Below are 55,782 nucleotides of genomic sequence, written 5' to 3'. Positions count from 1 at the left end.
ACCGGGCCGGTGAGGCGCCGGTTGTCGTCCGGTTGCCGGACGGGTTCAGCCGCGTCATGACGCCGATCGGACACGGCGTGCCCGTTCTGAGGGAAAGCGCGTAAGGATCATGGAGCTGTGCTGCCCGGATGACGGAGAGCGGTACGCTCTGCCCGGCGTTCAATGGGATTTCGGGGGATTCGCATGGATACGGTGGAGATCGTACTGTTGCTGGTGGCAGCCGCCGGGGCAGGATGGATCGACGCCGTGGTCGGCGGGGGAGGACTCCTGCAGCTCCCCGCGCTGTTCCTGGCGGGGGTCTCACCGGTCCAGGCGCTGGCCACCAACAAGCTCGCCTCGGTTTTCGGCACGGCTTCGGCCGCCGTCACCTACGCCGCCACCACGAAGATCGACGCACGGGTCGCGGTCCCCGGGGGTCTGGCCGCGCTGCTCTTCTCCGGTCTCGGGGCCTCGGCCGCGGCGGCGATCTCCAAGGGGGCGCTGATCCCGCTGGTCATGGCCGTTCTGGTGGTGGTGGCGCTGGTGGTCACCTTCCGTCCGGCCCTCGGCGTCCATCCTCACCCGCACCTGCGCACCCGCGCCCGGCTCCTGGGCGCCGTGGCGGTGACCGGAGCCGCGATCGCCTTCTACGACGGCATCATCGGCCCCGGCACCGGTACCTTCCTCATCCTCGCGTTCACCGCGATCCTCGGAATGGACTTCGTGGGCGCCTCGGCCCACTCCAAGATCATCAATTCGTGCACGAATCTCGGCGCGCTGATCGTCTTCGCCTACCAGGGGCATGTGCTCTGGCTTCTCGGCCTGGGAATGGCGGCCTGCAACATCGCCGGAGCCCAGGTCGGTGCCCGGATGGCCCTTCGGAGGGGTGCCGGGTTCGTACGGATCGTCCTGCTGTGCGTGGTGACAGCGATGGTGATCAAACTGGGCTTCGACCGGTTCGGGCCCGACGCGTCTTATTAATCTACTTTGTAAAGGCAGCGGTTCGTAACGCCGAAGCCGCCACCGCCACGAAAAAAGCCAGCGACGCCGGGATCGCCAGCGCCCCGGGGAGCCCGAGCAGCTCTGCGGCCCCGCCGATCACCACGGGGCCGGTGAGGAAGCCGGCGTAGCCGAGGCTCGCCACCCGGGCCAGGGCGCGGCCCGCACGTGCGGGGTCGCGGCGGCCCGCCGCGGAGAAGACCTGGGGGACGATGCAGGACAGGCCCGCGCCGAAGCAGGCGAATCCCGCCACTCCGGCGATCGGATGGCCGATCAGGAGGGCGGTTCCGAGGCCGGCGGCGGCCAGGAGTCCGCAGCCGCGGACCAGGGTGACCGGGCCGAGCCGGGCGGCGAGCCGATCCCCCGCGAGGCGGCCGGCGGTCATCATGGTCGAGAAGGCGGCGTAGGCCGCCGCGGCGAGCCATTCGGAGCTGTTCAGGGCGTCGTGGAGGTAGACCGAGCTCCAGTCCGCCGCCGCGCCCTCACCGATCATGCAGCAGAACGCAAGAACACCCAGCAGGAGTACGCCGCCGCCCGTTCTCGTTCCGGCGGCCGCCGCGGGGGCGGGGCCGCTCTCCTGTGAGCCGGCCTCTTCCGGGCCGGTCTCCTTCGAGCCGGGCACGGTCTGCGGGGCGAGCGCCCAGCCGGAGGCCCGCAGGGCCATGGCCGTGATGGCGGCGGCGACGATGAGGAAGGTGGCGGCGGGGCTGAGCCCCATGGTGGCGAACAGGCCGCCGGCCGCCGCGCCGAGGAATCCGCCGATGCTGAACACCGCGTGGAAGGACGACATGAGCGGTCGCCGCGCGGCGCGCTCGACCTCGACGGCGTTGGCGTTCATCGCCACGTCGAGGGTGCCGTGAACCGCGCCGAAGGCGAACAGGGCCAGGGCGAGGGTGGACAGGTCGGAGGCGAGGGCCGGCAGGAACAGCACCGCTCCCTGCGCGAAGGCCATCGGGAGCATGACGCGGACGCTGCCGAACCGGTCGACCAGGCGGCCCACCAGCTGCATGCCGGTGATCGCCCCGGCTGCGATGCCGAGCAGCCCGAGGCTGAGCTGGCCGTCGCCGAGGCCGAGGCCGTGCTTGATCGTGGGGATGCGGGCCGTCCAGGTGCCGATCGCCGTACCGGAGAGCAGGAACAGCAGGGAGACCGCGATCCGGCCATGCCGCAGCGCTGTCCGGTCGTGGTGGGTGAGGGTCGTCAACGGGACTCCGGGGACGTCGAGGGTGCGGGAGCACGGGAGCACGGGAGCACGGACAGGGCGGGGCGGGGCGGAGCGGACGGGCGTGTCGGGTGACGACGCGGGCCGGGGGGGCGGGCTAGACGGCGCGGACGGCGACGCCCGCGGCGACGAGGGCGTCGTGCTCCGACGGGGGGACCGCGGAGTCGGTGACGACCAGGTCGAGACGGTCGAGGGGGCAGACGGCGCCGAAGGCGGTGCGGGTGAACTTGCCGGAGTCGGCGGCCGCGACGACGCGGCGGGCGGAGGCGATCGCAGCCTGCTTCACGGCGACCTCGGCCAGATCGTGGGTGGTCAGGCCGTGCTCGGCGGACAGGCCGCAGCAGCCGATGACGGCGGTGTCGAAGCGCAGGGACCGGATGGCGCTCTCGGTCAGCGGGCCGGTGAAGTTGAGCTCGCCGGGACGGACCTCGCCGCCCGGCAGGACCAGGCGCACGCGGGGGGCCGTGGCGAGTTCGCCGGCCGCCTGCAGGGAGAGGGGCAGGACCGTCAGGCGGCGGTCGCGGATCACGCGGGCGATCTCCAGGGCGGTGGTGCCGGAGTCGAGGAGGACGGCCTCGCCGTCGGCGATGAGCGAGGCGACCTCGGCGGCGATCCGCCGTTTGGCCTCCACCGCCTCGTGCTCGCGCACCCCGAAGGGAGGCTCCTCCCCGCGCAGGAGGAGGCTCACGGCGCCGCCGCGCACCCGCCTGACCACGCCCTGCTGGGCGAGCTCGTCCAGGTCGCGGCGGATGGTCATCTCCGAGACCGCGTGCTGGAGGGCGAGCTCGGCGACCGAGACGGAGTCGGTGGCACGCAGTGCGGACATGATGGCGCGGATGCGATCGGAACTTTCCACGTGTTTATTTGAACACAAGCAATGTGAGATTCGCAATCGTAGGGAAGACTGGAGGGCATGCGCGCCAGCCGCCTGTTGTCACTCCTGCTCCTTCTGCAGACGCGAGGGCGGATGACCGCCACGGAGATCGCCGAGGAGCTCGAGGTCTCCGTCCGGACGGTCTACCGGGATGTGGAGGCGCTGTCGTCCGCCGGGGTCCCGGTCTACGCCGACCGCGGGCCCGCGGGTGGCTACCGGCTCCTGGACGGCTACCGCACCCGGCTCACCGGACTGACCGCCGAGGAGGCGTCCTCGCTGTTCCTTGCGGGGCTGCCCGGCCCGGCGGCCGAGCTGGGGCTGGGGGAGGTCGCCGCCACCGCGGAGCTGAAGCTGCTGGCCGCGCTGCCGCCGGAGCCGCGGTCGCACGCCGCCCGGATGCGCGAGCGTTTCCACCTCGACGTCCCGGGCTGGTACCGCAGGGCCGACGAGGTGCCGTTCCTGGCCGAGGTCGCCGAGGCGGCGTGGGAGGAGCGGCCGCTGCGCATGACCTACCGCCGCTGGGGGCCGAAGGACGTGGAGCGCGTGGTCCATCCGTACGGCCTGGTCCTCAAGGGGGGGTCGTGGTACATGGTGGCCGTACCCGAAGGGAGAGCCGGCGAGGGCGGGGAAGCCGGCGGGGGAGCGCCCCGCACCTACCGCGTCTCGCGGATCGTGACCGCCGAGGTCGCCGAGGGCCGCTTCGAGCGGCCGGACGACTTCGACCTGGCGGACTTCTGGGAGAGGTACACCGTGGAGTTCCGTGAGCGCATGTACACCTCGGAGGCGGTGATACGGATGGCGCCCGGGGCCGAGGGGCTGCTGCGCGTGACGGTCGGCGACGACCCCGTCGAGGCGGCGCTGGCCGGTGCGGGCCCGCCCGACGAGCAGGGCTGGACCGTCCTGCGCCTGCCGATCGAGTCGGTCCGGCACGCCCACTGGCTGCTGCTGCGCCTGGGCGCCGACGTCGAGGTGCTGGAGCCGCCCGAGCTGCGGGACCACATGGCCGACACGATCGCCAAGCTCGGCGAGGTGTACGGCCGGGCTCCGGGCACCCGCTGAGGAAGGGCGGTGAGGCCCTGCGGTGAGGAGTGGTGAGGCCCTGCGGTGGGGGGCGGCAAAAACGATTGCGGCGCCGGACGGTGGTGACCATGATGTCGGAATGCTCCTCATCGCCTTCATCGGCTCGTGCTTCCTGCTCGCGATGATCCCCGGTGTCAGCACGGCGGTGATCCTCCGGCAGACCCTGCGGGCCGGGAGGGGACCGGGCATGGCCGCCACGCTCGGCAACGAGACGGGCATCCTGCTGTGGGCGCTGGCCGCGGCCTTCGGCCTGTCGGCGCTCGTCCTGGCCTCGGAGGTCGCCTACGACGTCATGCGGATCGTCGGAGCCGTCTTCCTGATCGTGATGGGTGCCCAGTCGATCTGGCAGGCCCGCGGGGGAAGCAGGGCGGCGGAGCCGCGGGAGGAGCCGGTCGGCGAGGTCGCCCGGGGATGGCGCAGGTCCTACCTGCTGGGCTTCAGCACCTGCCTGGCCAACCCCAAGGCGGCGGTGTTCGCGATGTCGTTCCTGCCGCAGTTCGTGCCCGAGGGGGCGAACGTGCCGCTCACCCTGATCGCGCTGGCGGTGATCTGGGTGCTGGTCGACACGGTCTGGTACGGGCTGTTCATCTGGATGGTGGGGCGCGCCAGACTGGTCTTCGGCAGGCCGGCGGTCCGCCGCCGCCTGGAGCGGATCTCCGGCGCCGTCCTCATCGGCCTCGGCGTACGGCTGGCGGTGGAGTCGCGATGACGGTCGCGCGGCGGATCTCGTCTGTGGCGGCCGTGATGGCTGTGGTGGCCGCTCTCGCGGCCACGGGCGGATGCGCCCGGCAGCCGGAGTGGGGTTCGGTCATGGAAGCGGCCGGTCAACGCCAGCGGGTGGAGTGCGCGGGCACCGTCGGTCCCGCCGTCGTGCTGGTGCACGGCATCGGCGACACCGCGAGCTCCGCGTCGTTCGACGCCGTGCGCGCCGAGCTCCCGGACGACCGGCGAACCTGCCGGTACGACCGGCCGGGCACGGGGGACAGCCCGGCACCCACGCGTCCGGGACGCGACGCCGACGCACTCGACCGCGAGCTGGACGCGGTGGTCCGGCAGGCCGGCGGTCCGGTGGTGCTGGTGGGCCACTCCTTCGGCAGCTACCCCGTGCTGTACTACGCCCTCCGCCACCGCGAACGGGTGGCCGGCGTCGTGCTGCTCGACGGGGTCGACCCGCGGCTCGGTCTGCGGGCCGCGCTCGGGGTGACATCGCTGGCCGAGGCCGGGATGGGCGATGAGGCGCTGGACCTGGCAGCCGTCGAGGAGCAGGTCAGGGCGGCGGTCGGCGCCGGGCCGGCGCCGCTGGCGGACACGCCGCTGGTGGTGGTGAGGCGGGACAGGTCGCTGACCCCGCAGTGGACGGCGGCCCAGGAGCGGCTCGCCGCCCTGTCGACCGGTGGCAGCGTCGTGCCCGCGTCCGGAAGCGGGCACGAGGTGCCGCACGACGCCCCGTCGGCGGTCGTCGACGCCATCGCCCGCGTGGCCGGGTGAACAGGGCTCAGGCGATGGGGTTCAGGGAACGGGGCCGGCCAGGATGTCCGGTGGACGCCGGTGCCGCGCCCTCCGCGGCGTGTGGTCGTCGTGGCCGTGGTCGTGGCTGTGCCCGGCGGAGCGGTCACGGGTGGCGGTCAGGGCGGCCAGGGCGGTGGTGATCGGCACGGCCGCGATCAGGCCGAGGGTGCCGGCGACGCTGCGGACGATCTCCTGGGTGAGGACCGGGTTGGTCACGACCTGCCCGATCGGCTGCTCGCCGACGCTGATGAGCAGCAGCAGGGGCAGGGACGCGCCGGCGTAGGCGAGGATGATCGTGTTGATCACCGAGGCGATGTGGGAGCGGCCGACCCGCGCCGCGGCCCGGTACAGCTGGACGAAGCCGTACCCCGGGTTGGCGTGGGCGAGCTCGGCGACGGTGGCGGCCTGGGTCACGGTGACGTCGTCGAGCACGCCCAGGGAGCCGATGATGATGCTGGCCAGCAGCAGCCCCTGGGTGTTGATGCGGTAGCTGGTGTCGAGGTAGAAGGAACTCTCGTCGATGATCCCGTTGAGCTGGACGATGCCGATGGCTGCGTACGACAGCACGCCGGTCAGGCTGAGGCTGACCACGGTGCCCACGATCGCCGTCGAGGTGGTGACGGTGAATCCGTGGGTGAGGTACAGCACGGTGAGCATGATCGCCGCCGAGCCGACGATCCCCACCAGCAGCGGTGACTGACCGGCCAGGATCGCCGGGATGACGAACATCAGCAGCAGCACGAAGGTGATGGCCAGCCCGATGAGCGCCGTCACCCCGCGCCAGCGGCCGAAGGCGACCACCGCCAGCGCGAAGGCGGCGCCCACCAGCAGCAACGACGATCCGCGGTCGTGATCGGAGATCTGGTACGGCGGCACGTCCAGCGTGCTGTCGGGGGGGCGGACCAGCACCACGTCGTCACCCGCGGCGAAACGCTGCGCGCCCGGACCGCTGGGCAGCGGGGTGGTGACGCGCTCACCGGACTGCGCGCCGCTGGTGAGCTCCACCTGCGCGTCACCGCAGGTGGCCGGGTCGGGGGGTGACGCGTTCTGGGGCGCCCCCTCGATGGGGGGCTCCTCCGGGCAGGGGGTGAGGGTGATACCGGTGATCGTCCCGGTGACGCGCTCCAGCTCCGGCTGCCCGGCCGTGGAGACGGGCTCGGACGGCCACATCCAGACCAGGGCGGCGAGCGTGGCGATCGCGAGGGGAACGATGACGGCCAGGGTCGCCCACACCGTCGCCCGGGAGCGGGGAACGGCCGGACCGTGGGAGTGGTTGGCGCCCATGGGGCAGGCTCTCCTCGAAGGCGGCTGACGTCGGGGCGGGGCATACCGTTCCATCCCGCCGAACGGGTGAGCGGAACGGAATCCACTGTCCTTGCCAGTAGATTCTGGCGGAAAGACTCGGGTGGTCGGGCCCGTTCAGGTGGCAGGCGGCCGTGACGTCCGTACCCGGGCTCAATCCCGAGCGCCGTGCGGGAGCGCCGGCGGGCGTGTGCCGCTGCCCGCTGGAAGACGCCGTCCCCGACGACCCGCACTCCGCGCATGCGCGATGTCCGGTCATTGCCCTGCTTCTGACCTGGTCGCTCCCCTGGCGGGCGGCCAGAGTGGGACCAGGGTGGAGATCGTGGGCGGCCACGGCAGAGCCCTCGGCGGGGTGAACGGGAATCATGTCGGAGACGGCTGCGTCACTGGAGTTCGGAGTGCTGGGGGCGCTCGTCATGCGGGCGGGCGGCGGCGTGCTCGCGGCCGGGCCGCCCAAGCAGCGCGCCCTCACCTCGCTTCTGCTCATGAGGCCGAGCGGGGTCGTCCCGTTCCACGAGATGATCGAGGAGTTGTGGGGTCCGGCCCCGCCCCGTTCGGCGGCGGCCAACCTGCGGACGTACGCCGGGCGCCTGCGCGCGGCCCTGCCGCCGCGGGAGCGGGACCGGCTGGTCGCCCGCCCGCTCGGTTACCGGCTGCGGGTCGAAGACGGTGAACTCGACCTCGACGTCTTCGAGGCCGAGGCCGCGGCCGGCCGGGCGTCGCTGGAGGACGGGCGGGCGGAGGAGGCCCTTCGGCGGCTCGAAACCGGGCTCGCCCTCTGGCGCGGAGAGATGCTTGAGGACGTACCGCACGGACCCGTCATCGCGGCGCGCAAGGTCGCGGTCGACGCGCTGCGCCTGTCGGCGGAGGAGGACCGCTGCGAGGCGTTGCTGGCGCTCGACCAGCCGGCGCGCGCCCTCGACCCGCTCCGCGCACTGGTCACGGCGCACCCGCTGCGGGAACGCGCGTGGGGGCTGCTGATGCGCACCCTCTACGCCCTGCACGACGTCTGCGGTGCGCTCGACGCCTACGCGGAGGCCCGCGGCGCGCTGGCCGAGGATCTGGGCATCGAGCCGCACGAGGAACTGCGACGGTTGCACCAGGCGATCCTCCGCCGAGAGCTGGCCCCGCTCCGAACGGTCGTATCGGCTCCGGGGCCCGCCTGCCCGCCGCGCCAGCTGCCCCCGTCCACCGCGGTCGTCGGCCGCGAGGAGGAACTGTCGGATCTCACCCGCCGACTCGGCGCGCCCGGTGATGTCGTCATCGTGCACGGTCCCGCGGGCAGCGGCAAGTCGTGCGTGGCGGTGAGCGCTGCCCACGCCGTCGCCGACCGCTATCCCGACGGCCAGCTGTACGTCGACCTGCGCGCGGCCGGCCCCGGCGCGGATGCCCTGTGCCAGGCGCTGCGCGGGCTCGGCGCCGAGGTGACCGGCCCGGACGTCGCTCACCTGACCTACCGGTCGGTGCTGGCCGATCGCCGCATGCTGGTGATGCTGGACAACGCCGCCGACACCGCCCAGGTCCGCCCCTTTCTGGTGGCGTCACCCGGCAGCACCGTTCTGGTGACGAGCTGTCCGATGCTCAGTGTCCTCGACGGCGCGGCACACCTGCGCGTGGGCCCGCTCGGTCACGCCGCGTCCCTGCGGCTGTTGTCGCTGCACGTGGGTCCCGCGCGCCTGCGGCGGGAGCCGGACGCGGCCGACGACCTGGTCCGGCTGTGCGGCCGGCTGCCGCTCGCGCTGCGGATCGCGGCCGCGCGCCTGAGGGCGCACGCCGACCGGCCCGTACGCGAGCTGGCCGACCGGCTCGGTGACGAGCGGCAGCGGCTCGACGAGCTCGAGGCCGACGACCTGGCGTTGCGTGCCAGCCTCAGATCGCCGTACGACTGCCTGGCGGGCAGCGGGCGTTGCGTGGACCGGCTGGCGGCGGAGGTGTTCCGGCGGCTCGGGCCGGCACCGGCCGGCATGATCAGCGTCCAGGACGCCGTGCGGGCGGTGCGCGGACGCGCCGGAGAGGTCGTCCGCGCCCTGGACCGGCTGGTCGAGATGGAGCTGGCGGGCTTCCGGCCACCGGACCGCTACGTGTTCGCCGACCTCGCCCGGCTGCTCGCGCGCGACGTCGCGGCCCACCTGGCCGAGCGGGGGCTCAACGGCGGGAGCCGGGCACGCCCAGTCGCCTGACCATGATCCCGAGCAGGTCGGGGGCGTGGAAGAGGCCGCAGATCCGGGAGTCGACGCTGCGTTCGACGTTGTCGCCGATCAGGACGAACGCGCCTGCGGGCACCGCCGAGCCCACCGGACGGCCGGCGGCCTCTGCCACCTCGGCCGGCACCGGGTCGCCGGCGACGGCCGTCACACGCTTGATCAGCACCAGCTCGCCCGTCGTGCCCTGGAGCGATGGCGCCGGCGGCGTCCACCGGACCACGACGACGTCGCCGCGACGCAGCCGGTGGACGCCGGTGCGCCGGACGAGGACACGTTCGCCTCCGGTGAAGGTCGGCGCCATGCTGGTGCCGACGACGGTCACGGCGATGAGGCGGCACCGGGTGTACGCCGCACCGAGGACGATCATGCCGGCCATCAGCGGCGGAACCCAGCCGGTCACGGTGTCACGCTCGCGCCGGCGTGATAGCCCTCGGCCTGCCGGGCGAAGAGACGGGCGTACGTGCCGCCGAGCGCGACGAGCTCGGCGTGCGAGCCGCGCTCTGTCACACGTCCGCCGTCGATCACGGCGATGGTGTCCGCATCCCGCAGCGCAGCGAGCCGGTGGGACACCAGCACGCTCGTACGGCCGGAGCGGTGCCGGCGCAGCCGCCGGTGGAGCTCGTGCTCGGCGTCGGCGTCGAGCCCCGAACTGGGCTCGTCCAGGATCATCAGCTCGCAGTGGCTCCGGAACAGGGCCCGGGCGATCGAGACGCGCTGTCCCTGGCCGCCCGACAGGTGGACTCCGGTGGAGGCGTCGTCCTTGTCCGCCTCGCTGTAGAACTCCCTGGACAACAAGGTGTCGTAGCCCTCCGGCAACGCGGACAGCACGGTATGGGCTCCCGCCTCGCGTGCCGCGGCCTCGATGCGCGGCCGGTCACGCAGCCCGCGCAGGTCGCCCAGCCCGATGTTCTCGGCCGCGCTCAGGTCGTAGGTCATGAAGTCCTGGAAGACCGCACTGATCCGGGTGCGCAGCACCGCGGGGTCCACGTCGCGGATGTCCACCCCGTCCCAGAGGATCGCACCGCGATCGGGATCGTAGAACCGGCACAGCAGCTTGGCGAGGGTACTCTTGCCCGCCCCGTTCACGCCGACCAGTCCGAACGCGGCGCCCTCGGGGATGAACAGGTCGACGCCCCGCAACACCCAGGGATGGCCGGCCGAGTAGCGGAACCACACGTCGCGCAGCTCGATCCCCGAGCGCAGCCGCGGCAGGGGGCACGGCCGCGACCGTACGGGAAGGTCGGGTCCGGCGTGGACGACGGCGCGGAAGTGCGCGAACATCAGCAGCTGGTAGTGCGCCCCCGCCGCCTCGGTGACCAGGCTCCCCAGCGCGAGCCCGACGCCCGGAACCGCGGCGACGAACATCGTGACGTCGCCCGCCGAGACCCGTCCCGCGCCGGCCTCCAGGACGACCCAGACCAGGCCGGCTCCCGAGACGACCGCGCTCAGCAGGCCGAGGCCGCCCTGGACGAGGGTCTCGCGGCGGGCGGTACGGCGTTCGGCGGCGTTGGCCGCCAGCGTGTCGGCCCGCATCCGCTCCCGCAGGTGCGTCCCGGTACCGAACAGCCGGAGCTCCTTGGCGGCGTCGACACCGGTCAGCAGCGAGCCGAAGAAGACCTCGCGCCGCTGCAACGGCCCGATCCTCCAGAACATCGTGGCTCGCCGCCGCGCCAGCAGGAACTCGGCGGCGGCGACCGGTACGGCCCCGGCCAGCACCACCACGGCCATGACCGGGCTGATGACGACGAGCGACCCCAGAAAGCCGGCGACGCCGATCCCGGCCCGGATGAGTGCGAGCAGAGCGGCGACCACCCTGCCGGGCGTCGTTCCGCCGGACTGCTTGGCCAGGCGCAGGCGGTCCAGGAACGCCGGATCCTCGAAACGGCCGAGTCCGACGAAGGAGTTGACGGCCGCGTACAGCCGGTCGTCGGCCACGAGCGAGGCGGAGCGACGCAGTTCGTCGGTGACGTAGGTGACGGCGCGCGGCAGCACGGCGACGGCGGCTCCGGCGAGCGCCAGGCCGGCGCCCAGCGCGGCGAGCGGCGCCGGGTCCGGGTGGCCGGCGCCGAGGTGGTCCAGGAGCAGTTTGGTCAGCCAGGAGACCGCGACCGGCACGGCGCCGCCCACCACCGTGAGGGCGACGTACGCCGACAGCGTCCCCGGCCCGGCGTGCCAGGCCAGGGCGACGGCGTCGGCGATGCCCGCGTGAGGTCGTGACCTCATGCCTGCGCCGCGTCCTGGAGCAGCAGCGTGGACGGCTCCAGCGTGGAGCGGAGCACCCGTCCCGAACGGTCCACGACCCCGAACAGCGGGAACGCCGCCACCCCGAACGCCGCCGCGACGGGCCCGCCCGGCGGCTCCACCACGACTCTCGCCACCGGGGACAGCAGCTCGGCGTACTCGGTGGACGCATCCGGTCCGGCGATGACGACGACCATGGTGGCCTGGCGCCCTCCCGGCCACAGCCGGGCCGTCTCGACCAGGCTGGGCACGCGTTCCCGGCAGGGGCCGCAGTCGGGGCTGACGAAGGCGACGAGAGTGTCCCCCGGCCACGAATCGTGCGTGAGCGGCTCCCCGCCGGTCGTGGCGCCACGGAAGGCGGACACCCGCCGGCCCACCGGAAGTGACGGCGGCTCGGGGGACGAGGCGGGCACCCGGTCGGCGAGGAGCTCCGTGTGCTCGCGCAGCCGCCTGACCACGCCGAAGGTGAGCAGCAGATTGAGCAGGGCCAACGCGCCGACGAGCACGACGATCGCGACGAGACCGGACACGGCGTCTCTCCTTTCGTTCTGGCAGGAGACGGACGCTAACCGCCGGGGTGATAACTCCCGCACACGTGCTCGTGTATCGGTCCTATCGGCCCGGTCTCTACCGTCACCGGCGGAATCAGTCGGCACTCGACTCTGGAGATCCCATGAACCAACTGTTCGGCCGGGCCGGTGATCTGATGCTCGGCCTGCTGGCGCCCAAGCTCAGGGCGGAGGCGGCCATCTTCATCGGCTGTTGTGACTGGTGCGTCTGTTACTTCCAGTCGGAGATCAACCCCAACAACAAGTGGTGCGCCCAGTGCTCGTGCTCGCGGTGCTGACGGCCGGGCACCCGTACGCGGCATGAGCCGTCACGGGCGGGCGGAGGCCTCACGCCGCCGTCCGCCCGCCGGCGGGGAAGGGTCTGACGATGTACGTATCGCTGGGATGCGCCGTGGCGCTGAGCGTGGTCTTCGGGGCGTCGCTGGCGAGCAGGGCCGGCCGGGACGCGTTCCGGGCTTTCGCCGCCTCCGCGGGTCCACTGAGCCTGTTCCCGGCACGGCTGCGCGGCCCGCTGGCCGCGACGGTGGTGGCGGCCGAGGCCGTGGTGGCGGCCGGGCTGGCCGTCGGCCTGCTCCGCCCCTGGTGGCCGGCGCTCGGGGCCGTCGCGCTCTGCGCCTTCGCGGGGGCGGCGGGGCTGCTGGGCGCGTTCACGATCGCCGTCGTGGCGTCGTTGCGCCGCCGGGACCGGACGCCCTGCCGCTGTTTCGGCGCCTCGCCGGTACCGCTGGGCTCGCGCCATGTGGTGCGGAACGCGCTGCTGCTCGGCGTGGCCGTGGCCGGCGGCGTGGCCGAGGTGCTGGAGCCGGTCCGCGGCAACCTCGCCGGTGCTTCGGTCGCGGCCGTCTCGGGCCTGATCGCGGGACTGCTGGCGGTCCGCTTCGACGACGTGGCCGCCCTGCTGGCCGGCCCGCCCGGCCCGGCCACGTGACGGGAACGACCCGGGCGGGGAGATCCCCGCCCGGGTCGCGCCGCTTCCTGCCGTTGCCGCTGCCGCTGCCGCTGCCTCGGCCTCTGCCTCGGCCTCCGCGTCACGTGTGCGGCCGACGGCCGGCCCTGCGGGTCAGCACCTCGTGCAGGAGCACCCGGCGCACCAGGTCTGGCCGGTGGTCTCGGACTTGACCCGGCACAGGCAGAAGTCACAACAGCCGATGATGACCGCTGCCTCCGCCCTGAGCCTGGGCGCCAGCAGGCCCAGCGTCAGGTCCGCGGCGCGGCCGATGAGTGCGTTCATGCGCGTCTCCATCTTCGATCGCGTACTGGTTCACTTCGACGGTAGGGAAGCGGTCGATAGGGCGGATATATGTTGATGTGTGCACGAACTATCGCCATCCTCTCTGAGGATCTCGATCGGATGGGATCGCGTCGTTTCCCGGTCGCCGTAACCGGCTGCGGGCTCGTGCGAACACGCAGCGACGATCAGCCCCGGGCCGCGGTGATCCGCGCGCCGACGGAGTCGAGGACGAGGCCGAGCCCGAAGGCGAAGCGGTCCAACGCCCGCTGCAGCGTATAGGGGAGCGCGGAGTCCGACACGGCGAGCGCCCCGGCCTCCTCCAGCGCGGTGAGTCGCGGGAAGCGGCCGGCCATGCGCTCACCCAGGAGCGGGGCACGCTGCTCCCACCACTCGTCGTCGCCGCCGGTGAGCGCGGGCACCTGCTCGGCCTCGACGACTGCCGAGGCCGCGCCCCGCGTGTACGCCTCGACCGCCGCCACGCATCCCACGATGTCGGCTGCCGCCAGGCCGTACCCGTCGAGCAGGGCCAGCGCGGCGTCATGGCGGGCCAGGACGTTCGGGCCGAAGACGGTGCGCGAGGTCACCACCTGCAGCAGCCAGGGATGGGCGCGGAAGGCGGTGAGGCCGGAGGCGGCCAGGTCGTGCAGCCCGGCCCGCCAGCCGGCGTCCGCGGAGGGCAGGGGCCGGCCGACCGCGAGGCGCTGGCCGCCGACCTCGCGACCGCCGCCGAACTGAAGGCGGGCCTGGACGCCTCCCGTCCGGACGCCGGAGCGGCGAAACGATCCCCTGCGTGATCGCACGACCTGAACGGGCGGGGACTTTCCTTCCATCACCTGTGGCACCGTCATCTCGATCCGGCGGGTTCAGGCGGAGCCGTCAGGGTGTGCCGCCGGCGGACCGCCGGAACCCGGTCCGGGGACGGGGCCGTCAGGCTCCTCACCGCAGTGGGATCCGCTGCAGGATCTCCCCCCTCGCGCCGGTGACGACGAGCCTGCGCACGTCGGCTCCCGGGGGACACTCCACAGCCCACAGCCCGAGTCCCGCTCCGACACCCCGGGTGAGGTCGCCCGGGAGCTGCTTCCCGTCCTTGGTGACGGCCGTCACTCCGTGGACGTCGCCCTTGGCCACACCGAGCCAGACGTCTGCACTGCGCAGCTTGCCCTGCGGACGGGCGAACTCGCCGGCGGCGAGGGGAGGGAACCCGGAGCAGGAGCCGCCGTGCGGTCCGCTCTCGCAAAGAACGAGCCCGTTCTTGCGGGGTGCGTCGCTCAGCCACATGACGAGCGGCGGCACGGAGGCGATCCTCCCTCTGGGAGGGAACTTCTTCCTCAGTTCCGCGAGTCCCTTGTCGGTGGGCCGTGGCGTGGCTGTGAGGGACGGCGCGGCTGTGAGGGACGGCGCGGCGGGTACGGCGACGGCGAGGCCGCCGGGCTGCCCCGGCCACGGGCGGACGGCCCAGGCCGTGAGGACGGCCGCGGCCGCCACCGCCACGGTGATCCCGGTGACGGCGCCACGACGACGTCTGCGCATGTCGCGTCCCGCCGCGACGGCCAGATCCACATCCACCGTGGTGGGCGGCTGCTCCTGGCTCGCCAGCGAGTCGAACACCTGCTTGACATCCATCAGCATTCCTCCGCACGCGCTAGACGGGATTCCGGCTCGCCGAGCATCGAGCGCAGCGTGGCGAGGCCGCGGGCGGTCTGGCTCTTGACGGTTCCGGTGGAGCAGCCCAGCGTGTGGGCGGTCTGCTCCACGCTCAGATCGCAGTGGAAGCGCAGCACGAGGGTGGCGCGCTGGCGTGGAGGGACGGCGGCCAGGGCCCGGCGGATGTCCATGGCCGTGTCCCGGTCACCGCTGTCGAGTGGCTCGTGGGGCATCGCGGACCTCAGCTGCACCCGGGAGAACCAGCCTCTTCGCTGTTCGGCGAGGAAGACCCGGATCAGCATCACCCGCACGTAGGCGTCGAGGTCGTCGGCCGTCCGCGCCTGGCGCCATTTGACGTAGAGCCGCGTTATCGCTGTCTGTACCAGGTCGTCCGCCCTGTGCCAGTCCTGGCACAGGGGGTAAGCGATCTTCCGTAGCCAGGACAGCCGACTCCTCACATACGTGGTGTACTCCTCGTCACGTTCAGGGCTCATGGGTCTCCCGGATAGATGGCTTCACATCACAGGAGATGCCGTCGGCCCCGACGCGGGTTGCATGGACGGGTCGGCGGCGGAGCACCGTCAAGCCGGCTCCGGCCTCTCCGGGGCGAGCCGTGCGGCGATGCCGTCCAGAACGAGATCGAGCTTGCGGGCGAACCACACCGAGGCGGGCTCGGCCAGGGCCGTCCGCAGGAGCGGCGCCACCGTCTCACCGACCGCCGTCGCCCAGGCGTCCGCCGTGCTCGTGCGGACGTCGGAGTCACCCACGGGGAGGTCCAGCTGCTTGCCGCGGCTGAAGACGTCGACGGTGAGGTCGAAGACGGTGTCCGACGCCAGGAACGCGTCCTCGGGAGTGAACCCGTAGGAGATGAGCTGCCGGACGGACGCGCCGAAACGCAGTATCAGCTCCTCGGGGAAGCGCGTCAGCTTGAGGAACTCCTTGATGAGGCCGGGATGGGCCTCCAGCAGCCGCCAGACGGCCTCGGCCTGCTCGGTGAGGTCCGTCCGCCACCGTCCGGTCGGCTCCGGCCAGGGGGTGAGCTGCAGCACCCGGTCCATGGCCAGGATGACCAGGTCCTCACGGTCGGCGACGTGGCGGTAGAGCGCGGAGTGCGCGACCTGCAGCCGCTCGGCGACCGTGGCGAGCGTGAGGTTGTCGAACCCCACGGCGAGGGCGGCGTCGGCGATCGCGAGCCGGGTGATGCGCGCGGGCCGTCCCCGGGGACGGCCCAGCACCCGCCACTGACGCGCCTGTTCGCTCATATCCCCCTGCTCGTGTCTCGCCGCTCGGTCCCGCTGGTCGTCCGCCGTCCGGGCCGTGCCGCCCCCGCACGAATCCACCGGCCCACGGCCTGTTCCCTCTCCTCCCAGAAGGGAGCGTACCGGCCGGAGCCGGCCCGGCCGAACGCCTCGGCCACGGCGGGGCCCCGGGCGGGGCCGGTCGCCTCCGTATTTTGTTACAGACAGTCTTGAATAAATAAGGCTTGCCTAACTAAGGTGGGCGGCGTAAAGGAGGTTCACAGTGATCGGAAGCCGGTCCACGTGGGCCCTCACGCTGGTGACCGCCGCCTGCGTGCTGCTCACGCTCGACATCACGATCGTCAATGTGGCGCTGCCCGCCATCCGCAACGACCTGGGCTCGGGGCTGGCCGGTCTGCAGTGGGTGATCAACGCCTACACGCTGGTCTTCGCCTCGGTGCTGCTGACGGCGGGCTCGCTGGCCGACTCGGCCGGCAGGCGGCGCGTGTTCACCGGCGGGCTGGCGGTGTTCACCCTGGCCTCGCTCGCCTGCGGGCTCGCGCCGTCAACGGTGGCGCTGAACGTCTTCCGCGCCGTCCAGGGGCTCGGCGGGGCGTTCGCGTTCGCCCCCGCGATGGCCATCATCGCCGGCTCGTACGGCGGGGCCGCGCGCACGAGGGCCATCGCGATCTTCGGCGCCGCGACCATGGGAGCGGGGGCGCTGGGGCCGCTGGCCGGGGGAGTGCTGGTGGAGACGCTGGGCTGGCGGAGCATGTTCCTGATCAACGTCCCCCTCGGCGCGGCCCTCCTCTGGCTGGCCCTGCGCAGGCTCGAGGCCGATCCCCCCGCCGGACGGGTGCGCGTCGACGTCATCGGCGTCCTCACGCTGACGACCGGAGTCGCCGCCGTCACCCTCGCCCTGCTCCAGGGCGCGTCCCAGGGCTGGTCGAGCACGGCCACGCTGGCGCAGGCGGGCGCGGGCGTGCTCGCCCTGGCCGTGTTCGTGGTGAGTCAGGCCAGGGGCGCGCACCCGCTGCTGGACCTGTCGCTGTTCCGCATCCGCTCCTTCACCGGCGCGGCGGTCTCCGCGCTGCTGGTCCGCCTAGTCGGTTTCGGCCTGATGGCCTACCTGGTGCTGTTCCTGTCGGCCGGCTACTCCTACGACGCCTTCGACGTGGGGCTGCGGCTGCTGGGCATGAGCGCGCCGCTCATGGCGGGCGGGCTGGCCGCCGTGCGGCTGGGCGCGCGCGTGCCGCCCGGAGGGCTGATCGCCGCGGGCTTCGTCGTCTCCGCCGCCGGGCTCGCCGCGCTGACGGCGGCCGACGCGGGAGGATCGTGGGCCCGCCTGCTGCCGGGCCTGGTGCTGCTCGGCTTCGGCCTCGGCCTGGTGTCGACGCCGGGCATGACGGTGGTCATGAGCGTGGTGCCGCCCTCGCGCACCGGCACGGCCTCGGGAGTGATCCAGTCCTTCCTGCCCCTGGGCACCACGCTGGGCACCGCCGTCTTCGGTCTGATGTTCTCCGCGCACCTGCACGCGGCGACCGGCGCCGCGCCCGCGCTCGCCGGGCTGGACGCCGGGACGCGGGAACGGATCGCCGGCGCGCTGGAGGCCGGGCGGATCGACGCGGTGGCGGCGGCCGTGCCCGCGCCCCTGGGAGAGACGGCGGCCGCGTTCGGCCGCGACGCCATCGCCGGGGCCCTGAGCCTGCTCGGCGTCGTCGCCGCCGCTCTGGCCGTGGCCGGGGCGCTGCTCGGCGCACTGCTCATCCGGCGCGGGGACCTGCTGCACACCGGGGAGGAGAAGACGCCGGCCTCCCGGCAGGCCACGCCGGACACGGCCTGACCGGCCGCGGTGCCGGTGGTCCGGCCGGGCACGGCGACCGGCGCGGGACCGCCGCGCCGTCCGTACCGTGGTGATCGCGGTGCCGGATCCGGGGGTCAGCGGGCGGGCGGGACGGTGGCGAGGCTGGTGTAGACCTCCTTGCCCTCGTCCCGGGCCTGGGCGACCATGCGGTCGGCGCCTTCGGAGGGGCCGCCGATGCGCAGGACCGCGTCGCAGCGCGACAGCAGGCGTTCGGCGATGGGATGGAAGATCTCATCGAAGACGGCGTCACCGTGGCGGGCGCTGCCCGCCGTCTCCAGGAGCGGGAGGGCGAGGGCCTCGCCGGTGACGGGCAGGTGGCCCGCGCGGAAGAGGGTGAGCGCGGCGTCGTTCATGGCCTGGACGTTGGCCTGGAGCTTGCGCGGGTCGTCGCCGGTGCCGGAGCGGTACGGGCCGGCGACGAGGATCATCAGGGGGCGGGGCATGGTCATCCTTCCGGGGTCGTTCGGGCTGCGGGGTCGTTCGGGCTGCGGGGTCGTTCGGGCTGCGGGGTCGTCCCGGGTTACGGGGGTGTCCCGGGTTGCGGATCAGGCCAGGAGGGTCTCGACGCCGGCCTCGCGCAGGGCCGCCAGCGTCGGAGGGCCGCTGGGATGGGTCGCGGGATCCCGCGCGGCGGTGTCGGTGACGAAGGTGCGCACCGCGTCCAGGGGGCCGACCCGGCTGAAGGCGCGCACGCCGAGCTTGGTCGCGTCGGCCACGGCGACGGTGCGGGCGGACTGGGCGAGGCCGGCCTGTTTGACGGCCGCGTCGTCGAGGGAGAACTCGGTCCAGCCCTGTTCGGCGTGGACGCCTCCGATGGACATCACGAAGCAGTCGAAGGTCAGGGACTCCAGGGTGCGCAGGGCCAGCGGGCCGACCAGGGAGTGCTCGCCGGGCCGGGAGCGGCCGCCGATCACCAGCAGGTCGATGCCGGGGCGGTCGGCCAGGCGCTGCGCGGCCTGCAGGCTGAGCACGGCGACCGTGAGCGGTGCCCGGGTGGCCAGGTGGCCGGCGACGTGCACGGTCGTGGTGCCGGCGTCCAGCAGCACGCGCGAACCGGGTTCGACCAGGGCGGCGAGGGCCGCGCCGAGGCGGTCCTTGGTGGCGGCCTGCCAGTGCTCACGCGTGGCGAAGCCGCCTGCCTCCTCCCGCGGCCGGACGGCGACCGCGCCCCCGTGCACCCGGCGGACCAGGCCCTGGTGTTCCAGCGTGTCGAGATCCCGGCGCACGGTCATCTCGGAGACGCCGAGCCGCTGGGCGAGCTCCGACACGGCCATCCGGCCGGAGCCCTGAACCAGGCGCAACGTCAGATCCAGGCGATTGGCGACTCCCATGGCCCATTTCTACCATGGCTATGTTCATACGAACAAATTCGTGTGAGAACGTGGAACCGGTGGGACCATAGCCCTCAAGGTGACCGATCTACGAGGGGAACGTTGTGTCGGATGACTCCGCGCCGGACGGCGAGGGCCGCGCCCTGCCGTCGGGTATGGACGTGGTGCACGTCACCGCCGACGGCGACATCGACGAGATCGTGGTCTTCGCCGGGTCCCTGGACTGACGGCTCCCGGAGACCGGGCCTTCCGCGGCCCCGTGATTCAGGAACGTGAGCCGCCGTGGTCACCGGGGGGTACGGCGTCGCGCAGCGCGAGGGCCTCGCCCAGCAGGTGCCGCAGCTCCGGGCCCTCGACGAGGGCCGAGACCGGCGCGGTGCCGTACCGGAGGCGGGTGAGCACCCAGATCTCCCTGCGCTCCAGCTCCTCGGCGGCCATCTCCCCGAACTCCTCGGGGACGCCGTCCGGTTCCCCGGCCCGGTAGGCGGCGAAGGTGTCGGGCAGTCTCATCCCCCTCCCCGCGGGAGAGAAGATCTCGGCGAACTCCTCGGCGGGAGGACGCCCGGACAGGTTCCCCAGCGAGAGGGCGAAGCCCAGGAAGTCGCCGATGACCTCCTGCGGGTCCTGGCTGACCCTGATGAACGGGCCGTCGAGACGGAGAGTGCGCATATCCGACGTGGATACCACGCCTGACCCGGATCGGGGACACCGCCCGCCACGGTCGCCCAGGGCCGCCTCCATCTCCAGCTCGACGGCCTGAGCCCCGCCGGCCGGCGCTTGGCGCGTCGTCCTCAGGCGGCCTCGCGGGCGGGCAGGACCTCGTTGAGGACGTCCGGCCGGTTGGTGATGATCCCGTCCACGCCGAGACCGGCGGCGCGGCGCATGGCGGGCGCGTCGTCCATCGTCCAGGTGAAGACCTCCATGCCGAGGGCGTGCACCCGCCGGACGTACCCGGCCGTCAGGTCGGTGTGGGTGGGATTGATCTGGTCGGCGAACTCCGCCAGCCCCGGCAGGTGGGCGGCGGGGGGAGTGCCGAGCAGCCCGATCGGGACGTCCGGCAGCAGGCGGTGGAATCGCCGCATCGACGAGAAGTCGAAGGACTGCACGATCAGCCGGCGCCCGTCCGGGCCGGCCCGGAGCCACGACGGGTGGAGCCGCAGCTCGGCCGCGACGCGCCGCTCGATGCCCGGGTACAGGGAGGGCGCCTTGATCTCCAGCAGCAGGCCCAGCCCGCTGTCCCGCATCGCCCGAAGCGACTCGCCCAGTGTCGGCACCGGCTCGCCGGCGAACTCGGGGGCGAACCACGATCCGGCGTCCAGCCTCCGGATCTCCGCGAGGGTGAAGTCGGCCACCCGCCACGGCGCACGGCCGGGGAAGACCGTCTCCGCGTTCGTCGTCCGCGCCAGCGTGGTGTCGTGCATCAGCACGAGCCGGTGGTCCCTGGTCTCCTGCACGTCCAGTTCGAACAGATCCGCCCGCTGCTCCCGGGCCAGCCGGAACGCCGCGATCGTGTTCTCGGGGGCGTAGGCGCTCGCCCCCCGGTGGGCGACGTTGGCGATCCGTCCGGGCGCCGCCGCGGCGGTCGCCGCCGGCGCGGGCAGGGACGCGGCGGCCGCCATCACGGCCAGTGCGACACCGAGTCGTCGGAACATGCTCACCTCTCGGGGTAGGAGACGTCGCCTCCAACCCTTGAGGCGCTCGGTGACGCGAGACCGACGATACGGTAGCCCGCCGTGTACTCCAGGGAACCATCAGCGGCGTGCCTGCGGCCGGTCGGCACGCCGTACCCGGTGCTGGGCCCGTGAGCCGTCCGGGAGGCCGTACCGTCGGCGTCCGAAAGTTTCGGCTGGATATTGACACTTTTCGGCAGCCTCTCCAGACTGCTTCTCGGCGGTCTTCCCGCCCATCATCCGAAGGACATCTCGATGCCGTCGTCTCCTGACCGCCCCGCGTTCGACGCCGACCCCCTCATCCGCGAGCACCGCACCGCGGCCGTCACCCTCACCGTCACCGTGGACGGAGCCCCACCGGCCGGCCGGGATGTGGTCGTCAGGCAGCGGGACTACAAGTTCCTCTTCGGCTGCATCGGCTTCGACTTCATCCCCCTCGCCAACGGCGAGCCCCCGCCCGGTCCCTCCACCGGTCCCTCCACCGGCCCGGGCGGCGGATCGGAGCCGCCGGACGAGGCCACCGCGGTACACGACGAAGCCCTGGCGGAGCGCTGGTTCGAGCTGTTCAACTTCGTCACGCTCCCCTTCTACTGGGGGAGGTTCGAGCCCGTCCGGGGGCGGCCGGACACGGAGCGGCTGCTCGCGACCGCCCGGTGGTTCGCCGACCGGGGATGCGTGGTCAAGGGCCACCCGCTGGCCTGGCACACCGTCACCGCCGACTGGCTGCTGGACCTGCCGAACGAGGAGATCGTCCGCGAGCAGGTGCACCGGATCCACCGGGAGGTGACCGGCTTCGGCGGGCTGATCGACATGTGGGACGTCGTCAACGAGGCCGTGATCATGCCGGTCTTCGACAAGTACGACAACGGCATCACCCGGATCTGCCGGGACATGGGCCGTATCCCGCTGATCAGGACGGTCTTCGACGCGGCGCGCGAGGCCAATCCGGGGGCCACGCTCCTGCTCAACGACTTCGACATGTCCACCGCCTACGAGTGCCTGATCGAGGGCGTGCTCGAAGCGGGCATCAAGATCGACGCCCTCGGATTGCAGAGCCACATGCACCAGGGGTACTGGGGGGAGGAGAAGACCCTCGCCGTCATCGACCGCTTCGCACGCTACGGGCTGCCCATCCACTTCACCGAGACCACCATCGTCTCCGGCCGCATCATGCCGCCGGAGATCGAGGACCTGAACGACTACCGGGTCCCGGAGTGGCCGACGACCCCGGAGGGCGAGGAACGCCAGGCCGAGGAGGTCGTCCGCCACTACAAGACCCTGCTGTCCCATCCGGCGGTGGAGGCGATGACGTACTGGGGCTTCTCGGACGGCGGATGGCTCGGCGCGCCGGGAGGATTCGTCCGTCTCGACGGGACGCCGAAGCCCTCGTACGAGGCCCTGCGTTCGCTGGTCAAGGGGGAGTGGTGGCTGGGCCCGACGACGATGGCCGCCGATGACGAGGGCCTGGTCCGCTTCGACGGGTTCCTCGGTGAGTACGAGGTCTCCGCCGAGGGGAGGACGGCGGCCTTCAGGCTCGACGAGCCGGGGGAGACGGCGATCAGCGTGGCCCTGTGATCCCGTCGTGATCCCCGCCGTGCTGGACGGCTCAGCAGGCGGCGGTCAGGGCGGTGGCGCGGTCGGCGCGCAGGAACTCCACGCGCAGCGCCGGGCTGCGCGGCAGGAGGACCGCCACGCCGTCGGTGACGTTCCACTTCGCCGGGAGGAAGACGTACTGGTCGGCGGAGTGCACGATGAGCTTGAGGCCGTCGTAGCGGTACCGGTAGGCGGCCTTGTCGTCGCCGCCGCACCGGGTCTCGCGGACGCCGGGGACGGTCAGGTTGAGGCTGTTCTGGCTGTACAGGACGGCGCTGGGCTGGTACTGGAGCCGGGCCGCCAGTCCGCGGGCCCTGGTGGTGCCGGCGGCGGCGGCGTAGTCGGCCGCGGCCCAGAACAGGCTGATGGCGACGAGGGTGAAGACGACCGCCCACTCGGTGATCGCGCTCAGCGCGGGTCTGCCGCCGGCGGGTTCGGAGCGCAGCCGCCGGGTGTAGGCCAGCAGGAGGACCCCCGCGGCCAGGCACAGGGGCGCAGCGGCCAGATACCGGTTCAGCGCGGTGCGGGTGAAGACGCTCGCGACCCCGGCCAGCATCAGGATGACGCCGGTCAGCATCATCGCCGGAACGGCATGGCGCAGCAGGCGGGACTGGGCTCCGGCGGCGATGCGGGCGCGCAGCGCGGCGTGGGCCCACAACGCGACGAGCGTGATCAGCGCGGCCGCGGTGAGGGGGACGAACAGCACCTGCTGGCTGTTGATCAGGTAGTCGACGGTGGAGAAGCCGAGCACCGTGGCGTTGACCCCGAACTCGTGGAACAGCCAGTAGGTGTAGTTCCAGCCGAAGAAGTACAGCAGGGCGGTCAGCAGGCTCGTCGGCGCGACGACGGTGCCCAGGAGCTGGGCGAGCGTCCCCAGTCCCGCCGCCTGCGGGGCCTGTGGTCGCTCGTGCTCGGATTCCGGTTCCGGTTCGGTCATGAGGGGGCGTCCGCCGGTTGTGACTCCTCGACCTCCGGCTCCCCGTTCCCCGGTTCCCCGTCTTCTGATCCGTCGTATCCCGGTTCCCCTTCCGCCGGTTCCCCGCCGTCGGGCTCGCCGTTCTGCCCGTCGCCGTTCTGCTCGGTGGGCTCGCCCTCGCCGCCGGTGTCGCCGCTGTCACCGGTGTCGCCGCCGTCGGTCTCGCCCTCGCCGCCCTCGCCGCCCTCGCCGCCGGTCTCGCCCTCGCCGCCCTCATCGGACAGGCATCCGGCCGAGACCAGGATGGTCAGGGTCGTGCCCCGGTCCACCCGCCGGCCCGACGGCGGATCGAAGCCCTGGAAGATGCACTGCGGATCTTCGTTGCCGGCCTGGACCGCGACGTCCAGGGTCAGGCAGACGGTGCCGTCGTCACAGTTGTCCTCGACCGCCCCGGCGACGTCCTGGCGTAGTTGCTCGGCGCTGTCGAAATCCGTGCCCGGATTCGGGATGTCAGGCACGTTGACCGGTGAGACCGGTACCACCTGGCCGCCGCCAGTATCGCCGCCGTCAGTCTTGCCGTCACCGGTATCGCCGCCTTGCGCGTTCGGGCTGCTCTGAATGTCTTGATCGTCCTGCCCGCCTTCGCCTTCCTGTCCTCCTTCGTTGCCCTGTCCGTTCTGATCACCCTGCGGATCCTGTCCGTTCTGGCCGTCCTGATTGTCTTGATTGCTCTGATTGTTCTGATCGGTCTGTCTGTCTGGCATGCCGGGAGAAGCGTTCTCCGGTCCGGCGCTTCCGCATGCGGCGGCCGACAGGCCCACCAGGAGGGCGGTGGCCGGTGCCGCCAGGCGTTGCGTGAATGACATCTCTGATCTCCGCCAATATGGCAGTTTATTTACCTTTCGTAACTAATCCCTCACTACCAGTTATAAACCGTGTTGTCTATGAAACACACCCACAGTGGGTCAGGTGGTGGTCTCAATAGTTGATCTACGTTGTAAAGGGAAGGTTTGTTAACAGAAGAAACAAAAACACGCAACGACGAGGAAGGGGCTGCGCAACCTCACCAGGCCCCCGGGAGCGGCGAGGACTACCGGGGACGGAGCGCCCCGGCCGAGGCCGCCATGAAGGCCGCGAGCACGGCGGGGATGGCCAGGGCGGCGGGCAGGCCGGCGAGTTCGGAGACGCCGCCGATGATGGCGGGCCCGGCGACGAGCCCGGCGTATCCGACGGTGGCGACCTGGGCGATGGCCTGTCCGGCGCGGGCGGGGTCGTGGTTTCCGGCGGCGGAGAACACCTGCGGGACGATGGTGGCCAGGCCGAGGCCGAAGAGACCGAACCCGACGACGGCGACGGGGACGTTGCCGACGAGAAGGGCGCCGCCCAGGCCGAGGGCGGCGATGACGCCGGAGACGCGGACGAGCCGGACGGGGCCGTGGCGCAGCGCGAGGCGGTCTCCGGCGAAGCGGCCGACGGTCATGGCGGTGGAGAAGACGGCGAAGCCGAGGGCCGCGACGCTCTCGGAGGCGCGGAGGTCCTCGAAGAGATAGACGGAGGTCCAGTCGACGGCCGCGCCCTCGCCGACGAGTCCGGCGAAGGCGACGACGCCCATGAGGACGATCCAGCCGTTCCAGGGGGCGCGACCGGCGGTGCCGGGCGTGCGGTCGCCGGTGGGGGCGGAGGCGGGGAGCAGGTGGCGCCCGGCGTAGAGGGAGATCGCGACCAGGGGGACGGCGGTGGCGGCGAGGGTGGTGCCGGCGCCGAGGCCGAGGAGGGCGAACAGGCCGCCGATGCCGGCGCCGAGGAGGCCGCCGATGCTGAACATGCCGTGGAAGGAGGACATGATGGGGCGGCCGTAGGCCCGTTCGACCTCGACGCCGTGGGCGTTCATGGACACGTCGAGGGAGGCGTTGACGACGCCGTACAGGAACAGGACGGCGATGAGGGCGGGGAGGGTGGGCATGTAGCCGGCGGGGACGATGGCGAGAGCGGTGCCGATGCCGGCGGGGACGATGACGCGGGCGCTGCCGAGGCGGTCGGTGAGGCGCCCGGCGAAGCGCATGCCGACGATGAGGCCGACGGCGATGGCGAGCAGTCCGTAGCTGAGCTGGCCGTCGGTGAGGCCCAGCGTGTTCTTGACGGCGGGGATGCGCGCGGCCCAGACGCCGGAGACGGTGCCGAGGAGAGCGAAGAAGAAGGACACGGCGCGGCGGGCGTTGACGGCCTGCTGGGTCGTGGTGGTGCTCATGGGCGCCCCTGGGGGTGATGATCGATCTGGCGCGGCCATTCAACCATCGGGTGCGCAGGTTCGATCACGGGGTGCGCGGGCCGTCTGGCGGGCGAGCCACTGCTCCCGTGTGATCGCGTACTCGACCTCGCCGAGATCGCTGCCGGGGAGTGGTTCCTCCCAGTCCAGGTGGAACGTGCGGACGTACTGCATGCCGATCGCGGCCATCGTCGCGCGGGAGGCGGTGTTGACCGCCATCGTCTCGGCGAAGACGCGGGTCAGCCCGAGGTCTTCGAAGCCGTGCCGGATGAGCTCACGTGCTCCCTCGCTGGCCAGGCCCCGGCGCCAGTGGCGGCGCAGGAGCCGGTAGCCGAGTTCGGCCTGTCCTTCGACGGGGCCCTGGTCGGCGCGTTCCGGTGGCTCCAGGATCCACCAGCCGACGAACTGCCCGCCGGTGAAGCCGGCCCAGAAACCGAGTCCCGGAACGCGGTCCGCGACCGCGAGCCGCCGCCGATGGAGGATCTCGACCTCCTCGCGGGTACGGGGCCGGCCCTCGATGTACCGCATGACCTCGGGGTCGGCGTCGAGTTCGATCTCGTGCTCGAGGTGTTCGCCGGACAGCGGGACGAGCTGGATGCGACTGGTTCGCAGAGTTGCCTGGGACACGGGACGCATTCTCGCGTGCGGTCCACCTGCCGATCATCTGAATTTCCCGGGGCCGCGCCGGTCCCGCTCAGTCCCGCATGAGCCCCGAACGCCGGGCCAGCTCGTCCTCCAGGGGGGTGCCCTTTCTCGTGCCGGGTCTGCCGCGGGTGACGTAACGGAACGGCATGCCTCCCGGCACCGCGAGGACGCCGCCGAAGCGGGTGTCCCCGGCGAACCACATCTCGTCGGCGGCCACCGGGCCCCGGTGGCCGGGGCCGTCCCACCCGTCCCAGGGCGGCGGGAACGAGCAGTGGCTCTGGCCGTCCGGCTGGAGCAGTACCACCCTGTTCTCGGTGGTCCACCGGCGGCCCCGCGCGCGTTCGCCGCCGCCCGAGACCACTTTCACCGGCTGGTCGCGGCACGGCCACACCTGCCAGCCGTAGGTCTCCAGGATCCGCCGCTCCCTGCGCCGCGCGCGGTGCCACAACACCGCCAGGCCCGTCGTCGCCGAGAACGTGATCGTGAGCATCCAGCCGATCGCCCCCGCGGGACCGCCCACCGGGAGGAGGACCGCCATGAGCACGCCCTGGGGGGCCAGCCCGGCCAGGGTCCAGGCGGCGCCCGCGCGCTCGCGGCGGCGCAGGACGGCCTCCACTCCGGGGGTGGCGATGGCCTGTCCCGGCAGCACGGCGTAGCCGTACAGGTCTGCGATCAACGGGAACCTCCGTGTTGTGCGCGGAAAAACTGGGCTCTGGCCCACTTTCGATGACGTGGTGACAGAGGGTGAGGCAGGGGGCGGCTGGAGGACAAGAGGCAAACTGATAGAGCGTCAGAGGCGGTCTGCTGGTGTTCCACAGGTCGGCTGTATCACTCAGGGTCACCACGTCATCGAAAGGATACTGTTGGTGATCTCGGTGTTCAGGCGGGTGGGTGCGGAGGCAGGCGCTTGCATAACCGCTGGAAGGCGGTGAGAGGCCGCCTTGCTCTCGATGGGCCGGCCAGATCATATTGAGTAAGCGGGATGATGTTGGTTCCGGCGGCGGTCAAGACGTGCTGAACATGGGTCTTGGCCAGGCCGAGGTAGCGGCAGTGGCGCAGCCCGTGAGCGCGGACGGTCTTGAGAGACGGTGGCTTCGCATCCGGCGCGGATCCCGCCGCAGGATCTGGACCTTCGGCAGGTGGCGTAATCGCGGTGGAGCGTCGGCGGCGTACACCGCATTCAAGATCGCTATTCCGCCCTGGCCGATCTGCAGGGTGTAGGCGGCCAGTTCCTCCAGGGCGGCCCGCAGCGTCTCGCCCACCAGCTCCACCCGGTTCAGCCGGCGCCCATCGGCGGGGTACCAGTCGGCGAAGTCGTCATCGGCGAACAGTCCTTCCAGCCGGTCCCGGATCCACATCGCCGGCGTGCCTTGGGGGTTGCTCGCCCATGCCACGCGCACCGTCTGCGCCGGGATCATCCGTCTCGGGTCTCGTCCCATCGACATCGCCGTCTCACTTCTCGCCCGCCCGCTCGTCCTCTTCAGCGAAACACGACATCAAGGTCATGTCGCCAGCGAAGTAAAGATCACCAACAGCATCTCGAAAGTGGGCCAGAGCCGGTTGATGTCAGCGCCTCGCGCGGACTCGATGTCAGTGATGCCGGGTGTCACCAGCGGCTGATGGCTCCGCCGTACGGCGGAGCCTGTAGCGGATCTCGGCTCGGCGGCCGGGATGGGTGTCCGGCCCTCGTTGACCCCTTGAGAACGCCTTCGTTAGATGAACACCTGGGTGGCGGCTGCGGCACCCCACCGCGGCGTCGGCGCAGGTCGGCCGGCCGTGTCAGCGTACGGATCCACCTGCGGGACCAGATACAGGTGAATGCACAGGGCGGTCGGCGTGGGAGCGGGTTCACCGGCTGCCCGCGGAGTCGCACAGGGAAATGAGTGGCGACCGCCCGACGTCTATGGGCAGGGTGGGTTTTATGCCGGAGAACACCTTCGATGAACGGATAGCCGAAACATACGAGGTGAAGTGGCCGGAGCTGTTCGATCCTGCGGTCGTCGATCCGGCCGTAAGCTTCCTCGCCGCGCTCGCCGGATCAGGCACTGCTCTGGAGTTTGGCATCGGGACGGGTCGTATCGCGTTGCCGCTCAGCCGGCGGGGCGTTCGGGTCCAGGGAATTGACCTGTCGTCGGCCATGCTCGCGCGGCTACGGACACAGCCGGGTGCCGCCGACATCGGCACGATTGCCGGGGATTTCGCGACCACCAAGGTGAGCGCGACTTTTACCGTGGTCTATCTGGTGCGCAACACGATCACGAACCTGACCACGCAAGACGAACAGGTCGAGTGCTTCCGCAACGCGGCAGCGCATCTGGAACCCGGCGGCTATTTCGTCATTGAGAACTACGTGCCGGAGCTTCGGCGTCTTCCACCGGGTCAGACCATCCACCCCTTCACGGTGAATCCGGAGCACATCGGTTTCGAGGAGTACGACGTCGCGTCGCAGATTGCGATCTCCCATCATTACTGGGTGGTGGCCGATCAGCTTGAGATCTTCTCCTCGCCGCACCGCTACGCATGGCCGTCCGAGCTGGACCTCATGGCACGCATCGCCGGTATGACCTTGTGTGAGCGGTGGGCCGACTGGAAGCGCACGCCCTTCACCAGTGACAGCAGGAACCATGTATCGGTCTGGCAGAAGGCGGGGGCGGTCGACCAGGAGGGCTGACAAGGCAGCCGGACACCCCGCCGGCAGGGCCGTGCCCACTTATCGCCTCTATCGCCTCAGCCCGGGGATCACTGCGTACGGTTCGATCCAAGCCAAGCCGATCAATCAGCCGCTCTGCGTGTCTACCTGTACTCATCTCTACGCACCGAGGAGTACGCCAACAGGCTGGGGCGTGATGGTCTGCTGGCGCACCACCACCGCGCTGGTCGTGTCGGAAATTGTTGCGCGCCCGGTTGTTGGGCCAGAGCCCATCAAGTCCGCGCGCAACACTCCGGGAACGGTCGTCGGCTCGTGGCACCGGGCGGCCCCGTCGCCCGGTGCCGCCCGGTGCCGCCCGGATGTCAGCTCGGGCAGGACCGGGCGACCTGGGCCGGGTGGGTGATCTGGGGATAGTGGCCGGCTCCGGGGATCTCGGTCACCCGGTGGCCGGTGGCCGCCGTCAGGGGGTCGGCCGAACCCACGAGGATCTCGACCGGGACGCTCACCCGCTCCAGCAGGGCCCGTGAGGCCTCGCGCTCGGCGGAGGCCGCGCGCATCGCCGCGATCACGCGGCGCGCCACGCCCGGGCGGCGCAGGTCCGCCGCGGCGCTGGCGACCTCCGGCCCTTCGGGGAGCCCGAGCGCGGCGGCCAGGTGGGCGGCGGACATGCGGCGCAGCATGGGGGCGGCCAGGATCGAGCGGGTCAGCCGCGGGCCGGGTGCCTGCAGGAACGCGGGGGCGATGAGAACGAGCCCGCCGACGCGTTCGGGGTGCGCGAGGGCGAAGCGGAGCGCGGGGCCGCAGGCCAGTGAGTGCGCGATCAGCGTGGGGCGGGTCCGCACCGGGTCCATCAGGCCGGCGAGCCAGGCGTCTGTCGGCTGGGCGGTGGGGGCCGAGCGGCCCAGGCCGGGCAGGTCGGGGGCGAGGATCGGGCCGGGCAGGTGGGCGGCCAGGGGCGCCCAGAGGTCGGCGTTCATCGGCAGCCCGTGCAGCAGGACGTGGGCGGGCCGGTGGGCGTCTCCCATCACCCAGGTGCCGCCGCGGAAGCCGTACGGGCTCAGCCACGGCGAGGCGGCGTCGAAGCGGGTGGCCACCAGGTCGTCGGCCCACGCGCGCAGGGCGTCGGCGGCAGGGGGCATCGCCAGGCCCGCCGTCGCGGCGAAGGCGCGGGCGGAGGCCGTCGGGTAGCGGTCGGCCGACAGGAACGACAACGTTTCGGGGTCGGCGCCGGTGATCTTCCGGGGCAGGCGGCGCACCAGGCCGGTGGGGACGGTGCGGCGGGGCGCCCGTACGCCCATGTGACCGGCGATCGTGCCGACCAGTTCGGGCAGATGCGGCGTCGTGTCGTCGAGCACCCAGTAGTCCTCTCCCTCGGGTGAGGTGGGGATCTCCGCCAGGAACCGTGAGAGGTAGCCGAGCGTGACGATGGGCACGAAGGTGTCGGCATCGCCGGGGAGCGCGGGCAGCCGCCCGTTCCACAGGTCTTCGACGAGCGAGGCCAGGCCGATGTACTGGCCGGGGCCGATGACCGTGCTGGGGTTGGCGACGGTCAGCGGGATTCCCAGTTCGCGGGCCCTGGCGCGTACGGCGAGGTCGGCCTCGGCCTTCGACGCCTCGTACGCGCCCAGTCCGGCGTAGTCGGGGCGGGCGTTGGCCACCCGGTATCCGCTGATGTGCACGAGCCGTCGCAGCCCGGGCAGCGTGGCGGCCCATTCGAGCACGTTGAGCGCCCCGGTCACGTTGGCCGCCCGCGCCTCCCGTACGCCGAGGCCGAAGGCGAAGCGCGCCGCGGTGTTGTAGACGTCGCGCGCCTGCGGCAGTCCGGTGAGCGGCCGGGTGATGTCGGCGGTGACGATGGTGAGCCCGGCGGTGGCGATGTCCTGGGAGCTCAGCCAGGGGGTCAGGGTGTCGTTCCGTACGGCCGCCGCGACGCGCTGTCCCCTGGCGAGTAGTTCGGCGACGAGGGCGCGGCCGATGAAACCGGTCGCGCCGAAGACGATCGCGTCCATGAAGCTCCTAAATAGATCGGTCTACATATTTTTAGGTCAGAAAAAGAGCCCGCCGTGGACGGCGGGCCCGGGTCAGCGCAGGAGGGCGGCCAGCTGGCCGGTGACGCGGTCCAGGGGTTCCCTGCTGCGGTGCGCCTTGGCCAGCAGGAGCGCCCCCTCGATCAGGGCCAGGACCGTGACCGCGAGATCGTCGGCGTCCCGCCGCCCCGCGAGCCGCTCGCGCAGGGCGGCCTCCCAGGAGGCGTAGACCTCCGAGCAGGCCTGCTGCAGCGGGTCGCTGACGGCGGCCATCTCGAGCGCCACGGTGGCCACCGGGCATCCCTTGCTCCAGCCCGACGCCTCCAGCCGGTCGCCCAGATGCCGCAGCACCCCTTCGGCGAACTCCGCCGCGGACGCGCCGGACGCGGCCAGATCCTCGAAGGCGGCGCCGATCGCCTGGCCCGCACGCCGTATCGACTCGCCGACGAGCTGATCCTTGCCCTCGGGGAAGTGGAAGTAGAGGGAGCCGCGGGGCGCGCCGCTGGCCGCGATCACCTGGTTGAGCCCGGCGCCGGAGTATCCCCCGGCCTCGACCAGTTCCTGTGTCGCGTCCAGTATCCGGGCCCGCGTCTCCGCCCCCTTCTGTCCCATGGCTCAGAAAGTAGACTGATCTATATATTTTTTCAACTCGGGCGGGCAGCCGATGGGGGCATCCTCCGGCTCTGCGCGCCCCGCTCATGTCTGCGGTGTGCACGCGAATAGGATGCACTCCTCCCCGGTCCGCGATCATCTGGTCGCGGTCCTCCGCCGGGGCGCGGCGGGGCGGACCGGACGCCGGACGCGGGCGGGGAGGTGAGCCGCCCAGTCGTGCGGAAGGTCGCGTTCCCGGAGGTCGTCATGGTGGGTGAGGCAGAGCTGCGGTACCTGCGCCGCTGCGTGGAGCTGGCGGCCGAGGCGCTGCAGGAGGGCGACGAGCCCTTCGGCTCCGTGCTCGTCGCCGCGGACGGGACGATCCTGGCCGAGGACCACAACCGGGTGGCCTCCGGCGACCGGACCCGCCATCCGGAGTTCGAGCTGGCGCGCTGGGCCGCGGCGAACATGACCCCGGGGGAGCGCGCGGTGGCGACCGTCTTCACCTCGGGCGAGCACTGCCCGATGTGCGCCGCGGCGCACGGCTGGGTGGGGCTGGGCCGCATCGTGTACGCGAGCTCTTCGGAGCAGCTGGCGGGCTGGCTCGCCGAGCTGGGGGTGCCCGCCCCGCCGGTGCGGACCCTGCCGATCCGCGAGGTCGTCCCCGGGGCCGTGGTGGAGGGCCCGGTACCCGGCCTCGCGGAGGAGGTGCGGGAGCTGCACCGCCGTTTCCACCGCGGGTCCTGAAGGGGGAGACGCGGGACCGGCGGGCGCGGCCGGTGGACGAGAGCGGTGGACGGGACCGGTGGGCAGAACCGGTGTGCAGAACCGGGGGACGGGGCCGCCGACCGGGGAAGCCCTCGTCGTCAGTGGACGGAGAAGCCCCCGTCCACGCAGATGGTCTGACCGGTGATGTAGGCGGAGGCGGGCCCGGCCAGCAGGACGGCCAGGCCGGTGAAGTCGGCGGGCAGGCCGTTGCGCCCGGTCATGGAGCGGGCGGCGAGGGCCTCGACGCGGCCGGGGACGGCCTGGGCGGGCTCGGTGAGCGGGGTGAGGACGAAGCCGGGGATGATCGTGTTGCTGGTGACGCCGTGGGCGGACCAGGCCTCGGCCTGCGAGCGGGTCAGGCCGGTGATGGCGGCCTTGGAGACGCCGTAGGCGCCGCTGTCGCCGAAGGCGCTGATGGACTGCTGGGACCCGATGTTGATGATGCGGCCCCATCCGCGGGCGGCCATGCGGGGGCCGTAGTGCTGGCCGAGGAGGTAGGGGGCGGTGATGTTGACGGCCATGGTCTCGTCGTAGTCGTCGACGGTGAGGTCGGCCATGGGACGGCGGATGTTGTTGGCCGCGTCGTTGACGAGGATGTCGATGTCGCCGTAGTGGGCGGCGGCCTGCTCGCACAGGCGGGCGACGTCGGCGCGGTCGCCGAGGTCGGCGCTGACGGCGGCGGCCTGGACGCCGTGCCGGCGGAGGTCCTCGACGGCGGTGGCCAGGGGGCCGGGGCGGCGGGCGGCGATGACGACGCGCGCGCCGGCGCGGCCGAGGGCCTCGGCGATGGCGTAACCGATGCCGGAGCTGCCGCCGGTGACGAGGGCGGTACGGCCGGCCAGGGAGAACAGGTCGTCAAGGTATCCAGGCATAGCTAAGGAACCTATCATCCCACCTTTTTCTGGCGGGAGTCCTCTTCGAGATCTTCCTCAAGATCGAAGGCGGCGGCCTGGATCTCGTCGAGGACGGCGTGGAGGTCGCGCAGGAGCCTGGTGTCGAGGCGTTCGAGCAGCCGGCGGAAGTCGTTGATACCGGCCTCGGAGATGCGCTCGAGGAAGGTGTGCCCGTCGGGGGTCAGCTCGACCCGTCGGACGCGGCGGTCGTGGGGGTCCTCGCGGCGGGTGACCAGGCCGTGGCCGATGAGGCGGTCGACGATGCCGGTGACGGTGCCCAGGCCCACGTCGAGGTGGTGGGCGATGTCCTGGCCCGAGGCCGAGCCCCGCACGGCCAGGAACATGATGACCTTCAGCTGGCGCATGGTGAGGTTGGAGTCGAGCAGGGGGGAGGAGTGCTGACGGCTCCCGGCGAGGAAACGGCCCAGGTCACGCTGTATCTGTCCGATCCGGTCGATCAGCCGGTCGCGTTCGTCGTCCACGCTCACCCTCTCGTTCCTGAGAAGGTTATCAGGATTGTAAGGCCTCATTAAATATTCGTGCGGCGCAAAGTGTTAGTCTAGGGCGAAATTTACCGTGACGTCCCCGGCCCTAGGAGTCCGTCCTCATGACCGCCCTGGCCAGGTTGAGCCTCGCCAACCGCAGCCTCGTCATAATGATCGCGGTCGTGCTGAGCGCGTTCGGCGCCTTCGCGATCCCGTCGTTGAAACAACAGTTGCTGCCCTCGTTGTCGTTCCCGGGGGCGTTCGTGGTCGCGCCCTACGCGGGCGCCGCTCCCGAGATCGTCGAGGAGCAGGTCACCAAGCCGATCGAGGACAGCTTCCAGGGCATCGCGGGGGTCACCGAGGTGACCTCCACCTCCCGGGAGGGCATGTCGCAGGTTCAGGTGGCGTTCGAGTACGGCACCGACATCGACGCCGCGGTGGGCAAGATGCAGCAGGCGGTCTCGCGGATCGAGGCGCAGCTGCCGGACGGGGTCGAGCCGCAGGTGCTGGCCGGGAGCACCGACGACATCCCGGTGCTGGTCCTGGCCGTGGAGAGCAGCGGCGGCGACGAGCGGGAGATGGCCGACAAGCTTGAGCGGATCATGGTGCCGGAGCTGCGCGGCGTCGAGGGCGTCCGCGACGTGACGGTGACCGGCACCCGCGACGAGAACGTGGTGATCACCCCGGATATGCGCAAGCTCGCGCTGCTCGGCCTGCAGCCGACCGCGATCGTCGACGCGCTGCGGGCCAACGGCCAGTCGATCCCGGCCGGCGGTCTCACCGAGGACAACAAGTCGCTGACGGTGCAGGTGGGCGAGAGGATCGACTCGGTCAAGGAGCTTGAGGACCTCTACCTGACCCCGGCGGCGCCGACCCCGGCGCAGCAGCCGCAGGCCGCGCAGCAGGGCCGTACGGGCCAGTCCCCGGGCCAGTCTCAGGGCCAGGTGCAGGGCCGTACGGCCGCCGGACAGCAGCAGACGCAGCAGCCGCGGCCCGCGGCGGCGCCCAAGCCCGTCCGGCTCGGCGACGTTGCCGAGGTCAAGCGCGAGTTCGCCGCGGCGACCACGCTGACCCGCACCAACGGCGAGACGAGCCTGGGCGTGTCGATCACCATGACGCCCGACGGCAACGCGGTGGCGATCTCGCACGCGGTGGAGGAGAAGATCCCGGAGGTCGTCCGCGCGCTGGGTGACGCCTCGGAGGTGACGGTCATCTTCGACCAGGCGCCCTACGTCGAGCGCTCGATCAAGGACCTGACCACCGAGGGCCTGCTCGGCCTGGTCTTCGCGGTCCTGGTCATCCTGGTGTTCCTGCTGTCGGTGCGCTCGACGCTGGTGACGGCGGTCTCGATCCCGCTCTCGGTGGTCATCGCGCTGATCGCGCTGTGGATCGGCGACTACTCGCTGAACATGCTGACGCTGGGCGCGCTGACGATCGCGGTCGGCCGCGTGGTGGACGACTCGATCGTGGTGCTGGAGAACATCAAGCGGCACCTGGGGTACGGCGAGGCCAAACGCGACGCCGTACTGGCCGGCGTGCGCGAGGTCAGCGGCGCGGTGACGGCCTCGACGCTGACGACGGTGGCGGTGTTCGCGCCGATCGCGGTGGTCGGCGGCATGGTGGGGCAGCTGTTCGCGCCGTTCGCGATCACGGTGACGGTGGCGCTGCTGGCGTCGCTGCTGGTCTCGCTGACGGTGATCCCGGTGCTGGCCTACTGGTTCCTGAAGGCCCCGGTGCTCACCCCGGAGCAGGCGCGGGCGGTGCGCGAGGAGGCCGAGGCCAAGGAGCTGCGCAGCCCGCTGCAGCGCGCCTACCTGCCGGTGCTGCGCTTCGCCACCCGGCGGCGCCTGGTGACGGTGCTGATCGGCATCGTGGTGTTCGTCGGCACGATGGGCCTGGCCGGTCGCCTGGAGACCAACTTCCTGGACTCCTCCGGGCAGGAGACCATCTCCCTCAGCCAGAAGATGCCCGTCGGCACGGACCTGGCGACGACCGACGCGGCCGCCAAGAAGGTCGAGGAGGTGCTCGCCGGCCTCAAGGACCGGGGCGTGGAGTCCTACCAGGTCAACGTCGGCGGCGGCGGCATGTTCATGGGCGGTGCGACGGGCGGCGGCGGCGACCGCGCCTCGTACTCGGTGAAGGTGGCCCAGGGCACCGACACCCCGGCGCTGGAGGAGACCCTGCGCGAGCGGCTCAAGGCGCTGCCGGACGTCGGTGAGATCACCGTCGGCGGCAGCGGCGGCGGCATGGGCGGCTCCGGCAACCAGGTCCAGGTGATCGTGCAGGGGCCGGACCTGGCGACGCTGAAGACGGCCGCCGAGACCGTGCGCGCCGAGATGGCCGAGCTGGGCGGGCTGCGGGACGTCACCTCCAACCTGGAGGCCAGCGCCGAGCGGGTCGAGGTCCGGGTGGACCGGGAGAAGGCCGCCGCCAGGGGGCTGAGCGAGTCGGCGATCGGCCAGCTCGTGGCGCAGCGCTTCCGCGGCGCGCCGCTGGGCGAGATGACGCTGGACGGGCGGCCCGGCCAGGTGGTCCTGAGCGGCGGCGACGCGCCCGAGGACGTGGCCGACATCCGCGAGCTGACCCTGCCGACCGCGACCGGCATGGTCGAGCTGTCGGACGTGGCGGACGTGGAGAAGGTCGGCGGGCCGACGCAGGTGACCCGGATCGACGGCGAGCGCAGCGCCACGGTGTCGGGTACGGCCACCGCCAGCGACCTGGGCGCCGTGACGGCGGAGCTGAGGACCAAGCTCGACGGCCTGTCGCTGCCGGCCGGGGCGTCCTACGAGATCGGCGGCGTGAGCGCCGACCAGGCCGAGGCGTTCGGCCAGCTCGGGCTGGCGATGCTGGCCGCCATCGCGATCGTCTTCATGATCATGGTGGCGACGTTCCGGAGCTTCGCCCAGCCGCTGATCCTGCTGGTGTCGATCCCGTTCGCGGCGACCGGCGCGATCGGGCTGCTGCTGGCCACCGGCACCCCGATGGGCGTGCCCGCGCTGATCGGCATGCTGATGCTGATCGGCATCGTGGTGACGAACGCGATCGTGCTGATCGACCTGATCAACCAGTACCGCGAGCAGGGCATGGGCATCGAGGAGGCGGTGATCGAGGGAGGACGCCGCCGCCTGCGGCCCATCCTGATGACCGCGGTGGCGACGATCTTCGCGCTGATCCCGATGGGGCTGGGCCTGACCGGGTCCGGCGGGTTCATCTCGCAGCCGCTGGCGATCGTGGTGATCGGCGGGCTGCTGTCGTCGACTCTGCTGACGCTGGTGCTGGTGCCCACCCTGTACGTGATGCTGGAGCGGACCAAGGAGCGCTTCCGCCGTACCGGCAAGAAGGGCGACGAGCACAAGCTCCCGGTGAAGGCCTCCGACAAGGACGAGCTGGCCCAGGTCACCTGATCGCCGTGATGCCCTGCTGACCGGCACCATCCCGATCGCCGTACGGCGGCGCCGCCCGCCGCCGTACGGCGATCCGCCGTTCCGGCGCCGGAAACGCCCCGTCCGCTCCGGGGAGGGCGTTCACGAGGGCGCCGATGCGGCGGGACGGGGCGCGGCGGTGTCCGGCGCCGCCGTACGGCGGGCGGCCGGGGAGGGGGCGGGCGTGGCGGGTGCGGGGGCCTCGATAGACTGCGGCAACGTGACTTCCAAGCCCCGCATCCCGAATGTCCTGGCCGCCCGCTACGCCTCGGCGGAGCTGGCCCGCCTGTGGTCCCCCGAGTACAAGGTGGTGGCCGAGCGGCGCCTGTGGCTGGCCGTGCTGGCCGCGCAGGCGGAGTTGGGGGTGGAGGTCCCCGCGGGTGTGGTGGCCGACTACGAGAAGGTCCTGGAGCAGGTGGACCTGGCCTCCATCGCCGAGCGCGAGCGCGTCACCCGCCACGACGTCAAGGCCCGCATCGAGGAGTTCAACGCCCTGGCCGGGCACGAGCACGTGCACAAGGGCATGACCTCGCGGGACCTGACCGAGAACGTCGAGCAGCTGCAGATCCGCGACAGCCTGCTGCTGGTGCGCGACCGGTGCGTGGCGCTGCTGGCCCGGCTGGCCGCGCTGGCCGCCGAGCACGCGGGCACCGTGATGGCGGGCCGCTCGCACAACGTGGCCGCGCAGTCGACGACCCTGGGCAAGCGCTTCGCCTCGGCCGCCGACGAGCTGCTGGTGGCGTTCGCCCGGCTGGAGGAGCTGATCGCCCGCTACCCGCTGCGCGGGATCAAGGGGCCGGTCGGCACCGCCCAGGACATGCTGGACCTGCTGGGCGGCGACCGGGACAGGCTGGCCGAGCTGGAGGACCGCGTCGCCGCGCACCTGGGCTTCGCCCGCCGCTTCACCAGCGTCGGGCAGGTCTATCCGCGCTCGCTGGACTACGAGGTGCTCACCGCGCTGGTGCAGCTGTCTGCCGCGCCGTCGTCGCTGGCCAAGACGATCCGGCTGATGGCCGGGCACGAACTGGTCACCGAGGGCTTCGCCGAGGGCCAGGTCGGCTCCTCGGCGATGCCGCACAAGATGAACACCCGCTCGTGCGAGCGGGTCAACGGGCTGACGGTGATCCTGCGCGGCTACGCGTCGATGGGCGCCGAGCTGGCCGGGGACCAGTGGAACGAGGGCGACGTGTCGTGCTCGGTGGTGCGCCGGGTGGCGCTGCCGGACGCGTTCTTCGCCTTCGACGGGCTGGTGGAGACGATGCTGACGGTCCTGGACGAGTTCGGCGCGTTCCCCGCGGTGATCGCCGCCGAGCTGGATCGCTACCTGCCGTTCCTGGCGACCACGAAGATGCTGATGGCCGCGGTCCGGGCCGGGGTGGGCCGGGAGACCGCGCACGAGGTGATCAAGGAGCACGCGGTGGCGTCGGCGCTGGCGATGCGCGAGCGCGGAGCCGGCAACGAGCTGCTGGACCGGCTGGCGGCCGACGAGCGCTTCCCGCTGGACCGGGACGGCCTGGAGGCGCTGCTGGCCGACCGGATCGCCTTCACCGGCGCGGCGGCCGGGCAGGTCGAGGCGGTCGTGGCGCGCGTGGGCGAGATCACCGGCCGGTATCCGCAGGCCGCCGCGTACACGCCCGGCGCGATCCTGTAGCCGCCCGTGGAGCTGACGGACGTCCGCGACGTCGCGGTCGCGGCCGGTGACGACGCCATGCTCCTGTGGGCCGCGCAGGGGCTGCGCGGCGGGGTGCGGGCGTGGGCGCTGGACGGGGCGGTGGCGGTGGCCAGCCCCGGCCTGAACCGCCGGGACCGGCTGACCGTGCGCGGGAACGCGGGCGAGGTGGCCGAGCTGGTACGGCGGGTGCTGCCGGAGCTCGCGGAGCTCGGGGCGTCCTACCGGCTGCTGGGTGAGAGGCCGCTGGTCGCCGAGGTGGTACGGCGGCTGCCGGGCGCGGAGATCGTGGGCGCCTTCGAGTGGATGGACACCGCCGGGGCCGGTGGGGTGGCGGGGACGGTGGCCGTTCCGCGCGGGACGGCCACCGCGTCCCCTCGGGACCGGAACGGTGAAGCCGTCCCGCGTGGTGAGGCCGTTCCGGACCGTGCGGGTCTGGACGGGCCGGTGGGCTGGCTGGCCCCTGAAGCCGACGACGAGGTGACGAAGTTGCTGGCCGAGGCGTCGCCGTCGGCCTGGGCGGTCCCGGGGCTGCCCGGCATCCGCCGCTGGGCCGGGCTGCGCGACGCCGCCGGGACGCTCGTGGCCACGGCCGCCGACGCCTGGTCGGCGCCGCAGGTCGGCTTCGTCGCCGGGGTGGCCACCGCCCCCGCCCTGCGGGGCCGGGGACTGGGGGAGGCGGTGTGCCGGTTCGTCTTCGGTGAGCTGGCGGCCGAGCACGGCCGGGTCGCGCTGATGGTCGACACCCACAACGTCGGGGCGATCCGCGTCTACGAGCGGCTGGGCATGCGGATCCGCCCGGTCGCCGCCGCGACGCTCATCCCCGGCTAGACCTCCGCAGGCGGCCGTCTGCGGGTGGCTCGCCGGGCCCCGCCGACGGCCTCCCGCAGGCTCGTCCGGTGGCTCGTCCGGTCTGCCCGCGGTCAGGAGTCCCCGGTGGCGGCGTGTGACGGGCACACCTCCCGGTAGGCCACCCCGGGCAGATGCTTCCGCCACTCCTGCGCGGTGAGCGTACGCCCGGCGCGGGCGCACACCCGCGCCGCCATCTGCTCGCCTCCCACCGGGATCTCGTGGAGGCGCCCGGCGCCGCCGGCGTAGAGCACGGTGCCGCCGGCCCCGAAGGCGAGGGTGTCGACTCCGTCGGAGACGGTGATCACATCGCCCACCCGGCGTCTGGTGCCGAGATCCCAGATCTGCACGCTGCCGTGTTCGCCCGCGCTGGCGAGGAGGGTTCCTCCGGTGTCGAAGGCCAGCAGGTCCAGCCGGTCCCGCACCCCCCGCAGCAGCGTCCTGCGGGAGCCGTCCGCCAGCAGGCCGATCCGGCCGTCGCCCGCGTCGGTGGCCACGAGGCCACGTGAGCTGATCGCGACGTAGTCCATCCCGTCGAGGAGGACCCTGCCCGCGGGGTCGAGCACGCTCTCGGCCAGCGGCCGTCCGGTGCGGGCGTCGAGGACCAGCGGCCTGGCGGGCACGAACCCGGAACCGGCGTCCCCGAAGTCGGGCGTCGGCACGACGACGATCCGGCCGTCGGCGGTGAACGCGGGGGTGCCCACCCCCTTGTCCGCGGGCAGCGGCGCCCGCCACAGCTCCTCGCGTGTCACGGGGTCCCACGCCTGGAGCCGGTCGCCCTCCATGCCCGTCACCAGCATCGTGCCGCGCGGGTCGAAGGCCATCACGCCGACCGGGAAGCGGCCCGCCGGAAGCGCACCGGCCTGCCGCCCGGCGCGGACGTCCCACAGGGCGACGGGGCCCTCGTCCGGCTTCAGGGCCATCCAGCGGCCGTCGGGGCTGAGCACCGCCCGCCCGGTGTCCCCGGCGATCCGGTGCGTGCGGATCGGCGAGGCGACGGTCAGGGTGATGACGCCGTCGGCGTGCACCCGCAGGACATCTCCGTCGAAGCGTGCGTCGGCGATCTCGGTGTCCGTCTGGTAGCTGAGGATCTCCCGCTGGTCGGCCACCTGCCACACGCGGACCGTGCGGTCGGAGAATCCGGCGATCAGCCGGCCGTCGGCGCTGAACCGGAGGCCGCCGGAGGCGGCCGGGCGCACCTCTCCGGTCCCGGTCCGCTGCCACGGCCAGGAGGCGCCTGCGCCCCGGGGCGCGCGCACCTCGCCGGTCGCCACGTCGACCAGGCGGATCTCGCTGCCCGCGCAGGCCAGTGTCCGCCCGTCGGGGCTGAACGCGATCGCCTTGCGGCCCGATCCGGGACAGGCGCGCGACAGCCGGGGGTCGACGACCCGGTCCGGCAGCCGCCAGACCGTGAGTCTCCCGGACGCCTCCACCCTCGCCGCCAGCTCACCGGTCGACGCCACGGCCAGCGGGAAGGGCAGCGACGTCCGGGGAGCGTACGCGCCCCAGGTACGGTCGCCCGCCACGTCCCAGAAATACCCGGAGCCACCCGCGCCGCCGAAGACCGCCAGGGTGGTCGCGTGGTCGGTGAAACGGATGCGCGGCGCCCCGTAGAAGTCGGCAGAACGCAGCTCGGCCCGCTTCTCGCCGGTGCGCACATCCCAGACGGTGACGCCGGTGTCGCTCTCGACGGCCAGCAACCGGCCCTCGGAGTTGAGCGCGGCGCCGTGGACGAGCAGCCTGTCGAAGTACGGGTCCCGCCAGCCGCCGGTCCTCTTCCCGGTGGGCACGTCGAACAGGCTCACCCCTTCGGGGTCGACGGTGGCGAGCGTCCTGCCGTCGTGGCTGAGCGTGGACGTCCCCCCGGGCTCGGGGAGGGCGGCGATCTCCCGCTGGTGGAGGGCGTCGGTCAGGCCGGCGCGGGTGTCGACGTCCGCGCTGATCCGCCAGGCGGCCACGTTGAGCAGCATCGCCGTGCGCGGCTCGGTGCTGCGCAGGGTGTCGGCCTCCAGCGCGACCTTCCGGGCGACGGCGGCGTCGCGCTGCTCGTCGGCCCGCTTGCTCTGCACGAACGCGAGGCCACCGGCGCCCAGCGCGAGCACCAGCAGGCCCGCCAGCGTGACGCTGGTCAGCTGCCTGCGCCGGGAGCGCCGCTTCGCCAGCCCGGCTCCCGCCTGCAGGAATTCCCGTTCCGTCGGCGTCAGCGTGATGTGCCGGCGGCCGGTCGCGGCCCAGTCCAGCGCCCGCTCCAGGCGGCTGCCCGGCAGGAGGTCGCCGTCCCTGCGGCCGTGATCGGCCCAGTGCCGGGCCGCCGTGGTGACCTGCGCCAAGATGCTCAAGCCCTGCCGGTCGGCGTCGACCCACGACCGCAGCCTGGGCCAGGCGCGCAGCAGCGCGGGCCGTGACAGCGCGACCGACCCGCCGTCCACGGCGACGAGATAGGAGAACGCCTGCAGGATCCGCCGCACGGTGGCCGTCTCCCGCTCGGGCCGCCCGTCCAGCAGCTCGTCGAAGGGCGCCCTGCGGCCGATCTCCTGCCCGTCGTCGTCCAGGGTGACGAGCCGGAGGAACAGGTCCGCGGCCAGCTCCCGCTCCTCCGGTGTCAGCGTCGCGTAGGCGTCCTCGGCGAGGAGGCCCAGCTCCGGATCGGCGGCGGCGGTCACCTGCACCGTCCGGGCCGTACGGCTGCCGGCCGCCAGCAGGCCGGACGTGTCCGAGGCGTTGGCGCTGACCAGCGCCAGCAGCAGGTCGCGGGCGGCGGGCCGGTCGGCGGGGTCCTTGCGCAGCGCGGCCTCCACGAGCGAGGCGAGCCGCGGCGGCAGCGCGCTGAGATCCGGCTGCGTCGACAGCACCTTGTGCATGACGCCGCCCACGTTGTCACCGGGGAACGGGTCCGCCCCCGTCGCCGCGAACACCATGACGGCGCCCCAGGCGAAGACGTCCACCGCGGAGGTCGCCCGCTGACCGGTGAAGATCTCCGGAGCCATGTAGCCAGGCGTCCCGGAGACCTCACCGGTCCTGGTCAGTGACATCTCCAGCGTCCTGGCGATCCCGAAGTCGATCACGCGTGGCCCGTCGGGGCTCAGCAGCACGTTGTCGGGTTTGAGGTCGCGGTGGATCACTCCCGCGTCGTGGATCGCGGTCAGCGCGGTGGCGATCGCGGTGGCGAGCCGGTGGAGGTCGTCCCCGCCGAACCGGTGCCCCTCGGTGACCGCTCCGCGGAGGTTCGGTCCCGGCACGTACTCGCTGACGATGTACGGCCGGTCGACGTCCAGTTCGACGTCCAGGACCTTGGCGGTGCAGAAGGACGCGACGCGCCGGGACGCGGCGGCCTCCCGCGAGAAGCGCGTTCTGCTGCCCCGGTCTCCGGCCCAGTGCAGCACCTTGAGCGCGACCCTGCGCCCGTCGGCGTCGTACGCCTCGTAGACGACGCCCTGGCCGCCCTCGCCGATCCGCCGGGCCAGCCAGTAGGCGCCGATACGCTGTGGGCTGTCCGCAGTCAATCCATCCACGGCACTTTAGACGCCGGCAACCGGGTCGTAGTTGTGTCTCATCCGGCGGCGATGCCGGCCTCCGGCGGATCGTGGTCGCCGCGGCTCTCGTCGTCGTGGCCGAGATGCGTGATGCGCCCGCCGCCCGCTGCCCGTCGCGTCCGGGTGGGGGAGGGCGGGCGCGGGGAAAACCGGGTGCGCGGGAGAGGGGCGCCAGGCAGAGTGGGCGGAATGATGTCCAGTTTCGTGCCTGGTTTGGAGCTGTCGCGTGACTTCTACACCGAGGTCGTGCGACCCGTGGTCACCGATGTGCCGCACAGCGCCGCACTGATCGGCGCGGGGTCGGAGGTCCTGGCGTTCGACACCGAGCGCTCCACCGACCATGACTGGGGGCCCAGGGTGGTGTTGTTCGTCGACGCCGAGGCGGCCGAGGAGGTGCGGCGGGTGGTCGCGGCGCGTCTCCCCGCGTCCTTCGGCGGTTACCCGACCGTCTTCGGCGGACGGCACGGGGTCGAGGTCGCCGGGCCGGGGCGGTGGTTCGCCGGGCGGCTCGGCTTCGATCCGTGCCGCGAGCCGTACGGGCTCACCGCCCTGGACTGGTTGTCGGTCCCCTGGCAGCGGCTGACCGAGGTCACCAGCGGAGAGGTCTTCCACGACGGGCTGGGTGTGCTGGAACGGGCGCGCGCCGCGCTGCGCTGGTACCCCGGCGACCTGTGGCGCCACGTCCTGGCCGCCCAATGGCGGCGCCTGGCCCAGGAGGAGGCGTTCCCGGGGCGGTGCGGAGAGGTCGGCGACGGCCCGGGGTCGGCCGTGGTGACCGCCCGGCTGGTACGCGACGTGATGCGGCTGGTGCTGCTGATGCGCCGCCGCTACCCGCCCTACGCGAAATGGCTCGGCAGCGCCTTCGCCCGCCTGTCCGGCTCCGCCGAGCTCGGCGACTCGCTGTCGGCGGCGCTGGCCGCCACGGACTGGCGGGAACGGGAGCGGCACCTGGGCCGCGCGTACGAGCGGGTGGCGGCCCTGCACAACCGGCTGGGTCTGACCGGGCCGCTGGAGACCTCCGTGCGCTCCTACCACGCCCGGCCCTTCCAGGTCATCGGCGCCCAGCGGTTCGCCGACGCGCTGACGGCCTCGATCACCGATCCGGCCGTGGCGGCGCTGCCGCCGGTCGGCTCGGTCGACCAGTTCGCCGACTCCGCCGACCTGCTGACCCATCCGGGCCGGTGCCGTGCCGTGACACGTGCCGTCCTGGACCTGTGACCCGTACCCCGTGAGCGGCCGTGTTTACCTCGGGGTGCCCCGGATAGGTGATCGGACAGGCGAAGGGCGCCGTGACGAAAGGACGACCATGGGGACCGACGACAAGATCGCGAACAAGGCCGAGGAGCTCAAGGGCCGGGCCAAGGAGAACGTGGGAGACCTCACCGACGACCGGGACCTGCAGGCCGAGGGCCGGGCCGACCAGACCGAGGGCAACCTCAAGCAGGCGGGCGAGAAGGTCAAGGACGCCGGGAAGAAGATCAAGGACGCTTTCAGCTGACCCTCCCGAGATCCCCCGCGCGGGCCCGCGGCCGCCGGAGGCGGTGCGGCGCGCGGGCACGGGACGGTGGTGCGGCCCGCGGGCGCGGTGGGGGCGCCGCCCGCGGGCATGGACCGGCCCCGGCGGAGCCGACCTGCGCCGCACCCGGCCGGGACCTGCGGCCCGCACGCCCGCAGGCTCATGCGTCCACCCGGCCCGCCTGCCCGACCGCGTCTACGCGGCGACGGATTCGGCGGCGCTCCCGGCGGTGGACGCGCGGAAGCGGGCGATCACGCGCCGCTCGAACCACAGCGAGGTGAACGGGGGGATGGCGCACGCCAGGCCGAGCACCACGGTGCCCAGGCTCCAGCGGGCCACGCGGGCGGCGGCGAACGCCCCCGCGACGTACAGCACGAACAGCGCGCCGTGGATCGGACCGAAGATCTTCACGCCGAGCTCACCGGTGGCGGCGATGTACTTGAAGTACATGCCGACGAGCAACCCCGCCCACGAGAACGCCTCGGCGATCGCCACATAACGGAATAGACGCAGTGCGGTGGGCACGGGGAAGCCACCCTTTCTCAACGACCTCGGGGAACGGCTCTCCAGCCTAAGGGCAGGCCGGTGCGGTCCCGGCCGGGAGGGTGGGCGGCGCCGCGCGCCGTAGAGGGTGTCTGAAAAGTCATGATCGAAATGCGCCGAGGCGGTGCAGGAGCAGCATGCACATCACGGCTGCCGCCAGTGGTGGTGGACCCCTCTGTCAGCGCGGGCCTGTCCGTCAGCCGGCTCGCGCAGGAGATCCACCCTTCAGGAGGCGCCCGGGGCTGCCTGGTGTTCACCCAGCTCGCGCTGGTAAATCGTTTGCCAACCTGGTTCCGGCATGCCATGGTTCGTCATGCCCAGCGGTCGATCATGGTTGCCTATCCAGGCAACCACTCCAGGGACGTTTTCGCCGGAAAGGCGCGAATAAATTGACAGGCATCAAGAACATGGATGAACAGTACGCGGATCTCTGCCGGAAATTCCTGGCCGAGGAGCAGGATCGGAGCCTGTCGGCTACCGGCGGCTGGGCCCATGTCGACAAAGATCAGGTCCACAAGGATTGGCATGATCTCTACAGCGAGATGGCGAGCTGCCTGGATGGGGCACAACCGGCGGATGACCACATCCAGCTGTTCATTGACAGGCACTTCGAGATAGCCTGCCGTTTCTACACCCCGACCAAGAATGCCTATATCGGTATGGCGATCTTTTATTCGGAAGACTCCGCCATGAAGGAATTCCATAATTCCTACCATCCCGATATGGTTGACTTCCTGGGCGATGCCATATATGTGTACGCCCAGAAGAGACTCTGAACCTCTCAGGACTCGGATAAGTCGGGCGCCAGGCTGGCGACGGCGTCGCCGGCCTGCACAAATGTTACGGCTCGGGGCTCGACATCGCCGGGCGGCGAATCAAGCGTGAGAAGGCCAGATCCGCAAGCTCGCTGGAGCCCGCCATGCTCCGGCCGACTGGATCCAGCGCGCCAGGATCGTGATGCTGAGCCTGCTCATCGAGCGGGACGGACGCAGCCAGCACCAGCTCGCCGAGCCGCTGAACGTGCATCGCAACGTCATGGTCGGCCTCGTCGACGAGCTGGAGCAGCGCGGCCTGATCGAGCGCCGGAGGCATCCGGTCGACCGGCGCGCGCACGCCGTGCACCTGCTGCCCGCCGGCCGTGAGCTGCACGCCGAGGCGGATGCCGTGGTGACCGAGTTCGAGGCGGAGATGCCCGGCGGGCTGTCCGCCGAGGAGGCAGCCACCTTCGTCGGACTGCAGAAACGGGTTCCCGAGCACGTGGGCATCAGCCATGGGCTGCATCCCGGCCTACAGGGCGACCTGCGGTAAGGGCCGGCCGCCCCGGCGGCGAACCCCGGTAGCGACCGGCCCGACCCGCAGTCGGCTCACGACGCAGTCGGCGGTCTCCTGGATGTACTGAGCCTGGTTGCCGAGGGTCGCCTACAAATCCCTGGCATCTGCGAGGGTCTCGTGGACGGCGCCGGTGGAGGCCTTGACGCCGGTGACGATGGTGCGGATGGATTCCCCGCGCTGGCGGCGGGCGAGGATAGCCGCGTTTGCCGCCAGCGACCACGAGGCGGTGGCCGCCCCGGACGCGGCGGGCCGCCTCCAGGCCGTTCCTTGGCCTTGCGGACGATGCCGCGGCGTCGGTCCTCGGACAGGGCCCTGACTGTATGGCATCCTGTCCTTCGCGCTGGCTCCGGAATTTCGCCTGCAGGGCCCGGTGCCGGATCGCGCCGCCCTGGCCGAGTGCTTCGTGACCAGGCTATGTCGATGCAAGAAGTCCAGTTTCACCGAGTTCACCTCCGCCTGACCGTATTCGCCGAACTCCTGGCATGCGTCGGCGCCCTCGAGTGTGCTTCCGACTCGAGTGTGCTTCCGATTGTCTGCGCGAGCTGCTGGCTGATCTTGGGGTTCATGTCGAGCCGGAGAGTCGTGACCGGCGGCGTTTCCGCCTTAATGGGCTGGTGTTGCGATCACCAGAAGAACGCGACAAAGCACTTGATGCCTTATTCGACCGCTATGCATCGGAGGTGTGCCTGGGGTCCTCCATGACGTGGATGCCGATCTGGGCATTTTGCAGAAAAGGTGACAAAGAATCCTATATCTGACAGTAACTTCATTGCCTGCCGGACGTCAGGATCGTTCCGTTGTCCGCTTCAGGTCAGGTCACTGACGCGATCGCGGCCGTGTTCCCATGTCACATCATCGCTCATTCGGCCCGTACGCCCTGGCAGGGCCTCTCGCGGCTTTGCTGTGGGTGGCGGCGGGCCGGTGGCCCGCAGCTCGCCGGCGGCGATGTGGCAATGGCGTTTTACGGCGATGTGTTTCGCCCGGTGGGGGAGTCGCTGCCGGCGGTGGACGCCATGGCGATCCTGGCGGACATGGTGGGGGTGGACCGGGAGCGGGTTCAGGACTGGATCACTGTTGCCGATGCCGCCCGGGTGCAGCCATCCGGTGGATCTTCCTGTGCTCTGCGTTGGAGGTTCTCCCTGCGGGTCAATCTCCGAGAGGGTTCCTGCCCTGAGCGTGGACACCGGGCGCACACCATCGACAACCCCTTCGGTGTGAACTCGGGGCCCGGTTGAGGCCCGTACATCGCCGTTCATGGGGCTACCAGCGATGACATCCACCTCCAAGCCAGTCCCGAGCCCGATCTTCTACATCCAGGGGTGTGACTGAGATCCATCCGCGGCAACGCCGATCCGTGTCCCGCCGTACGCTTCTCCTGGGCGGACTTGGAGCCCCGGCCGCGGTCGGCGTGCCGACCGTGATCGCTCTCCTTCCCAGCTCGGCCCCCAATCCGGCGCCCGTGTCCGTCGATTTCCCCCGCTTCACCCCCGCCCCCACCCCCGAACTGGTGGCCGAGTCCATCGTTCTCACCGGGCGCATCGACACCGTTGAATCGCTAGCCTTCAGCCCGGACGGCAAAACCATCGCCGTCGGCGGCGACGGCACGGTGCGGTTGTGGCCAACGGCGAAGCACTGACTCCCGGACTCGGTCCACGTAGCGGGAGATCATCATCCACCAGGTGCCCGCCCCGGGAATAGGGTAGCTGCGGCTGCTCTACCTGACCGCGCACTCAACGATGAAGCTGCGCCTCGACGTTGAGGCCGCTCAGGGACACCGGGCGCATGATCACCAGCTACTCCTGGCCCCACCTACTGGCGGTTTGTGGCTCCGTCCATCAGCGGCGATCAAGGCTTGATCACCGGTGAGACTTGGCCCCACCCCAGCGTCCGTCGTTCCCGAGGCCGGTGCGGTGGGGGCGGGCTTTCGGAGTGGTCGGGCTGTGCCGCCGGTGACCCGGGAGTGAAGAGCAACCGCTGACGCAACGGGTGGGCGAGCGTCGCGAACTGCCCGGGCGCCCCGATCTCCAGAACATCCTCAGGAGGCGGCAAGTGGGAAGGCTGATCACGCATACCGAAGGCGTCTAAGCGTCTTTGACGTTTTCATAAGGGCAGTGCTCTACTCCCTGCCATGACGACTCTGACGAATCTTCAGCCTGCCCCTGTCATCGACGAGACAGCCCGACTGCTGACTGAGCACTACGTTTTCCCTGAGATAGCCGAGCAGCTCGCCGGCCTGCTGAAACGACGCCTTGCCGAGGGTGCCTATGACGTCGGCGGGGCCGAGGAACTCGCCCGTCTGGTCACCGCGGACCTGCAGTCCGTCAACGACGACAAACACCTGAGACTCAAGCACCACGCCGACTCGGTGTCCCCCCAGCAGGGCGCAGCAACCCTGGAGTCCATCCGCCGAGACTTCGACACCTCACTGGGCGGTGCGCCCCGGGTGGAACTGCTCGACGGAGGAGTCGCTGTGGTGGAGCTGGCGCCGATGCTGTTCCCGCTGGAGTGGGCCGCCGAACCGCTGAGCGCCGCGCTCACCTTGGCCTCCCGCGCCCGGGCGCTGATCGTGGACCTTCGCAACAACCGGGGCGGCGACCCGGACGCCGTCGCCTTCGTCTGCAGTTACCTCCTGGACGAGCGCACCCACCTCAACACCATGCACTGGCGCAGAGGCGAGCGCAGCGAGCAGTCCTGGAGCCTGCCGTACGTTCCCGGCGCGCGTTTCGGCGGCAGCAAACCGTTGTACGTGTTGTCCGGTGACAGCACGTTCTCCGCCGCTGAGGAACTGGCCTACGACCTGCAGCAGCTCGGCCGCGCCGTTGTCGTCGGCGAGCCCACCCGCGGCGGCGCGCACCCGTGCAAGGGCTGGACGGTGCACCCCCATCTGGAAGTCACCGTCCCCACCGGCCGCGCCATCAACCCCGTCTCCGGCACGAACTGGGAGGGCACCGGTGTGCAGCCGGACGTCCCGTGCGCTGCCGCGGGATCCCTCGACCAGGCACACGCGCTGGCCCTGGCCCGACTGGCAGGCTGAGGCAGTCGGGTTCATCGGCCGCGTGGTATCGAACGTCGCTCTTGATCAAGGCGACTGGAGCTCCGGGCCTGGCACCAGACCGCGCTGAGGCCGGTACCAAACTCATGCTTCAAACCAGGCACCCCGGGGTGGGGCCAGTTCTCACCGGACATGAATCCGCTTCATCCCGGTGGGTCCAGCGGACTTCGTCAGGGGCCAGAATCCGTTCCTCAACTCAGGCGCAACCGTCTCGATCTCCTCAAATGCCGCGCCCCGGCTCTTGCTCCCCGTCCGGTACGGCGGGGCGGCCCGATTCTCTGCTCGGGCCGCCCCGGTAGCAGGTCAGCGGCGAGCCAGCAGCATCAGCCGCTTGTGCGCGGTGGCATCCTGCTCGATCGGCCACAGCTCGTCGATCAGGGCGCGCATGTCGTCGATGAGGATGTCGGTGCGGGCCAGAGTGGTCTCTTCGGCCGCCCCCTGCCGGCAGTAGACCGTGGTCAGGCCGAGGGTGCGGCGGGCCTCGCCCAGGCGGTCCAGTGCTCCGGCGGCGTGCCGGACGCTCCAGCGGGTGTAGGCGTCGCGGACGGCGAAGCGCTCGGTGTTGGCGCACACCGGCCGCCAGGGGGTGATGAGGACGCGGGCGGGGCTGCGGCCGTCGTGGCTGTTGAGCATGACGACGAACGGCACGATCTCGTCGTGGATGCCGGCGGCATCCACGCGCACCGATTCGGGCAGGCGCAAAGAGACGAAGACACGCTGGCCCTCGTGCAGGGCGCCAATAGAGTGAGCGTTTTTCATCCTGAGTAGCGGTCCTCTTCGATGATCTGCAGGACGACGATGGCCTAGACGATCGCGCCGGCGCGGCGCGGGCAGCAGCGCAGCCGGACCAGTACCTTCCAGGCATTCAGAGTCGCGGCGGCGCGTTCCCCGATTGCCCGGATGCGGACGTGGGAGCGGTTGACGGACTTCTGGTGGCGCGACAGGCGCGGCCGGTGACGGTGGAGCTTGAACGGCGTGCGGATCGTGCCGCCCGCGCCCTGATATCCCCACTCGGCGAAGACCCGGACCCTGGCACCGGTGAGGGCGTCGATCAGGCCAGTCCGCCGGGGCGTGCCGACGATTTCCGTGTCCCGGGGAGGGCGCCGACGTGGCGGGGGCTCGCGCTCGACAAGGTTGACACCTACATCGACCCGATCGGGGTGGCCGTCTCCCCCGACGGGACGGTCTGGATCGTGCACAACAGCAGGGGCGGAGGGTACAGGCCCGGCCACCTTCGCCGCTGAGACGGTTCGGCCTGGTGGACCTTCGACATCCCGGCGGTGCCGTTCAGCGGGCCCTTCGCCCCGCACTCCAACCCTCACGAGGTGGAGGATGTGGCCGTGGTACCGGATCGGGGGCGCGGGGGGGCGGACGCCGAACGGGCCGGCCTGTCCGGGCAGCGTGGCCCCGAGTTGAGCGGTGCCGCCTTTGGCCCGGCAGGGGGCTCCTTGTAGACCGCCGATACCGTCCGCCGCTGCCTCATCCGCTTCCACGACCCGAACCTGCGGTCCCCGCGCCAACCGGCCGATCACCTCGGCCCGCCGGACAGCCACCGCCCACTCCTGCGCCGAAGCCGTCAGCACACCCAGCTCCGCCACGCCGCCGACCATGCCGACCTCACCGTTGTGCACACGACGATCGGGAGTGTCCGGTGAGCGACCTCCTGCCGGACGCTATCTGCAGTTCGTTCGTCGTCCCGGATCTGAGCTGGAACTCCTGGGCCGGACGTGCGACAAGCCGATCCTTTCTACCGTCGGGGATGTCGGATCCGCCTGCCATACTCACCGCGATCATGACAGGGAAGGAACGAGGGGACCGATGCGCAAGATCACGTCCGCAGATTACGCGTGGGAGAACGACTGGCAGATGGAGATCTACACCGTCACCTTCGTTCGCGATCTGGACGAGCGCGAGACGCTCCGGCGGTTCGGCGTGGTCGACGACAACATCCACCCGGCAGACGACGGAGAGGTCGTGGAGCGCATCGAGGAGACCGAGGGCCGCTGCGACAGGGTGCTGGTGACCCGGTCCGGCGATTGGACGATCGCTTTCGAGTACGACGGCTGGGAGGGGACCCGGCCCGAGACCCTGCGCGAGCTGACCCGCAACGGCGGTGAAGCCGTCTCCGTCATGCGCCACAACTACGCCGCCTCGCATGACTTCGAACATGCCGTCGACGGCCGGATCCGTACGGCCTTTCGCCCGCAGACACCGCAGGAGCGCTGGGGCAGCCACCCCGACGCGCTCAATGAGGACATGCGCGAGCTGGGCCTGGAGCCCGAGCCGGACGAGGAGTTTCAGTACCTGTCCGACTCCATTCCCGCCGCCCTCGCCCTGGCCAGCCGTATCTGCGGAGTGCTGTTCACCCCCGCGCTGCTGGACGGGCCGCTGCTGGGCGGGGTCATCACCGATCCGGTTCCGAGTGATCCCCCGAAAGGCGACCCGCTCGCCCGGCACGCCCTGCGGGCCATCGACCGCAATCTCGCCGAGGCCATCGACGGGGCCTCCCCTGACCTCCAGCGGCGGGCCGCGATCGCCGAGGCCCACCGCCAGTGCGGGCTGGCCGGCGTGGCCGGCCACCCGGTGCTCACCGAGGCGCTCGCTTCGGCCGAGCGGGGCGAGACGCCTCCGGCCGGCTATGACTCCCCGCTCGCCGCGCTCATCCGCAGCTACGAGTCGGAGCTGACCGGCCATCCGATCGACAGCGCCACCGGCCAGTGGATGACGAACCCGTCCGCCGATCCGCGCCGCCCTGCGGGCGAAAGGCGCAAGATCTTCTCCATCGATCCCGCGACCGGCATGCCGGCCTGCCCGAGCTGCAGGTGGCATCACCGCCCGGGTCAGGAGGAGCGGGAGGCGGTACGGCCTCGCTGGCAGGCGGCGGTGGCGGTGCGCCATGCCCTGTCTCCCGATGCCAGGAGAGCCGCCTACAACACCCACTTCGCCCTGGTCTACGGGGATCAGGTCATGGCTGACCGCGATCACGCGGCGGCCGTCGCCGCGATGCTGCGCACCGCCCCGGCATAACAGCCCCCAGTTCTGCAGACCAGGATGGCACACGCGTGCCGACCGCCGGCTCCCACGGTCCGCAAGCGACATCCGGCTCCCGCCTGCGAAAGCAGCGGTCTTCCCGTCGGTCTTCGCGGCGTCCGCGCCCTGCCGAGCCGCGGCGGCCGCCACCAGAGCCAACCGCGCCGATCACTTCGACCCGGCGGACGGCGACCATCCACTCTTCCGCCGAAGCCGTCAGCACACCCAGTTCCGCCACGCCGTCGACCATGCCGACCTCACCGTTGTGCACACGAGTACGGACAAAGATCGACGGTAGTGCACGGGAGTACGGGGCCCTGTTGTAGCGGAAGGGGCGGTGGTGCTGCCGGTCCGCACGATCGAGCGCTTTGCCTGCTTGATGCATCTATGAGCCGATCAAGGCTATCTGCCGCGCGACTACGAGTATCTGATCACGATGTCGGAGAGCGTCATCTACGTCGCGATGCGCATGCTGCTCCTGCACCGCCTCGGTGCATTTCGATCATGACTTTTCAGACACCTTCCCCCGCTGGTTATCCTCGGAAGTGACGGCCGGTCGTGCGGCGGGAGGTGGGCCCTTGACGGAGCGCAAACCGCTCGGGATGAACTTCGAGACCTGGATCGACCGGCAGATCCGCGAGGCCACCGAGCGCGGGGAGTTCGACGACCTCCCCGGAACCGGCAAGCCCATCCCCGGCGAGGGCAGGCCGGACGACGAGATGTGGTGGATCAAGCAGAAGATGCGGGCGGAGAACCTGTCGTTCCCGCTGCCCGGAACGCTCGCACTGCGCAAGGCGGCCGAAGAGGCCCGGACGGAGGCGGTGGGCGCGCGGACGGAGGCCGAGGCCCGCGGGATCATCGAGAGGATCAACGCCGAGATCCGCGAGAGCTACGGCAAGCCCCTGTCCGGCCCGCCGGTGGTCCAGCCGCTCTTCGACGTCGAAGAGGTCGTCGGGGACTGGCGGGCCCGCCATCCCGTCCAGGACGTTCCGGCCCCCGGGGAGAAGCCCGGTCCCGCAGCGCACGGCGGACTGCGCTCCCTCCTGCGACGGCTCACCGGCGGCTGAACGGAGACGGAAGCGGGCCCTTCCCAGGAGGAAGGGCCCGGGATCCGGACCGCGCGGACGACGGGACAGCCGGTCACGGAACGGTCGCCGCCGGGCGGATCTTCCCGGCGTCACGCCCCGGCGCGGCCGGCGTTGGCGTGGATCGCGTCGCGGATGTACTGCGTCAGACCGGGTGCGAGCGGCTCGTAGTTGGCCGCGAAGCGCGGGTCGGCCACGTACATGTCGCCCAATCCGCGGTGGATCTCGTAGGTGCAGTCATAGCACCACCGAGTGAGATGCGCCCGGTGTTCCTCGGCCAGGTCCATGGCGACCTCGCTGTCGGCGGGCAGCCCTCCGGTGAACGCCCTGGCGAAAGCCTCGGTCGTCCGGGCCGCCTCGTCCGTGAACCGCTTCCAGTCGTCCTTGGTCATCTTCGCCGTGCGCCGCCGCGACTGCTCGAACGCCTCGGTGCCGCCCCAGCGTTCCTCGGCCTCCGCCTCGTGCTCCTCCGGACGGAAGTCGCCGAAGATCTCGAAGCGCTCCTCCGGCGTCAGTGAAATTCCCATAGTGTTCGCCTCCATGGCGCGTTCAACGGCCGCGGCCATCTCCTGTAACCGGTCGATGCGCCGGCTGAGCAGCTCGTGCTGGCGTCTGAGGTGCGTCAGCGTGTCGGTGCCCGGGTCGTCGAGGATGACCGCGATCTCTTCGAGGGGGAATCCGAGTTCCCGGTAGAACAGCACGTGCTGCAGCCGTTCCAGGTCGGAGTCGGTGTAGCGGCGGTAGCCCGACGCCGTCCGCTGCCCGGGTGACAGCAGCCCGATCTCGTCGTAGTGGTGCAGCGTGCGGACCGTCACCCCGGCGAGCCGGGACACCTGTCCGACCGAGTAACCCATGACCGTCCCCCTTCTCCCTTACGCGCTCCAGAGTGCGGCCTCCCGTTACGTGAGGGTCAAATCGGTTGCGCGGCCATGGGCCCGACCGGCGGGACCGTCCGGTCTCGTCGGCCGGGAAGCTCCCGAGAGGTCCCAGCGGAACGGCCAGCGGGTGAGGCGGTGCCGGCCGCCGCGACGGCGACGACGGGAGCGGACTCCGGGCGGGCCGGCGCGTCAGGCCGGCTGCATCGTCTGCGTGGTCACGGCCGGCAGCGCCGTCTTCGGCGTGCGCTCACGCACGTCCTCGGCGCGGATCGCCAGGACCGCCGGCGGGCTGCCCAGATCGCCGTAGGCGGCGGTGACCGCGGCGGCGACCACCGCGCGGGCGGCGGCGAGGACCTGCCTGGCCACCGGTTCCGGCGCGTCCACCTCCAGCATCCCCAGCACTGCGGCGAAGCGCAGCTCCTCGACCACCGGCACCGGTGATCCGGGCTCGGCCGGAGCGACCAGCGGGGCGTCCAGCCAGAACACACTGCCTTCCAGCCGCCCGGCGAACGACGCGCCGCCGGGGGCGGGCAGCACCGCGACCGCGTCGGCGACCTGCCGGCCGAACGTCGCCAGATCCGCATCCGGCGGCAGATCGGTCGTGACCAGCACCGGGATGATCATTGTGGGGGTCACGGCGACCTCCTTCTCATCAGCGCCGATGTTACCAAGCGTCACCGGGGCCGGCAGGGGTTCGCGGCGCCCGGCACGCCGAATCGGCGGCCCGCGTCGTCGGAGAGCGTCGAGGGGGCTGCCGACGGGGCTGTCGACGGGGCTGTCGTGCCGGGACGCGAGGACGAAGTCCAGAAGACGGGAAACGTTTACTGATCATCAATCCAAGATCACCCAGATGTCCGCCGACGATCTTTACGTTTGGGGCGTTTGTGCACTGCCCCCCACCGCACGCGGAAGGACACTCATGCGCATTCCCGCTCGGGCACTCGTCGTCGCGTTGGCGACCGCCCTGGCGCTCAGCAGCGCGAACGTGACCGGCACCCCCGCCTTCGCGCAGGACGACGACGCCACGCTCGCCGCTCTCACGCAGGTCGTCCCCGAGATCGTCGAAGAGGCCAGGGCCGTCC

At 71.7% G+C, this 55,782-nt stretch carries 54 protein-coding genes and 2 pseudogenes; 25 read left to right on the top strand and 31 right to left on the bottom strand.

Going from position 1 to position 55,782, the window contains the following annotated elements:
- Positions 1-183: 183 nt before the first annotated feature.
- Entirely contained in the window at positions 184-960 is a 777-nt protein-coding gene (locus IEZ08_RS34755) for a TSUP family transporter (protein WP_068923733.1), read from the top strand.
- Position 961: 1 nt separating this feature from the next.
- Here IEZ08_RS34755 and IEZ08_RS34750 read toward each other — a convergent pair whose 3' ends face one another.
- Both IEZ08_RS34750 and IEZ08_RS34745 read right to left on the bottom strand, forming a co-directional pair.
- A complete protein-coding gene (locus IEZ08_RS34750) occupies positions 962-2,182 on the bottom strand; it encodes an MFS transporter (protein ID WP_068923732.1) in 1,221 nt (406 codons plus the stop codon).
- A gap of 115 nt (positions 2,183-2,297) precedes the next feature.
- Positions 2,298-3,056, bottom strand: a complete 759-nt coding sequence (locus tag IEZ08_RS34745) for a DeoR/GlpR family DNA-binding transcription regulator (RefSeq protein ID WP_068923731.1) — start codon at positions 3,054-3,056, stop codon at positions 2,298-2,300.
- A gap of 57 nt (positions 3,057-3,113) precedes the next feature.
- On the opposite strand from IEZ08_RS34745, the gene IEZ08_RS34740 reads away from it, so the two are divergent.
- The 3 genes from IEZ08_RS34740 to IEZ08_RS34730 all read left to right on the top strand — a co-directional run bounded on the left by IEZ08_RS34740 (position 3,114) and on the right by IEZ08_RS34730 (position 5,642).
- Positions 3,114-4,133 carry a helix-turn-helix transcriptional regulator gene (locus IEZ08_RS34740; protein ID WP_068923730.1) on the top strand — a complete coding sequence of 340 codons (1,020 nt, stop codon included), beginning with the start codon at positions 3,114-3,116 and terminating at the stop codon, positions 4,131-4,133.
- A gap of 100 nt (positions 4,134-4,233) precedes the next feature.
- Positions 4,234-4,863, top strand: a complete 630-nt coding sequence (locus tag IEZ08_RS34735; protein WP_068923729.1) for a LysE family translocator — start codon at positions 4,234-4,236, stop codon at positions 4,861-4,863.
- Positions 4,860-5,642: an alpha/beta fold hydrolase gene (locus tag IEZ08_RS34730; protein ID WP_068923728.1), complete on the top strand. Its 783-nt coding sequence runs from the start codon at positions 4,860-4,862 to the stop codon at positions 5,640-5,642. The genes IEZ08_RS34735 and IEZ08_RS34730 overlap by 4 nt, the downstream gene beginning before the upstream one ends.
- Positions 5,643-5,663: 21 nt before the next feature.
- Here IEZ08_RS34730 and IEZ08_RS34725 read toward each other — a convergent pair whose 3' ends face one another.
- Positions 5,664-6,947, bottom strand: a complete 1,284-nt coding sequence (locus tag IEZ08_RS34725) for a YibE/F family protein (RefSeq protein ID WP_068923727.1) — start codon at positions 6,945-6,947, stop codon at positions 5,664-5,666.
- 383 nt (positions 6,948-7,330) lie between these two features.
- Here IEZ08_RS34725 and IEZ08_RS34720 point away from each other — a divergent pair, with 383 nt between their 5' ends.
- Positions 7,331-9,145: an AfsR/SARP family transcriptional regulator gene (locus IEZ08_RS34720; protein WP_189243868.1), complete on the top strand. Its 1,815-nt coding sequence runs from the start codon at positions 7,331-7,333 to the stop codon at positions 9,143-9,145.
- On the opposite strand, the gene IEZ08_RS34715 is transcribed toward IEZ08_RS34720, so the two are convergent.
- From IEZ08_RS34715 to IEZ08_RS34705, 3 genes are read right to left on the bottom strand one after another with little or no spacing between them, the layout of a single operon-like run.
- Positions 9,111-9,569: a S26 family signal peptidase gene (locus IEZ08_RS34715; protein WP_141704009.1), complete on the bottom strand. Its 459-nt coding sequence runs from the start codon at positions 9,567-9,569 to the stop codon at positions 9,111-9,113. The two genes, IEZ08_RS34720 and IEZ08_RS34715, sit on opposite strands and share 35 nt — an antisense overlap.
- Complete coding sequence (locus IEZ08_RS34710; protein ID WP_189243867.1) at positions 9,566-11,392, bottom strand: ABC transporter ATP-binding protein; 1,827 nt, start codon at positions 11,390-11,392, stop codon at positions 9,566-9,568. Before IEZ08_RS34710 ends, IEZ08_RS34715 begins: the two co-directional genes overlap by 4 nt.
- Complete coding sequence (locus IEZ08_RS34705; protein WP_068923724.1) at positions 11,389-11,940, bottom strand: hypothetical protein; 552 nt, start codon at positions 11,938-11,940, stop codon at positions 11,389-11,391. Before IEZ08_RS34705 ends, IEZ08_RS34710 begins: the two co-directional genes overlap by 4 nt.
- A 143-nt stretch (positions 11,941-12,083) precedes the next feature.
- Here IEZ08_RS34705 and IEZ08_RS34700 point away from each other — a divergent pair, with 143 nt between their 5' ends.
- Both IEZ08_RS34700 and IEZ08_RS34695 read left to right on the top strand, forming a co-directional pair.
- Positions 12,084-12,257, top strand: coding sequence for a hypothetical protein (locus IEZ08_RS34700; RefSeq protein WP_176728506.1), 174 nt, complete (start codon positions 12,084-12,086; stop codon positions 12,255-12,257).
- 89 nt (positions 12,258-12,346) lie between these two features.
- On the top strand, positions 12,347-12,907 hold the full coding sequence (locus IEZ08_RS34695) for a MauE/DoxX family redox-associated membrane protein (protein ID WP_068923723.1): 561 nt from the start codon (positions 12,347-12,349) through the stop codon (positions 12,905-12,907).
- A 132-nt stretch (positions 12,908-13,039) separates the two neighbouring features.
- On the opposite strand, the gene IEZ08_RS34690 is transcribed toward IEZ08_RS34695, so the two are convergent.
- The 5 genes from IEZ08_RS34690 to IEZ08_RS34670 all read right to left on the bottom strand — a co-directional run bounded on the left by IEZ08_RS34690 (position 13,040) and on the right by IEZ08_RS34670 (position 16,116).
- Complete coding sequence (locus IEZ08_RS34690; protein WP_176728505.1) at positions 13,040-13,210, bottom strand: hypothetical protein; 171 nt, start codon at positions 13,208-13,210, stop codon at positions 13,040-13,042.
- Positions 13,211-13,395: 185 nt separating this feature from the next.
- Positions 13,396-14,058, bottom strand: a complete 663-nt coding sequence (locus tag IEZ08_RS34685) for a TetR/AcrR family transcriptional regulator C-terminal domain-containing protein (RefSeq protein WP_084780123.1) — start codon at positions 14,056-14,058, stop codon at positions 13,396-13,398.
- Between the two features lie 88 nt (positions 14,059-14,146).
- On the bottom strand, positions 14,147-14,833 hold the full coding sequence (locus tag IEZ08_RS34680; RefSeq protein ID WP_189243866.1) for a hypothetical protein: 687 nt from the start codon (positions 14,831-14,833) through the stop codon (positions 14,147-14,149).
- A complete protein-coding gene (locus IEZ08_RS34675) occupies positions 14,833-15,348 on the bottom strand; it encodes a SigE family RNA polymerase sigma factor (protein WP_189243865.1) in 516 nt (171 codons plus the stop codon). Before IEZ08_RS34675 ends, IEZ08_RS34680 begins: the two co-directional genes overlap by 1 nt.
- A gap of 87 nt (positions 15,349-15,435) precedes the next feature.
- Positions 15,436-16,116 (bottom strand): TetR/AcrR family transcriptional regulator, encoded by a 681-nt coding sequence (locus tag IEZ08_RS34670; protein WP_068923719.1) that lies wholly within the window; start codon positions 16,114-16,116, stop codon positions 15,436-15,438.
- Positions 16,117-16,375: 259 nt separating this feature from the next.
- Here IEZ08_RS34670 and IEZ08_RS34665 point away from each other — a divergent pair, with 259 nt between their 5' ends.
- Entirely contained in the window at positions 16,376-17,935 is a 1,560-nt protein-coding gene (locus IEZ08_RS34665) for a DHA2 family efflux MFS transporter permease subunit (protein WP_189243864.1), read from the top strand.
- 95 nt (positions 17,936-18,030) lie between these two features.
- Here IEZ08_RS34665 and IEZ08_RS34660 read toward each other — a convergent pair whose 3' ends face one another.
- Positions 18,031-18,399 (bottom strand): hypothetical protein, encoded by a 369-nt coding sequence (locus IEZ08_RS34660; protein ID WP_229803845.1) that lies wholly within the window; start codon positions 18,397-18,399, stop codon positions 18,031-18,033.
- Positions 18,400-18,501: 102 nt separating this feature from the next.
- Positions 18,502-19,287, bottom strand: coding sequence for a DeoR/GlpR family DNA-binding transcription regulator (locus tag IEZ08_RS34655; protein WP_068923716.1), 786 nt, complete (start codon positions 19,285-19,287; stop codon positions 18,502-18,504).
- A gap of 104 nt (positions 19,288-19,391) precedes the next feature.
- Between IEZ08_RS34655 and IEZ08_RS40420 the strand changes: the two genes are divergently transcribed.
- On the top strand, positions 19,392-19,514 hold the full coding sequence (locus tag IEZ08_RS40420) for a hypothetical protein (protein WP_268249394.1): 123 nt from the start codon (positions 19,392-19,394) through the stop codon (positions 19,512-19,514).
- 37 nt (positions 19,515-19,551) lie between these two features.
- Here IEZ08_RS40420 and IEZ08_RS34650 read toward each other — a convergent pair whose 3' ends face one another.
- Positions 19,552-19,956: a hypothetical protein gene (locus IEZ08_RS34650; RefSeq protein ID WP_068923715.1), complete on the bottom strand. Its 405-nt coding sequence runs from the start codon at positions 19,954-19,956 to the stop codon at positions 19,552-19,554.
- A 122-nt stretch (positions 19,957-20,078) separates the two neighbouring features.
- Positions 20,079-20,939, bottom strand: a complete 861-nt coding sequence (locus IEZ08_RS34645) for a glycerophosphodiester phosphodiesterase (RefSeq protein WP_068923714.1) — start codon at positions 20,937-20,939, stop codon at positions 20,079-20,081.
- A 273-nt stretch (positions 20,940-21,212) separates the two neighbouring features.
- Here IEZ08_RS34645 and IEZ08_RS34640 point away from each other — a divergent pair, with 273 nt between their 5' ends.
- Positions 21,213-22,532 carry an endo-1,4-beta-xylanase gene (locus IEZ08_RS34640; protein ID WP_189243862.1) on the top strand — a complete coding sequence of 440 codons (1,320 nt, stop codon included), beginning with the start codon at positions 21,213-21,215 and terminating at the stop codon, positions 22,530-22,532.
- Between the two features lie 31 nt (positions 22,533-22,563).
- On the opposite strand, the gene IEZ08_RS34635 is transcribed toward IEZ08_RS34640, so the two are convergent.
- The 6 genes and pseudogenes from IEZ08_RS34635 to IEZ08_RS34610 all read right to left on the bottom strand — a co-directional run.
- Positions 22,564-23,487 carry a hypothetical protein gene (locus tag IEZ08_RS34635; protein WP_189243861.1) on the bottom strand — a complete coding sequence of 308 codons (924 nt, stop codon included), beginning with the start codon at positions 23,485-23,487 and terminating at the stop codon, positions 22,564-22,566.
- On the bottom strand, positions 23,484-24,332 hold the full coding sequence (locus IEZ08_RS34630; RefSeq protein ID WP_189243860.1) for a hypothetical protein: 849 nt from the start codon (positions 24,330-24,332) through the stop codon (positions 23,484-23,486). The genes IEZ08_RS34635 and IEZ08_RS34630 overlap by 4 nt, the downstream gene beginning before the upstream one ends.
- Positions 24,333-24,556: 224 nt before the next feature.
- Complete coding sequence (locus IEZ08_RS34625; RefSeq protein ID WP_189243859.1) at positions 24,557-25,714, bottom strand: MFS transporter; 1,158 nt, start codon at positions 25,712-25,714, stop codon at positions 24,557-24,559.
- A gap of 39 nt (positions 25,715-25,753) precedes the next feature.
- The gene (locus tag IEZ08_RS34620; RefSeq protein ID WP_229803843.1) at positions 25,754-26,359 is read right to left on the bottom strand and encodes a GNAT family N-acetyltransferase; all 606 of its coding nucleotides are present in this window, start codon (positions 26,357-26,359) and stop codon (positions 25,754-25,756) included.
- Positions 26,360-26,426: 67 nt separating this feature from the next.
- Positions 26,427-27,053, bottom strand: coding sequence for a hypothetical protein (locus IEZ08_RS34615; protein WP_189243857.1), 627 nt, complete (start codon positions 27,051-27,053; stop codon positions 26,427-26,429).
- Positions 27,054-27,375: 322 nt separating this feature from the next.
- Positions 27,376-27,485, bottom strand: a pseudogene (locus IEZ08_RS34610) (transposase); the annotation flags it as partial.
- 813 nt (positions 27,486-28,298) lie between these two features.
- Here IEZ08_RS34610 and IEZ08_RS34605 point away from each other — a divergent pair.
- Positions 28,299-29,048 carry a class I SAM-dependent DNA methyltransferase gene (locus IEZ08_RS34605; RefSeq protein ID WP_189243856.1) on the top strand — a complete coding sequence of 250 codons (750 nt, stop codon included), beginning with the start codon at positions 28,299-28,301 and terminating at the stop codon, positions 29,046-29,048.
- 341 nt (positions 29,049-29,389) lie between these two features.
- On the opposite strand, the gene IEZ08_RS34600 is transcribed toward IEZ08_RS34605, so the two are convergent.
- Positions 29,390-31,036: an alpha/beta fold hydrolase gene (locus IEZ08_RS34600; protein WP_189243855.1), complete on the bottom strand. Its 1,647-nt coding sequence runs from the start codon at positions 31,034-31,036 to the stop codon at positions 29,390-29,392.
- 72 nt (positions 31,037-31,108) lie between these two features.
- Positions 31,109-31,666 (bottom strand): TetR/AcrR family transcriptional regulator, encoded by a 558-nt coding sequence (locus IEZ08_RS34595; RefSeq protein ID WP_068923705.1) that lies wholly within the window; start codon positions 31,664-31,666, stop codon positions 31,109-31,111.
- Between the two features lie 246 nt (positions 31,667-31,912).
- Between IEZ08_RS34595 and IEZ08_RS34590 the strand changes: the two genes are divergently transcribed.
- A complete protein-coding gene (locus tag IEZ08_RS34590; protein ID WP_189243870.1) occupies positions 31,913-32,392 on the top strand; it encodes a nucleoside deaminase in 480 nt (159 codons plus the stop codon).
- A gap of 119 nt (positions 32,393-32,511) precedes the next feature.
- Here IEZ08_RS34590 and IEZ08_RS34585 read toward each other — a convergent pair whose 3' ends face one another.
- Positions 32,512-33,285 carry an SDR family NAD(P)-dependent oxidoreductase gene (locus tag IEZ08_RS34585; RefSeq protein ID WP_068923704.1) on the bottom strand — a complete coding sequence of 258 codons (774 nt, stop codon included), beginning with the start codon at positions 33,283-33,285 and terminating at the stop codon, positions 32,512-32,514.
- 14 nt (positions 33,286-33,299) lie between these two features.
- Positions 33,300-33,794, bottom strand: a complete 495-nt coding sequence (locus IEZ08_RS34580; RefSeq protein WP_068923703.1) for a MarR family winged helix-turn-helix transcriptional regulator — start codon at positions 33,792-33,794, stop codon at positions 33,300-33,302.
- Between the two features lie 119 nt (positions 33,795-33,913).
- Between IEZ08_RS34580 and IEZ08_RS34575 the strand changes: the two genes are divergently transcribed.
- The 3 genes from IEZ08_RS34575 (at position 33,914) to IEZ08_RS34565 (ending at position 39,713) form a co-directional block, all read left to right on the top strand.
- A complete protein-coding gene (locus IEZ08_RS34575; RefSeq protein WP_068923702.1) occupies positions 33,914-37,195 on the top strand; it encodes an efflux RND transporter permease subunit in 3,282 nt (1,093 codons plus the stop codon).
- Between the two features lie 238 nt (positions 37,196-37,433).
- Positions 37,434-38,864 (top strand): adenylosuccinate lyase, encoded by a 1,431-nt coding sequence (purB, locus tag IEZ08_RS34570; RefSeq protein WP_068928827.1) that lies wholly within the window; start codon positions 37,434-37,436, stop codon positions 38,862-38,864.
- 6 nt (positions 38,865-38,870) lie between these two features.
- The gene (locus IEZ08_RS34565; RefSeq protein WP_203863631.1) at positions 38,871-39,713 is read left to right on the top strand and encodes a GNAT family N-acetyltransferase; all 843 of its coding nucleotides are present in this window, start codon (positions 38,871-38,873) and stop codon (positions 39,711-39,713) included.
- A gap of 92 nt (positions 39,714-39,805) precedes the next feature.
- Here the strand turns inward: IEZ08_RS34565 and IEZ08_RS34560 are convergent, their stop codons facing one another.
- Complete coding sequence (locus tag IEZ08_RS34560; RefSeq protein WP_068923701.1) at positions 39,806-43,234, bottom strand: protein kinase domain-containing protein; 3,429 nt, start codon at positions 43,232-43,234, stop codon at positions 39,806-39,808.
- A 234-nt stretch (positions 43,235-43,468) separates the two neighbouring features.
- On the opposite strand from IEZ08_RS34560, the gene IEZ08_RS34555 reads away from it, so the two are divergent.
- Positions 43,469-44,482, top strand: coding sequence for a DUF4037 domain-containing protein (locus IEZ08_RS34555; protein WP_229803841.1), 1,014 nt, complete (start codon positions 43,469-43,471; stop codon positions 44,480-44,482).
- Between the two features lie 88 nt (positions 44,483-44,570).
- A complete protein-coding gene (locus IEZ08_RS34550) occupies positions 44,571-44,762 on the top strand; it encodes a CsbD family protein (RefSeq protein ID WP_068923700.1) in 192 nt (63 codons plus the stop codon).
- A gap of 213 nt (positions 44,763-44,975) precedes the next feature.
- Here the strand turns inward: IEZ08_RS34550 and IEZ08_RS34545 are convergent, their stop codons facing one another.
- Complete coding sequence (locus IEZ08_RS34545; RefSeq protein ID WP_068923699.1) at positions 44,976-45,305, bottom strand: DUF3817 domain-containing protein; 330 nt, start codon at positions 45,303-45,305, stop codon at positions 44,976-44,978.
- A 120-nt stretch (positions 45,306-45,425) separates the two neighbouring features.
- On the opposite strand from IEZ08_RS34545, the gene IEZ08_RS34540 reads away from it, so the two are divergent.
- The 6 genes from IEZ08_RS34540 (at position 45,426) to IEZ08_RS34515 (ending at position 49,689) form a co-directional block, all read left to right on the top strand.
- Complete coding sequence (locus tag IEZ08_RS34540; protein ID WP_141704005.1) at positions 45,426-45,716, top strand: hypothetical protein; 291 nt, start codon at positions 45,426-45,428, stop codon at positions 45,714-45,716.
- Positions 45,713-46,099 carry a TipAS antibiotic-recognition domain-containing protein gene (locus IEZ08_RS34535; protein ID WP_203863628.1) on the top strand — a complete coding sequence of 129 codons (387 nt, stop codon included), beginning with the start codon at positions 45,713-45,715 and terminating at the stop codon, positions 46,097-46,099. Before IEZ08_RS34540 ends, IEZ08_RS34535 begins: the two co-directional genes overlap by 4 nt.
- A 178-nt stretch (positions 46,100-46,277) precedes the next feature.
- Entirely contained in the window at positions 46,278-46,631 is a 354-nt protein-coding gene (locus IEZ08_RS34530) for a MarR family winged helix-turn-helix transcriptional regulator (RefSeq protein ID WP_342342457.1), read from the top strand.
- A gap of 821 nt (positions 46,632-47,452) precedes the next feature.
- Positions 47,453-47,890, top strand: a complete 438-nt coding sequence (locus IEZ08_RS34525; protein WP_141704003.1) for a hypothetical protein — start codon at positions 47,453-47,455, stop codon at positions 47,888-47,890.
- A 224-nt stretch (positions 47,891-48,114) separates the two neighbouring features.
- On the top strand, positions 48,115-48,291 hold the full coding sequence (locus IEZ08_RS34520) for a WD40 repeat domain-containing protein (protein ID WP_176728503.1): 177 nt from the start codon (positions 48,115-48,117) through the stop codon (positions 48,289-48,291).
- Positions 48,292-48,783: 492 nt separating this feature from the next.
- Positions 48,784-49,689 carry a S41 family peptidase gene (locus IEZ08_RS34515; RefSeq protein WP_068923694.1) on the top strand — a complete coding sequence of 302 codons (906 nt, stop codon included), beginning with the start codon at positions 48,784-48,786 and terminating at the stop codon, positions 49,687-49,689.
- A gap of 321 nt (positions 49,690-50,010) precedes the next feature.
- Here the strand turns inward: IEZ08_RS34515 and IEZ08_RS34510 are convergent, their stop codons facing one another.
- Positions 50,011-50,466: a DUF932 domain-containing protein gene (locus tag IEZ08_RS34510; RefSeq protein WP_084780119.1), complete on the bottom strand. Its 456-nt coding sequence runs from the start codon at positions 50,464-50,466 to the stop codon at positions 50,011-50,013.
- A 44-nt stretch (positions 50,467-50,510) separates the two neighbouring features.
- Positions 50,511-50,774, bottom strand: a pseudogene (locus IEZ08_RS34505) (transposase family protein); the annotation flags it as partial.
- 751 nt (positions 50,775-51,525) lie between these two features.
- Here IEZ08_RS34505 and IEZ08_RS34500 point away from each other — a divergent pair.
- Together IEZ08_RS34500 and IEZ08_RS34495 are read left to right on the top strand one after the other, a co-directional pair.
- Positions 51,526-52,734: a DUF6461 domain-containing protein gene (locus tag IEZ08_RS34500; protein ID WP_068923692.1), complete on the top strand. Its 1,209-nt coding sequence runs from the start codon at positions 51,526-51,528 to the stop codon at positions 52,732-52,734.
- Positions 52,735-53,315: 581 nt separating this feature from the next.
- The gene (locus IEZ08_RS34495; RefSeq protein ID WP_084780118.1) at positions 53,316-53,804 is read left to right on the top strand and encodes a DnaJ family domain-containing protein; all 489 of its coding nucleotides are present in this window, start codon (positions 53,316-53,318) and stop codon (positions 53,802-53,804) included.
- 110 nt (positions 53,805-53,914) lie between these two features.
- Here the strand turns inward: IEZ08_RS34495 and IEZ08_RS34490 are convergent, their stop codons facing one another.
- Together IEZ08_RS34490 and IEZ08_RS34485 are read right to left on the bottom strand one after the other, a co-directional pair.
- Positions 53,915-54,676 carry a MerR family transcriptional regulator gene (locus tag IEZ08_RS34490; RefSeq protein ID WP_189243854.1) on the bottom strand — a complete coding sequence of 254 codons (762 nt, stop codon included), beginning with the start codon at positions 54,674-54,676 and terminating at the stop codon, positions 53,915-53,917.
- A 213-nt stretch (positions 54,677-54,889) separates the two neighbouring features.
- Positions 54,890-55,336 (bottom strand): hypothetical protein, encoded by a 447-nt coding sequence (locus tag IEZ08_RS34485; RefSeq protein ID WP_141703999.1) that lies wholly within the window; start codon positions 55,334-55,336, stop codon positions 54,890-54,892.
- Between the last annotated feature and the right edge of the window lie 446 nt (positions 55,337-55,782).

Source organism: Planobispora rosea (assembly GCF_014648175.1).
GTDB lineage: Bacteria > Actinomycetota > Actinomycetes > Streptosporangiales > Streptosporangiaceae > Planobispora > Planobispora rosea.
This window is presented reverse-complemented; position numbering and strand designations above follow the sequence as displayed.

Bases quoted from the DNA above. Each gene is read 5' to 3' on its own strand.
- IEZ08_RS34630 (WP_189243860.1), bottom strand. From the start codon at position 24,332: ATGTCATTCACGCAACGCCTGGCGGCACCGGCCACCGCCCTCCTGGTG.
- IEZ08_RS34680 (WP_189243866.1), bottom strand. From the start codon at position 14,833: ATGGATGTCAAGCAGGTGTTCGACTCGCTGGCGAGCCAGGAGCAGCCG.
- IEZ08_RS34730 (WP_068923728.1), top strand. From the start codon at position 4,860: ATGACGGTCGCGCGGCGGATCTCGTCTGTGGCGGCCGTGATGGCTGTG.
- IEZ08_RS34690 (WP_176728505.1), bottom strand. From the start codon at position 13,210: ATGAACGCACTCATCGGCCGCGCCGCGGACCTGACGCTGGGCCTGCTG.
- IEZ08_RS34675 (WP_189243865.1), bottom strand. From the start codon at position 15,348: ATGAGCCCTGAACGTGACGAGGAGTACACCACGTATGTGAGGAGTCGG.
- IEZ08_RS34640 (WP_189243862.1), top strand. From the start codon at position 21,213: ATGCCGTCGTCTCCTGACCGCCCCGCGTTCGACGCCGACCCCCTCATC.
- IEZ08_RS34645 (WP_068923714.1), bottom strand. From the start codon at position 20,939: ATGTTCCGACGACTCGGTGTCGCACTGGCCGTGATGGCGGCCGCCGCG.
- IEZ08_RS34670 (WP_068923719.1), bottom strand. From the start codon at position 16,116: ATGAGCGAACAGGCGCGTCAGTGGCGGGTGCTGGGCCGTCCCCGGGGA.
- IEZ08_RS34720 (WP_189243868.1), top strand. From the start codon at position 7,331: ATGTCGGAGACGGCTGCGTCACTGGAGTTCGGAGTGCTGGGGGCGCTC.
- IEZ08_RS34550 (WP_068923700.1), top strand. From the start codon at position 44,571: ATGGGGACCGACGACAAGATCGCGAACAAGGCCGAGGAGCTCAAGGGC.
- IEZ08_RS34540 (WP_141704005.1), top strand. From the start codon at position 45,426: ATGATCGAAATGCGCCGAGGCGGTGCAGGAGCAGCATGCACATCACGG.
- IEZ08_RS34490 (WP_189243854.1), bottom strand. From the start codon at position 54,676: ATGGGTTACTCGGTCGGACAGGTGTCCCGGCTCGCCGGGGTGACGGTC.
- IEZ08_RS34510 (WP_084780119.1), bottom strand. From the start codon at position 50,466: ATGAAAAACGCTCACTCTATTGGCGCCCTGCACGAGGGCCAGCGTGTC.
- IEZ08_RS34740 (WP_068923730.1), top strand. From the start codon at position 3,114: ATGCGCGCCAGCCGCCTGTTGTCACTCCTGCTCCTTCTGCAGACGCGA.
- IEZ08_RS34585 (WP_068923704.1), bottom strand. From the start codon at position 33,285: ATGCCTGGATACCTTGACGACCTGTTCTCCCTGGCCGGCCGTACCGCC.
- IEZ08_RS34725 (WP_068923727.1), bottom strand. From the start codon at position 6,947: ATGGGCGCCAACCACTCCCACGGTCCGGCCGTTCCCCGCTCCCGGGCG.
- IEZ08_RS34655 (WP_068923716.1), bottom strand. From the start codon at position 19,287: ATGGGAGTCGCCAATCGCCTGGATCTGACGTTGCGCCTGGTTCAGGGC.
- IEZ08_RS34590 (WP_189243870.1), top strand. From the start codon at position 31,913: ATGGTGGGTGAGGCAGAGCTGCGGTACCTGCGCCGCTGCGTGGAGCTG.
- IEZ08_RS34735 (WP_068923729.1), top strand. From the start codon at position 4,234: ATGCTCCTCATCGCCTTCATCGGCTCGTGCTTCCTGCTCGCGATGATC.
- IEZ08_RS34685 (WP_084780123.1), bottom strand. From the start codon at position 14,058: ATGACGGTGCCACAGGTGATGGAAGGAAAGTCCCCGCCCGTTCAGGTC.
- IEZ08_RS34500 (WP_068923692.1), top strand. From the start codon at position 51,526: ATGCGCAAGATCACGTCCGCAGATTACGCGTGGGAGAACGACTGGCAG.
- IEZ08_RS34695 (WP_068923723.1), top strand. From the start codon at position 12,347: ATGTACGTATCGCTGGGATGCGCCGTGGCGCTGAGCGTGGTCTTCGGG.
- IEZ08_RS34660 (WP_229803845.1), bottom strand. From the start codon at position 18,399: ATGCCCCGCCCCCTGATGATCCTCGTCGCCGGCCCGTACCGCTCCGGC.
- IEZ08_RS34755 (WP_068923733.1), top strand. From the start codon at position 184: ATGGATACGGTGGAGATCGTACTGTTGCTGGTGGCAGCCGCCGGGGCA.
- IEZ08_RS34605 (WP_189243856.1), top strand. From the start codon at position 28,299: ATGCCGGAGAACACCTTCGATGAACGGATAGCCGAAACATACGAGGTG.
- IEZ08_RS34595 (WP_068923705.1), bottom strand. From the start codon at position 31,666: ATGGGACAGAAGGGGGCGGAGACGCGGGCCCGGATACTGGACGCGACA.
- IEZ08_RS34600 (WP_189243855.1), bottom strand. From the start codon at position 31,036: ATGGACGCGATCGTCTTCGGCGCGACCGGTTTCATCGGCCGCGCCCTC.
- IEZ08_RS34650 (WP_068923715.1), bottom strand. From the start codon at position 19,956: ATGCGCACTCTCCGTCTCGACGGCCCGTTCATCAGGGTCAGCCAGGAC.
- IEZ08_RS34575 (WP_068923702.1), top strand. From the start codon at position 33,914: ATGACCGCCCTGGCCAGGTTGAGCCTCGCCAACCGCAGCCTCGTCATA.
- IEZ08_RS34700 (WP_176728506.1), top strand. From the start codon at position 12,084: ATGAACCAACTGTTCGGCCGGGCCGGTGATCTGATGCTCGGCCTGCTG.
- IEZ08_RS34625 (WP_189243859.1), bottom strand. From the start codon at position 25,714: ATGAGCACCACCACGACCCAGCAGGCCGTCAACGCCCGCCGCGCCGTG.
- IEZ08_RS34710 (WP_189243867.1), bottom strand. From the start codon at position 11,392: ATGAGGTCACGACCTCACGCGGGCATCGCCGACGCCGTCGCCCTGGCC.
- IEZ08_RS34515 (WP_068923694.1), top strand. From the start codon at position 48,784: ATGACGACTCTGACGAATCTTCAGCCTGCCCCTGTCATCGACGAGACA.
- IEZ08_RS34635 (WP_189243861.1), bottom strand. From the start codon at position 23,487: ATGACCGAACCGGAACCGGAATCCGAGCACGAGCGACCACAGGCCCCG.